The sequence below is a fragment of the Blattabacterium cuenoti genome (assembly GCF_014252335.1).
GTDB lineage: Bacteria > Bacteroidota > Bacteroidia > Flavobacteriales > Blattabacteriaceae > Blattabacterium > Blattabacterium cuenoti_AL.
The window spans coordinates 169,836-227,506 of sequence record NZ_CP059218.1; the positions used below are offsets into that span (position 1 = coordinate 169,836).

The 57,671-nt window shown below is 23.6% G+C and carries 57 protein-coding genes, 2 tRNA genes and 1 pseudogene (2 of these 60 cut by a window edge); 22 read left to right on the forward strand and 38 right to left on the reverse strand.

From position 1 onward, the window contains the following. Positions 1 to 204 carry the end of a Holliday junction resolvase RuvX gene (ruvX, locus tag H0H37_RS00790; RefSeq protein WP_317168513.1) on the forward strand. It extends 219 nt beyond the left edge of the window, so the window shows 204 of its 423 coding nt (coding positions 220–423); its start codon lies off the left edge, out of view; the stop codon is at positions 202 to 204. 8 nt (positions 205 to 212) lie between these two features. Beyond that, positions 213 to 716: a peptide deformylase gene (gene def / locus H0H37_RS00795; RefSeq protein ID WP_185882541.1), complete on the forward strand. Its 504-nt coding sequence runs from the start codon at positions 213 to 215 to the stop codon at positions 714 to 716. A gap of 4 nt (positions 717 to 720) precedes the next feature. On the opposite strand, the gene rplT is transcribed toward def, so the two are convergent. From rplT to H0H37_RS00850, 11 genes are all read right to left on the reverse strand, one after another. Beyond that, entirely contained in the window at positions 721 to 1,065 is a 345-nt protein-coding gene (gene rplT, locus H0H37_RS00800; RefSeq protein WP_185882542.1) for a 50S ribosomal protein L20, read from the reverse strand. 6 nt (positions 1,066 to 1,071) lie between these two features. Then, positions 1,072 to 1,260 (reverse strand): 50S ribosomal protein L35, encoded by a 189-nt coding sequence (rpmI, locus tag H0H37_RS00805; RefSeq protein ID WP_185882543.1) that lies wholly within the window; start codon positions 1,258 to 1,260, stop codon positions 1,072 to 1,074. 5 nt (positions 1,261 to 1,265) lie between these two features. Beyond that, positions 1,266 to 1,799 carry a translation initiation factor IF-3 gene (infC, locus tag H0H37_RS00810; protein ID WP_238785511.1) on the reverse strand — a complete coding sequence of 178 codons (534 nt, stop codon included), beginning with the start codon at positions 1,797 to 1,799 and terminating at the stop codon, positions 1,266 to 1,268. Between the two features lie 35 nt (positions 1,800 to 1,834). Next, on the reverse strand, positions 1,835 to 3,088 hold the full coding sequence (gene thrS / locus H0H37_RS00815) for a threonine--tRNA ligase (protein ID WP_185882659.1): 1,254 nt from the start codon (positions 3,086 to 3,088) through the stop codon (positions 1,835 to 1,837). Between the two features lie 50 nt (positions 3,089 to 3,138). After that, positions 3,139 to 3,879, reverse strand: a complete 741-nt coding sequence (locus H0H37_RS00820; RefSeq protein WP_185882544.1) for an MIP/aquaporin family protein — start codon at positions 3,877 to 3,879, stop codon at positions 3,139 to 3,141. 29 nt (positions 3,880 to 3,908) lie between these two features. Beyond that, complete coding sequence (glpK, locus tag H0H37_RS00825) at positions 3,909 to 5,420, reverse strand: glycerol kinase GlpK (protein WP_185882545.1); 1,512 nt, start codon at positions 5,418 to 5,420, stop codon at positions 3,909 to 3,911. Positions 5,421 to 5,464: 44 nt separating this feature from the next. Beyond that, positions 5,465 to 7,048: a glycerol-3-phosphate dehydrogenase/oxidase gene (locus H0H37_RS00830; RefSeq protein ID WP_185882546.1), complete on the reverse strand. Its 1,584-nt coding sequence runs from the start codon at positions 7,046 to 7,048 to the stop codon at positions 5,465 to 5,467. 111 nt (positions 7,049 to 7,159) lie between these two features. Then, positions 7,160 to 8,503, reverse strand: a complete 1,344-nt coding sequence (gene ffh, locus H0H37_RS00835) for a signal recognition particle protein (RefSeq protein WP_185882547.1) — start codon at positions 8,501 to 8,503, stop codon at positions 7,160 to 7,162. 11 nt (positions 8,504 to 8,514) lie between these two features. After that, a complete protein-coding gene (argS, locus tag H0H37_RS00840) occupies positions 8,515 to 10,314 on the reverse strand; it encodes an arginine--tRNA ligase (protein WP_238785504.1) in 1,800 nt (599 codons plus the stop codon). An 11-nt stretch (positions 10,315 to 10,325) separates the two neighbouring features. Next, the gene (locus H0H37_RS00845) at positions 10,326 to 11,384 is read right to left on the reverse strand and encodes a branched-chain amino acid aminotransferase (RefSeq protein WP_185882548.1); all 1,059 of its coding nucleotides are present in this window, start codon (positions 11,382 to 11,384) and stop codon (positions 10,326 to 10,328) included. A gap of 56 nt (positions 11,385 to 11,440) precedes the next feature. Further along, positions 11,441 to 13,915 carry an alpha-ketoacid dehydrogenase subunit alpha/beta gene (locus H0H37_RS00850; RefSeq protein WP_185882661.1) on the reverse strand — a complete coding sequence of 825 codons (2,475 nt, stop codon included), beginning with the start codon at positions 13,913 to 13,915 and terminating at the stop codon, positions 11,441 to 11,443. 107 nt (positions 13,916 to 14,022) lie between these two features. Here H0H37_RS00850 and ndk point away from each other — a divergent pair, with 107 nt between their 5' ends. From ndk to H0H37_RS00865, 3 genes are all read left to right on the forward strand, one after another. Further along, entirely contained in the window at positions 14,023 to 14,445 is a 423-nt protein-coding gene (ndk, locus tag H0H37_RS00855; protein WP_185882549.1) for a nucleoside-diphosphate kinase, read from the forward strand. Between the two features lie 58 nt (positions 14,446 to 14,503). Further along, positions 14,504 to 15,091, forward strand: a complete 588-nt coding sequence (locus H0H37_RS00860) for a LemA family protein (protein ID WP_238785506.1) — start codon at positions 14,504 to 14,506, stop codon at positions 15,089 to 15,091. A gap of 83 nt (positions 15,092 to 15,174) precedes the next feature. Beyond that, positions 15,175 to 15,867, forward strand: a complete 693-nt coding sequence (locus H0H37_RS00865) for a TPM domain-containing protein (RefSeq protein WP_238785507.1) — start codon at positions 15,175 to 15,177, stop codon at positions 15,865 to 15,867. 5 nt (positions 15,868 to 15,872) lie between these two features. Here H0H37_RS00865 and H0H37_RS00870 read toward each other — a convergent pair whose 3' ends face one another. Then, complete coding sequence (locus H0H37_RS00870; RefSeq protein ID WP_185882552.1) at positions 15,873 to 18,560, reverse strand: valine--tRNA ligase; 2,688 nt, start codon at positions 18,558 to 18,560, stop codon at positions 15,873 to 15,875. 47 nt (positions 18,561 to 18,607) lie between these two features. On the opposite strand from H0H37_RS00870, the gene H0H37_RS00875 reads away from it, so the two are divergent. Further along, a complete protein-coding gene (locus tag H0H37_RS00875; RefSeq protein ID WP_185882553.1) occupies positions 18,608 to 19,090 on the forward strand; it encodes a dihydrofolate reductase in 483 nt (160 codons plus the stop codon). Between the two features lie 14 nt (positions 19,091 to 19,104). Here H0H37_RS00875 and H0H37_RS00880 read toward each other — a convergent pair whose 3' ends face one another. After that, positions 19,105 to 19,797, reverse strand: coding sequence for a bifunctional nuclease family protein (locus tag H0H37_RS00880; protein WP_185882554.1), 693 nt, complete (start codon positions 19,795 to 19,797; stop codon positions 19,105 to 19,107). Between the two features lie 129 nt (positions 19,798 to 19,926). Between H0H37_RS00880 and H0H37_RS00885 the strand changes: the two genes are divergently transcribed. Beyond that, complete coding sequence (locus H0H37_RS00885) at positions 19,927 to 20,904, forward strand: pyruvate dehydrogenase complex E1 component subunit beta (RefSeq protein ID WP_185882555.1); 978 nt, start codon at positions 19,927 to 19,929, stop codon at positions 20,902 to 20,904. Here H0H37_RS00885 and H0H37_RS00890 read toward each other — a convergent pair. Further along, complete coding sequence (locus tag H0H37_RS00890) at positions 20,901 to 21,869, reverse strand: methylenetetrahydrofolate reductase (protein WP_185882556.1); 969 nt, start codon at positions 21,867 to 21,869, stop codon at positions 20,901 to 20,903. The two genes, H0H37_RS00885 and H0H37_RS00890, sit on opposite strands and share 4 nt — an antisense overlap. Before the next feature lie 29 nt (positions 21,870 to 21,898). Next, positions 21,899 to 23,185 carry a serine--tRNA ligase gene (gene serS, locus H0H37_RS00895; protein WP_185882557.1) on the reverse strand — a complete coding sequence of 429 codons (1,287 nt, stop codon included), beginning with the start codon at positions 23,183 to 23,185 and terminating at the stop codon, positions 21,899 to 21,901. Between the two features lie 27 nt (positions 23,186 to 23,212). On the opposite strand from serS, the gene rsmA reads away from it, so the two are divergent. After that, positions 23,213 to 23,983: a 16S rRNA (adenine(1518)-N(6)/adenine(1519)-N(6))-dimethyltransferase RsmA gene (gene rsmA / locus H0H37_RS00900; protein WP_185882558.1), complete on the forward strand. Its 771-nt coding sequence runs from the start codon at positions 23,213 to 23,215 to the stop codon at positions 23,981 to 23,983. Next, on the forward strand, positions 23,980 to 24,861 hold the full coding sequence (locus H0H37_RS00905; protein ID WP_185882559.1) for a bifunctional 5,10-methylenetetrahydrofolate dehydrogenase/5,10-methenyltetrahydrofolate cyclohydrolase: 882 nt from the start codon (positions 23,980 to 23,982) through the stop codon (positions 24,859 to 24,861). The genes rsmA and H0H37_RS00905 overlap by 4 nt, the downstream gene beginning before the upstream one ends. A gap of 13 nt (positions 24,862 to 24,874) precedes the next feature. Here the strand turns inward: H0H37_RS00905 and hisIE are convergent, their stop codons facing one another. Genes hisIE through hisG form a run of 8 tightly spaced genes read right to left on the reverse strand, consistent with a single transcriptional unit; the run spans position 24,875 to position 32,050 of the window. Continuing rightward, entirely contained in the window at positions 24,875 to 25,483 is a 609-nt protein-coding gene (gene hisIE, locus H0H37_RS00910) for a bifunctional phosphoribosyl-AMP cyclohydrolase/phosphoribosyl-ATP diphosphatase HisIE (RefSeq protein WP_185882560.1), read from the reverse strand. A gap of 28 nt (positions 25,484 to 25,511) precedes the next feature. Then, a complete protein-coding gene (gene hisF, locus H0H37_RS00915) occupies positions 25,512 to 26,270 on the reverse strand; it encodes an imidazole glycerol phosphate synthase subunit HisF (protein ID WP_185882561.1) in 759 nt (252 codons plus the stop codon). A 4-nt stretch (positions 26,271 to 26,274) separates the two neighbouring features. Next, entirely contained in the window at positions 26,275 to 26,994 is a 720-nt protein-coding gene (gene hisA, locus H0H37_RS00920) for a 1-(5-phosphoribosyl)-5-[(5-phosphoribosylamino)methylideneamino]imidazole-4-carboxamide isomerase (protein ID WP_185882562.1), read from the reverse strand. A gap of 33 nt (positions 26,995 to 27,027) precedes the next feature. Next, positions 27,028 to 27,621 (reverse strand): imidazole glycerol phosphate synthase subunit HisH, encoded by a 594-nt coding sequence (gene hisH, locus H0H37_RS00925; RefSeq protein ID WP_185882563.1) that lies wholly within the window; start codon positions 27,619 to 27,621, stop codon positions 27,028 to 27,030. 18 nt (positions 27,622 to 27,639) lie between these two features. Continuing rightward, entirely contained in the window at positions 27,640 to 28,809 is a 1,170-nt protein-coding gene (gene hisB, locus H0H37_RS00930; protein ID WP_185882564.1) for a bifunctional histidinol-phosphatase/imidazoleglycerol-phosphate dehydratase HisB, read from the reverse strand. Further along, positions 28,802 to 29,872 (reverse strand): histidinol-phosphate transaminase, encoded by a 1,071-nt coding sequence (gene hisC / locus H0H37_RS00935; RefSeq protein WP_185882565.1) that lies wholly within the window; start codon positions 29,870 to 29,872, stop codon positions 28,802 to 28,804. Before hisC ends, hisB begins: the two co-directional genes overlap by 8 nt. Positions 29,873 to 29,884: 12 nt before the next feature. Beyond that, positions 29,885 to 31,177 (reverse strand): histidinol dehydrogenase, encoded by a 1,293-nt coding sequence (hisD, locus tag H0H37_RS00940; protein ID WP_185882566.1) that lies wholly within the window; start codon positions 31,175 to 31,177, stop codon positions 29,885 to 29,887. A 15-nt stretch (positions 31,178 to 31,192) separates the two neighbouring features. After that, complete coding sequence (gene hisG / locus H0H37_RS00945) at positions 31,193 to 32,050, reverse strand: ATP phosphoribosyltransferase (protein WP_185882567.1); 858 nt, start codon at positions 32,048 to 32,050, stop codon at positions 31,193 to 31,195. A 185-nt stretch (positions 32,051 to 32,235) separates the two neighbouring features. Between hisG and H0H37_RS00950 the strand changes: the two genes are divergently transcribed. Further along, on the forward strand, positions 32,236 to 33,015 hold the full coding sequence (locus tag H0H37_RS00950) for an exodeoxyribonuclease III (protein ID WP_185882568.1): 780 nt from the start codon (positions 32,236 to 32,238) through the stop codon (positions 33,013 to 33,015). A 9-nt stretch (positions 33,016 to 33,024) separates the two neighbouring features. Here H0H37_RS00950 and H0H37_RS00955 read toward each other — a convergent pair. Continuing rightward, positions 33,025 to 33,097 (reverse strand) — tRNA-Lys (locus H0H37_RS00955). A 34-nt stretch (positions 33,098 to 33,131) separates the two neighbouring features. On the opposite strand from H0H37_RS00955, the gene H0H37_RS00960 reads away from it, so the two are divergent. The 3 genes from H0H37_RS00960 (at position 33,132) to H0H37_RS00970 (ending at position 35,734) form a co-directional block, all read left to right on the forward strand. Next, a complete protein-coding gene (locus tag H0H37_RS00960; protein ID WP_185882569.1) occupies positions 33,132 to 33,653 on the forward strand; it encodes a shikimate kinase in 522 nt (173 codons plus the stop codon). Continuing rightward, on the forward strand, positions 33,650 to 35,017 hold the full coding sequence (gene tilS, locus H0H37_RS00965) for a tRNA lysidine(34) synthetase TilS (protein ID WP_185882570.1): 1,368 nt from the start codon (positions 33,650 to 33,652) through the stop codon (positions 35,015 to 35,017). The genes H0H37_RS00960 and tilS overlap by 4 nt, the downstream gene beginning before the upstream one ends. A 63-nt stretch (positions 35,018 to 35,080) precedes the next feature. Beyond that, positions 35,081 to 35,734, forward strand: a complete 654-nt coding sequence (locus H0H37_RS00970; protein WP_185882571.1) for a YggS family pyridoxal phosphate-dependent enzyme — start codon at positions 35,081 to 35,083, stop codon at positions 35,732 to 35,734. Between the two features lie 26 nt (positions 35,735 to 35,760). On the opposite strand, the gene trpA is transcribed toward H0H37_RS00970, so the two are convergent. From trpA to H0H37_RS01005, 7 genes are read right to left on the reverse strand one after another with little or no spacing between them, the layout of a single operon-like run. Beyond that, on the reverse strand, positions 35,761 to 36,525 hold the full coding sequence (gene trpA / locus H0H37_RS00975) for a tryptophan synthase subunit alpha (protein WP_185882572.1): 765 nt from the start codon (positions 36,523 to 36,525) through the stop codon (positions 35,761 to 35,763). Next, positions 36,509 to 37,711: a tryptophan synthase subunit beta gene (gene trpB / locus H0H37_RS00980; RefSeq protein WP_185882573.1), complete on the reverse strand. Its 1,203-nt coding sequence runs from the start codon at positions 37,709 to 37,711 to the stop codon at positions 36,509 to 36,511. The genes trpA and trpB overlap by 17 nt, the downstream gene beginning before the upstream one ends. Beyond that, positions 37,708 to 38,328, reverse strand: a complete 621-nt coding sequence (gene trpF / locus H0H37_RS00985) for a phosphoribosylanthranilate isomerase (RefSeq protein WP_185882574.1) — start codon at positions 38,326 to 38,328, stop codon at positions 37,708 to 37,710. Before trpF ends, trpB begins: the two co-directional genes overlap by 4 nt. Further along, positions 38,322 to 39,137 (reverse strand): indole-3-glycerol phosphate synthase TrpC, encoded by an 816-nt coding sequence (locus H0H37_RS00990; protein ID WP_185882575.1) that lies wholly within the window; start codon positions 39,135 to 39,137, stop codon positions 38,322 to 38,324. Before H0H37_RS00990 ends, trpF begins: the two co-directional genes overlap by 7 nt. Next, complete coding sequence (gene trpD / locus H0H37_RS00995) at positions 39,134 to 40,126, reverse strand: anthranilate phosphoribosyltransferase (protein ID WP_185882576.1); 993 nt, start codon at positions 40,124 to 40,126, stop codon at positions 39,134 to 39,136. The genes H0H37_RS00990 and trpD overlap by 4 nt, the downstream gene beginning before the upstream one ends. Beyond that, positions 40,110 to 40,718 (reverse strand): anthranilate synthase component II, encoded by a 609-nt coding sequence (locus tag H0H37_RS01000; RefSeq protein WP_185882577.1) that lies wholly within the window; start codon positions 40,716 to 40,718, stop codon positions 40,110 to 40,112. Before H0H37_RS01000 ends, trpD begins: the two co-directional genes overlap by 17 nt. Before the next feature lie 26 nt (positions 40,719 to 40,744). After that, on the reverse strand, positions 40,745 to 42,196 hold the full coding sequence (locus H0H37_RS01005; protein WP_185882578.1) for an anthranilate synthase component I family protein: 1,452 nt from the start codon (positions 42,194 to 42,196) through the stop codon (positions 40,745 to 40,747). Between the two features lie 122 nt (positions 42,197 to 42,318). Between H0H37_RS01005 and gcvH the strand changes: the two genes are divergently transcribed. The 7 genes from gcvH (at position 42,319) to H0H37_RS01040 (ending at position 51,190) form a co-directional block, all read left to right on the forward strand. Further along, positions 42,319 to 42,708, forward strand: a complete 390-nt coding sequence (gene gcvH, locus H0H37_RS01010) for a glycine cleavage system protein GcvH (protein WP_185882579.1) — start codon at positions 42,319 to 42,321, stop codon at positions 42,706 to 42,708. Positions 42,709 to 42,725: 17 nt separating this feature from the next. Beyond that, positions 42,726 to 44,945, forward strand: a complete 2,220-nt coding sequence (locus tag H0H37_RS01015; protein ID WP_185882580.1) for a heavy metal translocating P-type ATPase — start codon at positions 42,726 to 42,728, stop codon at positions 44,943 to 44,945. A gap of 8 nt (positions 44,946 to 44,953) precedes the next feature. Next, complete coding sequence (ccoS, locus tag H0H37_RS01020) at positions 44,954 to 45,121, forward strand: cbb3-type cytochrome oxidase assembly protein CcoS (RefSeq protein ID WP_185882581.1); 168 nt, start codon at positions 44,954 to 44,956, stop codon at positions 45,119 to 45,121. 11 nt (positions 45,122 to 45,132) lie between these two features. Continuing rightward, positions 45,133 to 47,334, forward strand: a complete 2,202-nt coding sequence (ccoN, locus tag H0H37_RS01025) for a cytochrome-c oxidase, cbb3-type subunit I (protein ID WP_185882582.1) — start codon at positions 45,133 to 45,135, stop codon at positions 47,332 to 47,334. A gap of 197 nt (positions 47,335 to 47,531) precedes the next feature. Further along, complete coding sequence (locus H0H37_RS01030; protein WP_185882583.1) at positions 47,532 to 48,419, forward strand: cbb3-type cytochrome c oxidase N-terminal domain-containing protein; 888 nt, start codon at positions 47,532 to 47,534, stop codon at positions 48,417 to 48,419. Positions 48,420 to 48,439: 20 nt separating this feature from the next. Next, positions 48,440 to 48,892, forward strand: coding sequence for a cytochrome C oxidase Cbb3 (locus tag H0H37_RS01035; protein WP_185882584.1), 453 nt, complete (start codon positions 48,440 to 48,442; stop codon positions 48,890 to 48,892). A gap of 33 nt (positions 48,893 to 48,925) precedes the next feature. Continuing rightward, positions 48,926 to 51,190, forward strand: coding sequence for an NADP-dependent malic enzyme (locus H0H37_RS01040; protein WP_185882585.1), 2,265 nt, complete (start codon positions 48,926 to 48,928; stop codon positions 51,188 to 51,190). A gap of 6 nt (positions 51,191 to 51,196) precedes the next feature. On the opposite strand, the gene murI is transcribed toward H0H37_RS01040, so the two are convergent. The 6 genes from murI to H0H37_RS01070 form a co-directional block, all read right to left on the reverse strand. Then, a complete protein-coding gene (gene murI, locus H0H37_RS01045; protein WP_185882586.1) occupies positions 51,197 to 52,012 on the reverse strand; it encodes a glutamate racemase in 816 nt (271 codons plus the stop codon). Between the two features lie 191 nt (positions 52,013 to 52,203). Then, complete coding sequence (rpsT, locus tag H0H37_RS01050) at positions 52,204 to 52,437, reverse strand: 30S ribosomal protein S20 (protein WP_185882587.1); 234 nt, start codon at positions 52,435 to 52,437, stop codon at positions 52,204 to 52,206. A 20-nt stretch (positions 52,438 to 52,457) separates the two neighbouring features. After that, positions 52,458 to 52,529: transfer RNA gene (locus tag H0H37_RS01055), tRNA-Glu, on the reverse strand. Between the two features lie 34 nt (positions 52,530 to 52,563). Next, positions 52,564 to 53,817 (reverse strand): 3-phosphoshikimate 1-carboxyvinyltransferase, encoded by a 1,254-nt coding sequence (locus tag H0H37_RS01060; protein WP_185882588.1) that lies wholly within the window; start codon positions 53,815 to 53,817, stop codon positions 52,564 to 52,566. A gap of 76 nt (positions 53,818 to 53,893) precedes the next feature. After that, the gene (locus tag H0H37_RS01065) at positions 53,894 to 54,877 is read right to left on the reverse strand and encodes a transketolase family protein (protein ID WP_185882589.1); all 984 of its coding nucleotides are present in this window, start codon (positions 54,875 to 54,877) and stop codon (positions 53,894 to 53,896) included. A 27-nt stretch (positions 54,878 to 54,904) separates the two neighbouring features. Beyond that, positions 54,905 to 55,786: a transketolase gene (locus tag H0H37_RS01070; protein WP_185882590.1), complete on the reverse strand. Its 882-nt coding sequence runs from the start codon at positions 55,784 to 55,786 to the stop codon at positions 54,905 to 54,907. A 97-nt stretch (positions 55,787 to 55,883) separates the two neighbouring features. On the opposite strand from H0H37_RS01070, the gene smpB reads away from it, so the two are divergent. Both smpB and H0H37_RS01080 read left to right on the forward strand, forming a co-directional pair. Then, entirely contained in the window at positions 55,884 to 56,333 is a 450-nt protein-coding gene (smpB, locus tag H0H37_RS01075) for an SsrA-binding protein SmpB (protein ID WP_185882591.1), read from the forward strand. 31 nt (positions 56,334 to 56,364) lie between these two features. After that, on the forward strand, positions 56,365 to 57,477 hold the full coding sequence (locus tag H0H37_RS01080) for a hypothetical protein (protein WP_185882592.1): 1,113 nt from the start codon (positions 56,365 to 56,367) through the stop codon (positions 57,475 to 57,477). A gap of 102 nt (positions 57,478 to 57,579) precedes the next feature. Here the strand turns inward: H0H37_RS01080 and tatC are convergent. Further along, positions 57,580 to 57,671: pseudogene (gene tatC / locus H0H37_RS01085) on the reverse strand (twin-arginine translocase subunit TatC) (it continues 707 nt past the right edge of the window).

Consider the following 57,671-nt stretch of genomic DNA (forward strand, 5'->3'; position numbering starts at 1 on the left):
ATTCAAAAATTTATATTTAAATTTTTAAAAAAATATCCAAATATTATGATAGAAAGGCTAGATGAACGATTTACATCTAAAATTGCTTTTCAAGCTATGATAGATTTAGGATTAACAAAAAAACATAATAACAAAAAAACTATTTTACATAAAATTAGTGCTACTCTTATTTTACAGTCTTATCTTTCTAAGAAGAAAAAATAATTCAAATTATGATTTTACCTATTGTTTATTATGGAAATCCTATTTTAAGAAAAAAATGTATAGATATAGATATATCTTCTAGATTAGAAATTAATAAATTAATAAAAAATATGTTTGAAACAATAATAGAAGTAAAAGGTATAGGATTAGCTGCTCCTCAAATTGGTCAAAATATTCGTCTGTTTATAGTGAAAATTCCATTATTAAATAATAATATAATCAATCATTATAAAGAAGTTTTTATTAATGCAAAAATAATTAAATTACAAGGTAAAAAATATAATTTTCAAGAAGGATGTTTAAGTATTCCAGGAATTGTAGAATCCATTAAAAGAAAACCTGAAATTATAATAGAATATTATAATAAAAACTGGAAAAAAAAGAAAACAATTTTAAATGGAATATTGGCAAGAGTTATTCAACATGAATATGATCATATTGAGGGTAAACTTTTTATAGATTATTTATCTCTCAAAAAACAACAAATGATAGTACATAAATTATTGAAATAAATTTTTACAAAATTTGATCTACTATTTTTTTAAAAGAATTTTGATCATTCATAGCTAAATCTGATAAAAATTTTCTATTGATTTGTATATTTTTTTTATACAATTTTTGAATAAATTTTGAATATGATAACCCATATAAACGAATTCCAGCGTTAATTCGTTGAATCCAAATAGATCTAAAAAATCTTTTTTTTCTTTTTCTTCCATGAAAAGCATAAACTAAAGATTTTTCCACTGCATTTTTAGCAACTGTATAAACTCTATTTCTTGCTCCATAAAATCCTTTGGATAATTTTAATATTTTTTTTCTTCTTTTCTTAGAAGAAACAGCATTAGTAGATCTTGGCATAATAAATTAAAATTGTTTTTTTACCTTTTTATAATCAGAATGTTTTAATATAGAGAATTTTCTTAATTGTCTTTTTCTTTTTTTAGATTTTTTTGTCAGAAGATGATTTTTACAAGATTGTTTTTTTTTAATCAATCCATTAGATGTTCTTTTAAATCTTTTTTTAGAACCAGATTTAGTTTTTAATTTTGGCATAAAAATTACATTTTTTTTGGAGCTAATATCATATACATTCTTTTTCCTTCCATAACGGGCATTTGTTCAACTTTTCCATATTCTTCAATTTTTTCCGCAAATTTTAAAAGTTTTATTTTTCCTTGATTTTTATATACAATAGATCTTCCCTTGAAAAATACAAATACTTTTACTTTATCTCCACGCATTAAAAATTTTTCAGCACTTTTAATTTTAACTTTACCATCATGATCTCCAATTTGAGGACCAAATCTTATTTCTTTAGTGTTTACTTTAACTTGTTTTGACTTAAATCGTTTCTTTTTTTTCTTTTGTTCATAAAGAAATTTTTTATAATCCAGTATTTTACATACTGGAGGATCTGCTTTTGGATTAACTTCCACTAAATCTAAACCTTTATCAGTTGCTAATTGAATAGCTATTTCTTTGGAAATAATTCCATTCTGTTTAGAATATTCCCCTACTAAACGAATTATAACAGCAGTAATATTATCATTAATCTTATGAAATTCTTTTTTATGAGGTAAAAATCGGGATATTCTTTTTCTTTTATTTACTCTTGAAAATTTTTTTTTTATAATAGCTTTATAATTTTATCAGTTTCTTTAAAAATAAGATTTATTCCGTGATCTATAGAAAATACTCCTAAATGACCTATTCCATGACGACGTAAAGATAACATTTTATTTTTTTCTTCTTTATTTCCTAAAATAATCATATATGGTATTTTTTGGTCTTCTGAATCTCTAATTTTTTTGTCCATTTTTTCGTTTCTTCTGTCAATAAAAACACGAATTTTTAAATTTAACATTAAATTTAAAATTTTTTTGGCATACATAATATATTTATCACTTATAGGAATAATGACAACTTGATCTGGAGATAACCATAATGGAAAATTTCCTTGTGTATGTTCTATGATAATGGATAAAACACGTTCTATTGAACCAAATGGAGCACGATGAATCATAACTGGACGACATTTATCATTATTTTTGCCAATGTAACATAAATTAAATCTTTCTGGTAAATTATAATCTATTTGAATAGTTCCAAGTTGCCAATATCTATTTAAAGAATCCTGAACAAGAAAATCTAATTTTGGACCATAAAAAGCAGCTTCTCCATAATTAGTAATAACATGTATTTTTTTAGCTTTAACTATTTCTAAAATATATTTTTCTGCTTTATTCCAATTTTGTTCTGTTCCAAGATAATATTTTTTTTTATTAGGATCTCTGAGAGAAATTCTCACTGTATACTTATAAAATTCTAAATATTTAAAAATGTTTAAAATTAAATCAAGAACTTTTTGAAATTCTTCACATAATTGATTATCTGTACAAAATATATGTGCATCATCTTGCGTAAAACACCTTGTTCTTGTCAATCCTTGAAGTTCTCCACTTTGTTCATAACGATAAACTGTTCCAAATTCTGCAAAACGTTTAGGTAAATCTCTATAAGACCATTGTTGAGATTTATATACTTCGCAATGATGTGGACAATTCATGGGTTTAATAATAAATTCCTCATTTTGATCAGGTGTTTTAATAGGTTGAAAACTTTCTGGTCCATATTTACTCCAATGTCCACTTTGAATATATAATTTTTTACTTCCAATATGTGGAGTAATAATCATTTCATAACCAGATTTTTGTTGAATTTTTGTTAAAAAATTTTCTAGATTGTTTCTTAAAATAACTCCTTTAGGTAACCACATTGGTAACCCTTGTCCAACATTATTGGAAAATATAAAAAGTTTTAATTTTTGTCCTAGTTGTTTATGATCAATTAATGGATCGATTGCTGTATAATATTTTTTCATCAAAACATAGAAAAAGTTACGTTTTTTAAAATCATATAATTAAGAAAAATTTATGATAATAATAAATAAAAGATAGAAGCCAAAATACTTCCAAAAATAGCGCCTAATATAGGAATAATTGCATAATTCCAATTACTACTTTTTACTTTGTCATTAATTGAAATCAATGAATACACAATTCTAGATCCTAAATCACGAGCAGGATTAATAGCATAACCTGTTGGTCCACCTAAAGATAACCCAATTCCAAAAATAATTATTGATGAAGAAAAAGATTTTAAATACCATACTAAATCAGGATTTGTATGATAAATAGACACTGATTCATCTGTTAAAAGTAAAATCAAAAAAATAAATATAAAACTAGTTAAACATTCGCTCAATAAATTATAAAAAAAATTACTTATTGCAGGAATTGTAGAAAACACTGATAATTTACATTTTTGACTATCAGTTTCTAAAAAATGATCTCTATATAACACCCATACCATGATGGCACCTAATATTGAGCCAATAAATTGAGAAATAATATAACTTGGAACTAAGTTCCACTGAAATTTTCCTACTAATGCTAAACTTATTGTTACTGAAGGATTTAAATGAGCACCACTATATGGATAAGAAACTAAAGAACTCATAAAAACAGCCAATGCCCAACCAAGTGTAATCATTAACCATCCTCTAGATTTATCATTTCCTTTAGTTTTAGATAGAACAACATTAGCAACCACACCATTGCCTAAAAAAACCAAAATCATGGTACCTATAATTTCAGAAAGTATGTTATTCATTGCAACATATTATATTGTTTTATTACAAATTAATAAAAATTTTTTTTTCCAGAAGACCATGAACGAGTTGTTTTAACTGCTCTTTTCCATCCTTGTATTCTTTCTAATCGACTAGACATTTTTTTTGGTTTAAAAATACGTTCTAATTGCCATTGATCTTGAATATCCTTCAAACTACTCCAATAGTTTACTGCTAATCCTGCTAAGTAAGCCGCTCCTGCGGCAGTTAATTCAGAAATTTTTGATTTAACAACTCTAACATTTAGTATATCAGATTGAAACTGCATTAATAATTGATTTACAGTAGCTCCTCCATCAACACGAATTTCTTTTATAGAAATTCCTGAATCTGCTTCCATTGCTTGAAGCACATCCATATTTTGAAAAGCTATACTTTCTAATGCAGCACGTACAAAATGTGCAGAAGATGTCCCTCTAGTTATTCCTACAATAGTTCCTCTTGCTTGTTGATCCCAATAAGGTGCACCTAATCCAGAAAATGCTGGTACCATATACATACCTTCAGTATTTTCGACAGAAGAAGCCAGTAGTTCAGCTTCATTAGAAGAAGAAAGCAAACCTAATCCATCTCTTAACCATTGTATAATAGCACCAGCTATAAAAACACTTCCTTCTAAAGCATATTGAACTTTGTCCTTAATTTTCCATGCAATAGTTGTAATTAAATTATTTTGTGAAAATACAGGTTTATTTCCTACATTCATTAACATAAAACAACCTGTTCCATAAGTATTTTTAACCATTCCTATTTTAGTACACATATGTCCAAACAGTGCTGATTGTTGATCTCCAGCAATTCCAGATATAGGAATTTTGTGAGATAAAATATGCCCAGTTGTATATCCCAAAATTTCACTTGAAGATTTAACTTCTGGAAGCATATTGTTTGGAATTTCAAATAATTTAATTAAATCTTGATCCCAATTTAGAGTATTAATATTAAAAAGCATAGTTCTAGATGCATTTGTCACATCAGTAACATGAATTGCTTTTCCTGTTAAATTCCAAATTAACCAAGAATCTATAGTTCCAAAAGCTAATAACCCAGAATCTGCTTTGTTTCTAGCTCCTGGAATATTATCCAATATCCATTTTATTTTAGTAGCAGAAAAATATGGATCTATGATAAGACCTGTTTTATTTCTAATCATTTCAGTTAATCCATCCTTTTTGATTTTATCACAATAATTAGATGTTCTTCTATCTTGCCAAACTATAGCATTAAATATCGGTTCTCCTGTTTTTTTATCCCATATAACAGTTGTTTCTCTTTGATTGGTAATTCCTATTGATGCAATATTTTTTCCTTCTAAATTTGCTTTTAAAATTGCTTCTAATGCTACTGAAGCTTGAGTTGACCATATTTCTTCTGCATTATGTTCTACCCATCCAGGATATGGATAAATTTGAGTAAATTCTCTTTGAGCAATAGAAATAATATTTCCAATTTTATCAAAAATAATAGCTCTAGAACTAGTAGTTCCCTGATCTAGTGATAGTACATATTGTTTCATACGCATATAACAAACAATTAAGGAATAATTTGATCATAAATAAATTAGATTTATGGATAATAATATTGTATTGCTAATTTTTTAAAATTAGTGACTTGTAATTGTTCCCAATGTTTATCTTTTGAAAGTTCTTTAGCCATCAATGATGCGATGATAGGGGCTAATTCTATTGCTTTTTTAGCGTTTAGAAATAATAAACGGTACCTTCTAGCTAAAACATCTTCAATAGTTCTAGCCATTTCATATCGTACCATCCATATTACTTCTGCTTTAATGAAATAATAAGGAAATTGATTAATTAATGGTTCCCCCCATACAGGATTTTCATTAATTAATTTTTGTATTAGATCTCCATGATATGGAGCGATTTTATATGAAGAAAGAGATTGATATATTTTAATTGTTTTTGTTGAAGAAGGAATATTTTTTAAATTACCAATTTTAATTGCTTGATTTACAACTTCTTCAGCCATTTTTCTATAAGTTGTCCATTTTCCACCTATAATTGTTATTAATCCAGAAGGACTAATTATAAGTTTATGAGATCTAGAAATATTTTTAGTAATAGAAGAAGAGAATTTATTAGATACTGCAAGAGGACGCAACCCAGAAAATACACTTAATATATTATGTTTTTTAGGAACATTAATAAAATATTTGTCAAAAGTTTGCAAAATAAAGTTAATTTCCTGTTCTAATGGTTTTGGTTCTAAAACAATATTATCCAATAAAGTATCTGTTGTTCCTACTAAAACATGATCATACCATGGAATACTAAAAAGGATTCTTCCATCAGATGTTTTTGGTATTACAATGGCATCGGAACTACTAAAAAATGATTTATCTATTACAATATGTGTACCTTGACTAGGTTTTATCACAAAAGGATAAGAAAAATTATCCATTTTAGTAATAGATTCTGAAAATACTCCAGTTGCATTTATAACTATTTTGGATGATATTAAGTATTCTTGTTTATTTTCTAAATCATTAGCTATTACTCCAGATATTTTATTTCCAGATTGTTTATTTTTAATTAAATTATTAACTTGAAAATAATTTATAGGTATTCCTCCTTTTTTAACACATGTATTTGCTAAATTCATAGCAAACATAGAATCATCAAATTGTCCATCATAATATAAAATACCTCCTTTCAAATTATCTTCCTTAATTTCAGGGAATAGATTTAATGTTTCCGTTTTGGATAAAAATTTTGATTTTCCAAAACTTAATGATCCCGATAACCATTCATATGTTTTCAACCCAATCCAATATATAACTCCCATTTTCCAATTAAAAATAGGAATAACAAATCTTTGTTTTTTAATTAAATGAGGTGCATTTTTTAATAGATATCCTCTCTCTCTTAATGCTTCATAAACTAACTTGATATTTCCCTGAGCTAAATATCGTATTCCTCCATGTATTAATTTTGTACTTCTACTAGAAGTTCCTTTAGAAAAATCAGATTGTTCTAAAAGAAGTGTTTTATATCCTCTAGACGCTGAATCTAAAGCAATACCTAATCCAGTTGCACCACCACCAATAATAATAATATCCCAAATTTTTATTTTTTTTACAACACTTAATAATCTATTTCTATCTAAAAAAACATCTTTATCTTTCATCATGGATTATTCTTCATATTAATATCATTCCATGTTTGCTATTTTTGGAAATCAATTTTTATTATTAAAACGAATAAAATTAAAAATAAATAAAATTTATTTTATTTTATTTAATCATTCCATCATTTTGGATAAAAAATTTTTTATTATTTGTTGATGACTAGAATTAGCATTAAGATTTTTCATAATTTTATTGATTTTTTCGAATTGCTGTATAAAACGATCTAAGTCAATTATATTTCTTCCAGATCCCATAGCTATTCTTTTTTTTCTACTTATTTCAAATAATAGTTTTGGATTTCGTCTTTCATAAATAGTCATAGATAATATCATAGATTCTATTTCTTTAAATGAATTTTGTTTTGATTTTTGATTATTCAACAAAATTTCCATTCCAGGTAACATGGATAAAATATTTTTAATATTTCCTATTTTTTTGATTTTTTGTATTTGATTCAATAAATCTTCAAAATCAAAACGATTACTAGAAATTTTGTTATAAATTTTTTTAGTTTTTTCCTCATTAAATTGTTCTTGAACTTTTTCTACTAAAGAAACTATATCCCCCATTCCTAAAATTCTATTGGCTATTCTTTCTGGATAAAACAATTCTATATCATTTGGTTTTTCTCCATTACTAATAAATTTAATCGGTTTTCCAATAAGACTAGAGATTGTAATCGCTACACCACCTTTACTATCTCCATCTAATTTTGTTATTACAATACCATCAAAATTTAAAACTTTATAAAAAGCTTTTGTCGTATTTATTGCATCTTGTCCAGTCATAGAATCTACAATAAACAATGTTTCATCTGGATTCGAAATATGATGAATTTTTTGAATTTCATCCATCATAATTTGATCAACAGCTAATCTACCTGCTGTATCAATAATAATAACGTCCAAGTTATTATGAATAGAATAAAGCATTGAGTTTTTAACAATATCTACTGAATTATTTCTTTCCTTAAAAATTGGAATATTAATTTTTTTTGCTAATATTTCTAATTGATCAACTGCTGCTGCCCTATGAGTATCTGCAGCTACTAATAATGGATTTTTATATTTTTTATTCTTTAAATAAAAAGCTAATTTGGCAGAAAATGAAGTTTTACCACATCCTTGTAATCCACAAGTTAAAATTATAGTTGGTTTATTTTTTTTTTGTGAAAAGGAAATTTCTCTATTTGTTTTACCCATCATCATAACTAATTCATCATACATAAGTTTTATTATAAGTTGACTTGGATGTAAAGAGGATAATACTTTTTTACCAATATATTTTTCTTTTACTTTGTTAACGAATTCTTTAGCTATTTGATGATGTACATCTGCATCTATAAGAGCTATACGTATTTCTTTCAATGTTTCTGCAATATTAATTTCCGTAATTTTACTATTACCCTTTAAAATATGGAAAGCTTTATCTAAGTTTTTTTGTAAATATTCAAACATATATTTTATTATTATATATAATCAATAACTTGTATTCCTAATAAATTCATTATATATTTCAAAATATTTCCTGCAACATGAATAATATTTATACACATATTGCTATAGGGAATATTTGATGGATTCAGTATTTTTTTTTTTTGATAAAAATTATTAAAAATTTTAGACACATGATAAACATAATTTGCTAATATAGATGGATTTAATTCTGTTGCTGATTTTTTTAATATAACAGGATATTGATACATTATTTTTATCATATTTTTTTCATAAATATCAAATTTGACATTTAATAAATTTTCATATTTTATCAACAAACAATAATCAAAAAATTTTTTTTCTATTGAACGAATTCTAGAATATGTATATTGAATATAAAGTGCTGTTTTACCTTTAAAATCTATAGATTTTTCAGGATGAAAAATAATTTGTTTTTTAGGATCTATTTGAAGAAAATAATATTTAATAGCTCCTAATCCTAATACTTCAAAATATTTGATCTGATCTTGTTCATTCATTATTTTTGAATTTTTTCTTTTTAAATAAGAAGTTTTAGAAAAAAAAATCATTTCTGAAATGAACTTATCTGCTTCTATTACATTGCCTATTCTTGATTTCATTTTACCTTCTGGTAAAACTACCATTTCATAAGATAGATGAATTAATTTATTGACCCATTTATATCCTAATTTCTTTAATATTTTAAATAGAACTTGAAAATGATATTCTTGTTCTTTTCCAACAATATAAATTAATTTATCTAAGTTATATATTTTAAATCTATTTATTGCAGTTCCTATGTCTTGTGTTATATAGACAGAAGTTTGATCAGCTCGTAATAACAATTTTTTATCAAATCCATCTTTTGTTAAATCAATCCAAATAGATCCATCTTGTTGTTTTACAAATACTCCATTTTTAACTCCTTCTTGAACTATTTTTTTTCCAAAATTATAAATTTTACTTTCATATTCTATATGATCAAAATGAATTCCTAATTTTTTATATGTTTCTTTAAATCCATCATAAACCCATCCATTCATCATTTTCCAAATTTTCATTATTTTATCATCTCCATACTCCCATTTTATTAGTAATGATCTTGCTAATTTCATCATATCATCATTAGATTCATTTGTTTTATTATCCTTAAAATATGTTGTTATACCATTTTCACCATTGATTTTTTCAAATAAGCGATAATATGTTCCTACAAAATGATCTCCTTTCATTTTCATTTTTTTTGGTGTTTGATTATTACCAAATTTTATCCATGCTGCCATTGATTTACTGATATGTATGCCTCTATCGTTAATTATTTGAACTTTTTTAACATTATAACCTACTGTTTTTAATATTTTTGAAATAGATTCACCAATTAAACTATTTCTTATATGACCTATATGAAGTGGTTTATTTGTATTAGGAGATGAATATTCTACCATGATGGTTTTAGAAGATATTTTAACATCATAAAATTTATAATTCAACATTTGTTTTAATAATAAAAAATAATAATTATCTCCTAAAAAAAAATTTAAAAATCCTTGTACAACAGAAAAATTGACTTTTCCTTTTAATTCTTTTTTTACATAATTACCTATATTATTTCCAATTGTTGCTACTGAAGATTTTAATATTTTAGATAAAGGATATAAAATAATAGATATATCTCCAAAAGATTGTTTTAAGGAATATTGAAAATATAATTTATTACAATATTTTTTACTACCATATAAAATAAATATTCCTTGCTTAGTTAATTTTTCTACAGATTGAAAATCATCATTCATTAAAAAATCATCATTCATTAAAATATATATTAAAATTTTTTTAAATTCACTCTCCAGTCAAATGGATCATCAGATAAATTATGCTGTATATCTAATAATTGTTTCTTTAACCATATAGATAATCTATTTTTATCTGGAAGTTTTGGTAAACAAAATTTGTGTTTTTGATAGCCAATCATTTGAAAATAGTTGATTACAACCGCAGTCCCACAACCAAAAGCTTCTTGTACAATTCCTTTTTTTAATCCATATATTATTTCTGATATACTCACATCTCGTTCTTGAACTTCTACACCATGTTTTTTCGCTAAAGCAAGAATACTAGTACAAGTAATTCCTTTTAATATGTTATCATTAAATTTTGGAGTTACAAGTTTATTATTTATTAAAAAACACACATTCATAGTGCCAGATTCCTCAATTTTTGTATGAGTAGATGAATCAGTCCATAAAAGTTGATCAAATCCTTCTTCCTTTGCTAACCGAGTTGGATAAAAAGAGGATGCATAATTACCAGCTGCTTTAGCAAATCCAACTCCTCCTGATGCAGAACGACTATATTGTTCTTCTATTTTTATTTTTAAAGGATGTTGATAATAAGATCCTACAGGAGTTGAAATAATCATAAAAATATAATTATTAGCAGGTTTTGCAGATAATATTCCATCTACGGCAATAAAAAAGGGTCGTATATACAAAGATTGTCCATAATTTTTTGGTATCCATTTTCTATCTATATCTATTAATCTTTCTAATCCATTCATAAAAATAGATTCTGGAATAATTGGCATTTCTAAACGTTGAGCAGATCGATTCATTCTTTTAAAATTTTCTTTTGGACGAAATAAAAATACATTTTCATCTTGATCTTTAAAAGCTTTCATACCTTCAAAAACTGCTTGTCCATAATGAAATACCAGAGATCTTGGAGATAAGATTATATTATCAAATGGTTTAATCACAGAATTAATCCATTTTCCATTTTGACATTCAGCATAAAACATGTGATCTGAATAATAATTACCAAAAGTAATATTATCTTTATGTATATTATGGATTCTAGTTTTATAAATCCTTTTTATTTTCATGAAATAATCAATCTGTTTTTATAATTCAAACAAAAATAAAATTATTTAGCAGATTTTTAATGTGGTAATAGTTTTTTTTCATGAATAATTTGAAATACTTTTTCAATAATATCATCAACAGATGGTTTGGAAAAATAATCTCCATCTGATCCATAAGGTGGTCTATGTTCTTTTGCTGTTAAAGTGATAGGAGGACTATCTAAATAATAATATCCTTTTTGTTCTTCTATTATTTTTTGTAAAATATAAGCAGATGCTCCACCTGGTACATCTTCATCAACAATCAATAATCTATTAGTTTTTTTTAAACTTTTTATTATATCGTGTCTAATATCAAAAGGCAACAATGATTGAACATCAATAACTTCTGTATTAATATTCATTTGATATAACTCATCTGATGCTTCTTGAACAATTCTCCAGGTGGATCCATAAGTAACAATAGTAATGTCTGATCCAATTCTTGTTTTATCCACAATTCCTATAGGAGTTTTAAATTTACCTAAATTAATGGGTAATTTTTCTTTTAATCTATAACCATTTAAGCATTCAATTACTAAAGCTGGATCATCACTATTTATCAATAAATTATAAAAACCTGCTGCTTTTAACATATTTCTTGGAACTAAAATTAAAATTCCTCTTAAATAATTAAGAATTCCACCCATAGGAGATCCAGAATGCCAAATACCTTCTAATCGATGTCCTCTAGTACGAATAATAACTGGAGATTTTTGTCCACCTTTTGTTCTATATTGTAAACTAGCAAGATCATCACTCATAATCTGTAATGCATATAACATATAATCTACATATTGTATTTCTACTATTGGACGTAGTCCTCTCATTGCCAATCCAATTCCTTGTCCTAAAATCGTTGCTTCACGTATTCCAGTATCAAAAATACGAGTTGTTCCATATTTTTGTTGTAACCCTTCTAGTCCTTGATTGACATCACCTATTTTTCCTACATCTTCTCCAAAAATGAATAATTCTGGATACATTTCTAATAATTTATCAAAATTATCTCTTAGCAAAATTCTTCCATCTACCTCATTATTATTTTTTATATTATTAATCGTATTGTTGTTGTAAATAGGCAATACTTCTTTGATATTATAAGAAGACTTTTTAGAAATACTATATAAATTAGATGAATAATTATGTTGTTCTTGGTTCATTCTTGTTTGATACCAATTTAAAAAACACTTTTTTTGATAAGATTGTTGATCAGGCAAACAATATATAGAATTACGTATTATGTGAAATATAGATTTTTTAGTATACAGATTATGATTTATATCTAATTTTTCCATTTTATTGATATTTATATTAATGGATGTATTTAAAGGAAATTCAAATTTTAATTTATATAACTGTTCAATAGCTTCATTCCTAAATTTTTCTATTGGATATTTAAATTGCATCCAAGCTTTTTCTTGTTCTTGTTTAACATATGTTTTTGATTCTAAATCAATTTTATCTAAAGTATAAACATCAGAAATATTTTTAAATTGTCCTGATTCTGTTTCAAATTGAAGATTTAAAATCCAATCACGAAATTTTTTTATTACATCATTTTTAATTTCCCATTGTAAACGTTCTTTAGATTTATATCTTTCATGTGAAGAAGATGTTGAATGTCCTTGCGGCTGAGTCAAATCAGTAACATGAATAATGACTGGAACATGTTCATAACGAGCGATTTTATTAGCAGTAATATATGTTTTAATCAAATCCATATAATTAGATCCACTAACACGAAATATTTCTAATCCTTTTCCTTTTTTATTTCTTTTAAATCCATATAACAAATCACTTATATATTTTTTTGAAAATTGATATTTATTAGGAACTGATATTCCATATTCATCATCCCATATAGAAATTATAATTGGAATTTGAAGTACAGATGCGGAATTAATTGTTTCCCAAAATAATCCTTCAGAAATGCCAGCATTACCAATAGTTCCAAATGCTACCTCATTTCCTCCATTAGAAAATTTTTGATGTGTTTTTTTTAAAATTTTTAAATTTTTATAAATTTTCGAAGCTTGTGCCAATCCTAATAATCTAGGCATTTGAGATGCAATTGAAGAAACATCAGCACTAGAATTTTTTCTATTCATTAAATTATGCCACATTCCATCATCTTGTAATAATCTTGTGCCAAAATGTGATGACATCATTCTTCCGGAAGAAATTGGTTCAAATTTCAAATTTGAATTAGCATATAACTGAGAAAAAAAATTCTGTATATTTAATGCACCAATAGCTATCATAAAGGTTTGATCTCTATAATATCCAGAACGAAAATCTCCATTTTCAAAAATTTTTGCCATTACCAATTGAGGAATTTCTTTACCATCTCCAAAAATTCCAAATTTAGCTTTTCCATTTAAAACTTCTTTTCGTCCTAAAATACTTGTTTCTCTACTAATTCTAGCTATTTTATAATCATTTAAAATAACTTGTTGAAATAATTCAAAAGAACTATTTGAAAAATAATATTTAATAATTTTTTTATTCATTATCATAATGAATACTAATTGTTTAGTCTACTACTTTGGATTTTAATTATAAATAATAATATTTTGTTATTTATATTTAAGCAACAAGATAATAAAATGATCCATTAATGACTAATATAACATTTGCCGTAATTAAACCAGATGCAGTTAAAAATGGATATACAACTTCTATTTTATTTAAAATTGAAAAATCTGGTTTTAAAATAATAGCAATGAAAATGATGCAAATATCTCAAAAAATAGCAAATAAATTTTATCATGAACATCAAAATTCTTTTTATTTTAATTCTTTAATTACATTTATGTCTTCTGGACCAATAATTCCTATAATGTTAAAAAAAAACAACGCAGTAAAAGATTTTAGAATTTTAATGGGGAATAAAAATCCATTGTATGCAAAAAATGGAACTATACGTAAACTATATGCTAAATCATTAGAACAAAATGCTATTCATGGATCAGATAAGAATGAAAATGTTGATAAAGAATATCAATTATTTTTTGATGAACAAGAAATTTTTTTAAAGTAAATTAAATTAAATTCAAATAAAAATGAAAAAATTTTGTATTAAATTCATTGTTTTTGTCTTGATTTTAATAATAATAATAAGCATATGGATTACAATAACATATAATCATCTTGTTAAATTAAATGAAAATATCAGAACACAATGGAGTCAAGTTGAAACGGTTTATCAAAGAAGATTAGATCTAATTCCTAATTTAGTAAATATTGTAAAAGGTTCTGGAGAATTTGAAAAAGAAACTCTGTTAAAAATTGTTGAATCTAGATCAAGTGCTATTTCCTCTTCCTCTTCCTCTTCCTCTTCCTCTTCCTTTATTAAAGATTTAAATCAAGATAAAATTAATAAATATCAAAAAGAGCAAGAAAAAATAAATAGAAGTATCAATAAATTATTAATAATCATAGAACAATATCCCAATTTAAAATCAACTAAAAATTTTTACGAATTACAAAATCAATTAGAAGGAACAGAAAACAGGATAAATGTAGAAAGAAATCAATTTAATGAAGAAGTAAATAAATTTAATTCTTATAGAAATTCATTTCCAAAAATGTTGGTGGCTAATTTATTTTTTCAATTTAAAGAAAAAGGATATTTCAAATCTCAAATGGGATCAGAAATAAAACCTATTATAAATTTTTATAATTAAACCAAAATGATATATACATAATGAATAAATGTTTTATAAAGATTATTTTTTTATTATTTATATTTTTTAATATAATTTTTGATGTGAATGGCATTCAACTATTTCACATTCCTAATCCTCCAAATAGAATATATCCTATTAATGATTATGAAGGAATTTTAAATATGGATCAAATCAATCAATTAAATAATAAACTGATTAAATATTCTAAAAAATATTCTACTGAAATATTAATTGCTATAATAAAAACTTCTTATGGTGCAAATTTAAACTTACTAGCTGCTAAATGGGGAAAAACATGGAAAATAGGAAAAAAACATAAAAATAATGGTATCATCATCCTTTTATCTATTCAAGAAAATAAAATATCAATCCAAAATGGATATGGAATAGAACCATATCTGACTGATTTTTCAACAAGAAAAATATTAGAAAAAATTAGACCTTGTTTAGTAAACAAATTATATTTTAAATCTCTCAATATAATTATTGATGATATTAATCACATTTTGCACAAACAAAAATATAACTTACAAAATAAACATCATCTACATTCTTATACTAACAAATTGTATAAGTATATTTTGATAATAAGTATATTATTAGTATTGTTTTTTAGAAAATCAAAACTGTTTTTTAATCCTTTTTTATTAGAATTTATTTTATACCCCAGTTTGTTCAAAAACCAAATAAAATATGAAGAAAAAGAAGATAATTTTGATGGATTTGGAGAAGGAGGAAATTTTGGTGGTGGTGGATCAGAAATAAATTGGTAAATTATTTATAATAATTTTTTTAAAAAATTATTAAAATATTGTATTTTCTTGATGATATCTTTTTCTTTTTTTTTCTCTTTATACAAAATTGTTTTAGGAACATATTGAATATATTTCTCATTTGAAAGATTGTTTTGTATCATTAACAAAAATTTTTTTAAATGCAACATTTTTTTTTCAATTTTTGTAATTTCTACATGGTAGAATCTTTCTAATTTAGAAGATATATCTGGTTCTATAGAATGTAAAAAAAATTTTTTTTTTTCTAAAAAAAATGAAAATAATTTTTCATTTTTAGGCTTATATGATATATTTTGAATTTTAGACAAATTTGCTAATTTTAATACTAATGAATAATATTTATCTTCATTATTATTATTTTTATTATCATTATAAATAAATAAACTCATATTAGTTTTATTAGATATGTTAGCCTTATGTTTAATATCTCTAATTTTTGAAATTAATTTAAATAAATTATCAAATTCATATAATAATTTTGGATCATAAAAATGTTGATTTGGCCACGAAGAAATGATTAAAGCTTCTTTCACTGTTCTTGGTTTCAAAAGATTCCAAATTTCTTCTGTTATAAATGGCATATAAGGGTGTAATAATTTTAATAAACGTTCAAACCACATTATAGTATTACTATATTCTTTTTTCGATATAGAATTATTTTTATCATTTGGTTTTATAATTTCAAGATAAATAGAACAAAAATCATTCCAAATGATTTTATATAACAGCATCATAGCTTCATTAAGTTGATATTTATTAAATTTTTTATCAAAATGTTCTAAAAATCTATAAAACCTATTATGAAACCATAAAAATACTATTTCAGATGCTTCAGGAACATCATTATTTTCTTTAATTTTCCAATTTTTAATTAAACGAAACGCATTCCATATTTTATTTGCAAAATTTCTTCCTTGTAAAAAGATTTTTTCATCAAAATGAAAATCTTTTCCAAAACTTGATTTTAAAATAATACCCATTCTAACGGCATCTGCTCCATATTTGTTAATTAATTTTACAGAATCTGGAAAATTTTTTAAAGATTTTGATATTTTTTGATTTTTAGCATCTCGTATGAGACCTGTGAAATAAACTGTTTTAAATGGTTTATTTTTGTTAAATAAATAACTTGCAATAATCATACGGGCTACCCAAAAAAATAATATATCTGAACCTGTTACCAAAATTTCAGTTGGAAAATAATAATTTATTTCTTGATTATTTGGATTTAAAATACCATTAAATGCAGATATAGGAAGAATCCAAGAAGAAAACCAGGTATCTAATACATCGTTGTCTTGCCAAATAGAATCTTGTTTTAAAAAAACATTATTAGATTTTATTTTTGCTAATGTTAAAGCATTATCTAAGTTATTAGCAACTACAAAATCATTCAAAGAATGTCCATAATAATATACAGGTATCCTATGTCCCCACCAAAGTTGTCTAGATATATTCCAATCATGAATATTATTCATCCATTTAAAATATAATTTTTTAATTTTGTTTGGATAAAATTGTATTTCCCCATTTTTTACTGCATTTATTGCTGCAATAGATAGTTCTTTCATTTTTAAAAACCATTGAATAGACAGTTTTTTTTCTACTATTGATTTTGTTCTTTCTGAAAATCCTATTTTATGATTAATATTTTCTTCATAAACAATCATATTATATTTATACAATTCTTGAACAATTTTTTCTCTAGCTTTATACCTATTTAATCCTTGATAATGTAAACATTTATCATTTAAAGTCCCATTTTCCTCAAAAATATCAATAATATCCAATTTATGTTTATCAGCCATAATTTTATCCTTCATATCATGAGCTGGAGTAATCTTTACACAACCTGTTCCGAAATTAGAATTCACCAAATCATCTTGTATAATTGGAATTACTCTATTTACTATTGGGATAATTACCTTTTTATTATTTATATGATAAAAACGTTCATCTTTAGGATGAAATCCTATGGCTGAATCTCCAAATATTGTTTCAGGTCTAGTAGTTGCAATATTAATAAAATTATTTTCTCCTGTAATTTGATATTTGATATGATAAAGTTTGGATTTTTGATTTTGATAGAATACTTCTTCATCAGATATTGTGGTCCTAGCTTCAGTATCCCAATTCACTACATTATAGCCTCTATATATATATCCTTTTTGATATAAATCTATAAAAATCTTTTGTACCGATTGAGATAACTTATTATCCATAGTAAATTGCATTCTTGTCCAATCACAAGAACAACCAATTAATTTTAATTGATTGTAAATAATTTTTTTATGTTTTATAGACCAATCAAAAACATGAGATAAAAAATTTTTTCTTCCTAACACAAATTTTGATAATCCACTATTTTTTAATTGGTCAACTACTTTATATTCTGTTGCAATAGAAGCATGATCTGTTCCAGGGACCCAACACGCATTATAACCCTTCATCCTGGCATTTCTTATCAAAATATCTTGTATACTAACATTTAAAAAATGACCTATATGTAAATGACCAGTTACATTAGGTGGAGGCATAATCATTGCATAAGGTATTTGTTTATTTGTTGAATTATTATTATATGAATAAGAAGAAAAATATCCATTTTTTATCCAAAAACTATAAATTCTTTTTTCTAAAGAATTTGGATCAAATTTAATTGAAATATCCATAATTACATTACAACACAAAATTAAAATATAACTAAAAAAATTTTTTTATGAAAATAATTATTGTGTCTGCTATGTCTCAAAACGGATTTATTGGTAATAAAAATAAATTAATGTGGAATTTACCTATGGATTTAAAACGTTTTAAACAAATGACTATTGGAGAAACTATTATTATGGGCAGAAAAACTTTTGAATCTATTGGACAAATACTTCCATATAGACAAAATATTGTCTTGACAAAACACAAAAAATTAAAAAATATCAAAAATATTAAAATAATTTCTAATATTCAACACATTTTTAAATTACAATGTCAAAGAATATTTATTATAGGTGGTGGACAAATATATCAACAGACGATCAATATTGCTGATATATTAGAATTAACATTAATTCACAAAAATTTTATTGGAGATACAAAATTTCCACCAATTAACTTACAACAATGGAAAAAAACCAAATATACATTTTATAAAAAAGATAAATTACATTCTGTGGATTACAGTTTTATTCAATATAAAAGAATATAATAATGAATAGATGATTATCTTTTGTCTAATTCCTTTTTAATTTTTGCTGCTAACTCATAATATTCATTTATCACAGCTTGATTAAGAAGTAGATGTAAATCTTTTTCTGTCATACTTTCTAAAGTTTGTTTATTTCTTTCTTTTTTGAAATAAATAGGTATTGAATTTTCAATAATGTTTTCAGCATATTCATTTTCAGTAAGTGGGTTTTTTTCTACATAAATACCAGCTTTATTAAATATTTCTTTAGTAGTATAAATTGGTGCTTGAAATCTAATAGCTAAAGCTACAGCATCAGATGTTTTGGAATCAATTTTGTTACATATAATATTATCATTTTCATGATTTTCTTGTTTGTTTACATCAGATTTTTGATTTTTATAATTTTCACATACTATATATGAAAAAAATATACCATTTAGTAATTTATAAATAACAACTGATTTTAAATTAATAAAAAAGGCTTTTGTAAAAGTAATAAATAAATCATGTGTAAATGATCTAGATAGAGATGACAGATTTCTATTTTTATGATCATTTTCAAAATGACCTAAAGCAAATGCAATAGATTGCGCTTGCATACCATCTATCAAAATAGGTAATTTCATTTTGCCAGATTCTTCTTCTAAAAATAAAACATATATACCAGATTGAATTTGACTTAAGGATATTCCTTTTACAGATAATCTGATTAACTGTTGTGTCATATCATATGTTAATGTTATTATATATAATGATTGATTATGAAAATTTTCATACAAAAATTACAATATACATTCTAAAATAATAATATTAAAAATTTCAATTTATTTTTTCAATTGATTTAAATTAAAAATATGAAAGAAAAAACTTTTCGTGAAGTAATAGCAGAAGCAATGAGTGAAGAAATGAGAAGAGATAATTCTGTATATTTAATGGGAGAAGAAGTAGCTCAATATAACGGAGCATATAAAGCTTCTAAAGGATTACTAAAAGAATTTGGATCACAAAGAGTAATTGATACACCTATTTCAGAATTGGGATTTTCAGGAATAGGAATAGGTTCAGCTATGAATGGATGTAGACCAATTATTGAATTTATGACTTTTAACTTTTCTTTAGTAGCAATGGATCAAATTATCAATAATGCAGCTAAAATTCATTATATGAGTGGTGGTCAATGGAATATTCCTATTGTCTTTAGGGGACCTACAGGATTTGCTGGACAATTAGGTGCTACTCATTCTCAATCTTTTGAAAGTTGGTATGCGAGTTGTCCTGGTCTAAAAGTAGTTATCCCTTGTAATCCATATGATGCTAAAGGATTATTAAAATCTGCAATTAGAGATAATAATCCAGTTATTTTTATGGAATCTGAACAAATGTATAGTGATAAAATGATGATTCCAGATAAAGAATATATTATACCTATTGGTATATCTGATATTAAAAAAGTAGGTACAGATATAAGTTTAGTATCTTTTGGAAAATTAATTAAATTAGCAATGCATATTGCTAAAAAGTTAGAAACAGAAAATATTAGTGTAGAAGTAATAGATCTTAGAACTATTCGTCCATTAGATTATAATTCTATATTATTATCAGTACAAAAAACCAATCGATTAATAATATTGGAAGAATCTTGGCCATTTTCATCAATTGGATCTGAAATTACATATTTTATACAAAAAAATGCTTTTGATTATTTAGATGCACCAATTAATAAAATTACTACATTGGATACTCCATCTCCTTATTCATCTAATCTAATATCATATTGGTTTCCAAACGAAACAAAAATTATAAAATCTATTAAAAAATCTTTATATATCTAATAAATTGCTTGAACTATTTGATAAATATTTTCTGGTTTGTCCATGGTATAATAATGAATCAATTTAACACCAGCATTTTTTAACTCTTTAGATTGTTGAATTGCCCAATCAACTCCTATCTGAACAACTGTTGTTTGATTTTTGGCTTTTTCAATTTCTATTACTAATTCATTTGGTATATTAATGTAAAATTTAGAAGGAAGAATATTCAGCTGAGTTTTTGAAGAAATTGGTTTAATTCCAGGAATAATTGGTACAGAAATACCAACTTGTCTACATTTTTTAACAAAAGAAAAATATTTTCGATTATCAAAAAACATTTGAGTTACAATATAACTAGCTCCATATTCAATTTTTTTTTTCAAAAAAAATAAATCTCTTTCCATATTGGGTGCCTCAAAATGTTTTTCTGGATAACCTGCCACACCAATACAAAAATCAAATAAAGAACCTGAGTATTGTTGTTGTTTGTCACAATGTTTATATAAATATATTCCAGAATTTAAATTTTGTACTTGTTTTACTAAATTAGCAGCATATTTATGTCCATTATCTTTTGGACAAAAAACATGTTCATATTTTAAAGGATCTCCTCTCAGTACAAGTACATTATCTATTCCTAAAAAATTTAAATCTATTAAAGCATTTTCTGTCATTTGTTTATTAAATCCTCCACAAATGATATGTGGAACTGCATCTACTCCATATTTATTCATAATAGCTGAACAAATTCCAACAGTTCCTGGCCGTTTTGAAATACTTTTTCTTTGCAAAAAACCATTTTCTGTTTCTATATAAACAAATTCTGCACGATGATATGTAACATCAATAAAAGGTGGATTAAATTCCATTAAAGGATCTAAAGTATAAAAAATATCTTTAATATCATGTCCTCTTAAAGGAGGAAGAATTTCAAAAGAAAATAAAGTTTTTTTTGTATGATTAATATGATCCGTAACTTTCATTCATCTAACAACTATTTTATTTTATAATATTATTCAATATTATTAAATCCAGTATATGGAATTAATATTTTAGGAATTTTGATTTTTGTGGACGTCTGATGATTTTCTAATAAAGCTGCCATAATTCTTGGTAAAGCAAGTGCACTACCATTAAGTGTATGACAAAATTCGATTTTTCCATGTCGATTTCTATATTTAAGATTTAATCGATTAGATTGAAAATTCTTGCAATTAGAAATTGAACTAACTTCTAACCACTTATCTTGTGCTCTTGAATAAACTTCGAAATCATAAGTAATAGCAGATGAAAATCCTAAATTTTTTCCTATTAAACGAATCATTCTAAATGGTAACTCTAACGAGATAATAAGTTTTTTAACATGTTCAATCATTTCTTTCAAAGAATTACACGATCTTTCAGAAGTTGTAATTTGAATTATTTCCACTTTATCAAACTGATGTAATCTATTTAAACCTCTAACTTTTGAACCATAAGATCCAGATTCTCTTCTAAAACAAGAAGTATGAGTTGTATTTTTGATAGGCAAATCTTTATAAGAAAAAAGATTATTTCGATAACAATTTATCAGTGGAACTTCTCCTGTAGGTATAAGATAAAAATTATCTTTTTCAATAACATACATTTGACCTTCTTTATCTGGTAATTGTCCAGTAGAATATACAGATTTTTTATTCACAATATAAGGTAGGTTATACTCAACATATGATGCAAGTATATTTTGATCTAAAAAATACTGAATTAGACTTCTATATAATTTAGCACCTTGACCAATATATACCGCAAAACTAGACCCACTGATTTTTGATCCTAAAGATAAATCAAATAAACTAAATTTTTTAGATAATTCCCAATGAGACAAAATTTTACATTTTGTTTGTGAATAAATAATATTTTTTTTAAAAATAATTTTTTCTTCTATTTTTTGTACACATTGATCAGGTATATTGGGAATTTGATCTAATTTATTTTCTAAATTTTTAAGAATATTATGTAAGTCAATTAATAAAGTATTTTTCTGTTTTTTATATTTAATAGATATTTCTTTAAACAACATAATTTTTTTTTCTTCATATTGCGTTATATTTTCATTTTTTTGTTGTTGTATAAGTATTCTGATTTTATTAGATAATATTTTTTCTTTTGTTAATATATTATTAATAATAATTTCTAATTTTTTTTTTTTTTTATATAATATTAATATTTCATCTATTAAGTAAATTTTTTGAAATTGTCTTATATCTAATCCTAATAATACTTCATTTAGATTTTTATTAATAAAAGATGCTGAAAGCATATTTTAAAATAATTTTATATTTGCAAAATGCGTAATTTTTTTATCAAAAAAAAATTTGATCAATATTTTCTAAAAGATAAAAATATAGCACAAAAAATAGTTAATTCTTTATCATTAAATAATTACGATACAATAGTTGAAATAGGGCCGGGATTAGGTATTTTAACATATTTTTTACTACTAAAAACTGGAATTAAGGTAATTTTAATAGAAATAGATAAAGAGTTAATTTTTTACTTAAAAAAAAAATTTTTATTATCTAAATATCAAATAATTAATAAAAATTTTTTACACTGGACTCCAGAGGATTATTCCCTAAAAAAATTTGCAATAATTGGTAATTTTCCATATAAAATTTCTTCTAAAATCTTATTTCACATATTAAAATATAATCAATATATACCAGAATGTATAGGAATGTTTCAAAAAGAATTTGTTGATCGTATTCGTTCTAAATGTGGTAATAAATCTTATGGAAGTTTATCGGTATTAATACAAATATTTTATAAAATAAAATATTTATTTAGTGTAAATAAACAAGTGTTTACTCCAATTCCAAATGTAAAATCAGTAGTAATATCTTTAAAAACAAAAAACATACATAATATAGATATCGAATTGTTATTTCAATGTGTTAAAATGGCGTTTAATCAAAGAAGAAAAATTTTAAAAAATTCTTTACAAAAGTTGACTAGAATAACGAATTTAAAAAACATTCCATTTATCAATAAAAGAGCAGAAGAACTTACTGCCAAAGAATTTATGCAACTCATACAACAATTATCAATAGGAATATGACACAATTATTAAATGGCAAAGAAATAGCCATCAAGATAAAACAAGAAATTTGTGAAGAAATAGAAAAAATCAAACATCAAAAAAAACGTCTTCCGCATCTTGGAATTATTTTATCTGGAAACAATGTAGAAAGCATAATATATGTAAATAAAAAAATTCAAGAATGCAAAAATATTGGACTTTCATGTTCGTTAGTTGAATTGCCAGAAAATAGTTCAGAACAAAAAATTTTAGAAGAAATATATAAAATGAATAATAATCCATTCATCGATGGTTTTATTATACAATTGCCACTTCCACAACATATTAATGTAGATAATTTAATTTTATCTATAAATCCAGACAAAGATGTAGATGGTTTTCACCCAGAAAATTTTGGTAAAATGGCACTAAATATGAATACATTTATTCCTGCAACTGCTTATGGAATTATAACCTTATTACAAAAATATAAAATTAAAATATCTGGTAAACATACCGTAGTAATTGGAAGGAGCAGAATTGTAGGATTACCAATAAGTATATTAATGAGTATACAAAATGATTTTGGAAATAGCACTGTTACATTAACTCATACATATACTAAAAATCTATTTTTTTATACAAAAAAAGCGGATATTATTATTGTGGCTGTTGGATCACCTGGCTTTTTAACTGGTAATATGATTAAAAAAGGAGCAATATTGATTGATGTTGGAATAAATAAAATCAATCAAGGAATTAAAACCATGTTGAAGGGAGATATTGATTTTGATAGTATTTTTGGAAAGGCTTCTTATATAACACCAGTTCCTGGAGGTATTGGCCCAATGACTATAATTATGCTAATAAAAAATACTATTAAAGCAGCTTATAAAAGATTATATAAATCAAATTAAATCAAAGTTTTATTTATTTATCTGTATTTCTATCTTGTAATATATCTATAACTTGATGTATAGAACATTCTTTAACATATAAAAGAAGAATATAATGAAATAATACATCTGCAGCTTCATTTAAAAAATTTCTTATATTATTATTTTTAGATTCAATAATCATTTCAATAGCTTCTTCTCCTAATTTTTGAGCAATTCTATTAATTCCTTGTTCTATTAATTTAACTACATAAGAATTTTTAATTTCTTTTTTGTTTTTGTTTCTATAAACAATTATATTTTCCAATTGAAATAAAAAATTGGGTTGATTAATTTCTTTCCAACAAGTATCCATTCCTGTATGACAAATTGGTCCAGTTGGTATAGCTTTAATTAATAAAGTATCTTGATCACAATCAATTAATATATCTTCTATTAATAAGTAATTTTTACTTATTTCACCTTTTGTCCATAATTTTTGTTTTGATCTACTATAAAAAGTCACTTTATTCAGCTTCACACTTTGTTCAAAAGCATCTAAATTCATATAACCAAGCATTAAAACTTTATTTGTTTTATTATCTTGAACAATTACTGGAATTAATTTATTGTCTTTAAAAATATCTTTTGATATATAATACATGTTATTATTTTTTAGTTATAGTTATTGACTAATTAATCCTAATAGGAATTTTATGATAATGTAAATAATATTTTAATTTAGGTATCGTAATTTGTTTATAGTGAAAAATGCTAGCAGCTAAAGCTGCATCTGCTTTTCCAATTTGAAACACTTTACAAAAGTCATGTAATTTACCTGCACCACCTGAAGCAATCACAGGAATAGAAATATTTTCAGAAATTTGTTGAATTATATCTAAAGCAAATCCATTTTTTGTACCATCATGATTCATAGAAGTTAATAATATTTCTCCTGCTCCTTTTTCTGAACCTTCTATTGCCCAATCTAATACTTTATAATTTGTAGGAATACGTCCTCCATTTAAATACACAAACCAATTATTACTTTGATACTGTGCATCTATTGCTAATACTATACATTGTTGTCCATATCTTTTAGATAAAATATTTAATATTTTTGGATTTTTAAAAGCTTCTGTATTAATGGAGATTTTATCAGCGCCCGCATGTAATAATAATTCAACATCTTGTTCATCTTTAATCCCTCCTCCTACAGTAAAAGGAATATTAATATGTTTGGCAATGTTTTTCACTAAACTAGATAATGTTTTTCTTTTTTCATTAGTTGCTGTAATATCCAAAAAAACTAACTCATCGGCTCCTTGATTTGCATACCATTTTCCTAAATTAATTGGATTACCGGCATCTTTTAAATGTTTAAAATTAATGCCTTTTACAGTTCTGCCATGTATAATATCTAAACACGGTATAATTCTTTTCACTAACATAATATTATTCACTCCATTTATTTAAATCTGATATTAATATTTTATTTTCATATATTGCTTTTCCAATAATAACCCCATAACATCCTACATCATGTAACTGACGAATATTAGTAATACTTGTTATTCCTCCACTCGCAATAACTTTCATATTTGGAAATTGTTTAATAATAGTTTGATATAATGACAATGAAGGACCAGAAAGTAATCCATCTTTTGAAATATCCGTACAAAAAATTTTATTTATTCCATATTTAATTTTTTCTTCTAAAAATTTCAATAATGAAATATTATGAAGTTGAGTCCATCCATTAGTTGCTATCTTATTATTTATAACATCTACTCCAAGAAGTATTTTATCTGTTCCATAAATATGGATCCAATTATTAAACATACTAGCATTGATTACTGCAATACTTCCAATTGTTGCTATGTGTGCTCCATTATCAAAAACTATTTTTATATCTTCTTCTGTATAAATTCCACCACCAAAATCAATAGTTAAATTTGTATATGTGGCTATTTGATTTAAAATTTTCCAATTAATAATTTTTCTTTCTTTTGCCCCATCTAAATCAACTAAATGTAATCTATATAATCCATTATCTTCTATAAAACGTGCCATGTCTAATGGATTTTTTTTATAAATTGTTTTTTTTTGATAATTACCTTGTATTAAACGAACACATTGTCCATCAATAATATCGATAGCTACAATAATTTCCATATTTTTCCTGATTTTTCCTGATGACTTATTTTTTTATAATTTGATAAAATTTTCTAATATTTTTTGTCCAATAAAAGATGATTTTTCAGGATGAAATTGAACTGCGTAAAAATTATCTTTATTTATAGCCGAACTGTAATTAATAATATAATTGGTTTTTGCAATAGTATATTGTCCTAAAGGAGCATAATAACTATGTACAAAATATTGGTAACTATCATTTGGTATATCCTTAAATAAAGGACTTTTCAAATCGTTAATGGTATTCCAACCTATTTGAGGAATTTTTGGTTTTTTATTTTTAGAATTAAATTTTTTAATAGATAAATCAAAAATGCCTATACAATTTGTATTACTTTCTTCTGATGTTTTACAAAGTAACTGCATGCCTAAACATATTCCTAATACCGGTTGTTTAAGTTGAGATAAAATAATATCTAATTTATTTTTTTTTAAATATTTCATTGCAAAGCTGGCCTCTCCAACTCCTGGAAGAATAATTTTTTCTGCATTTTGAATAGATTTTTTAGAATTAGTTACAATAGCATCTACTCCTATTCTTTCTAAAGAAAACAGAATAGATTGAATATTTCCAACTGGATATTTTATGATAATTATTTTATTCATATTGATGATTACATTGATTTATAATAATCCTTTTGTACTAGGTATTTTACTAGAATTGTTTCTATTAATAGCCATTTTTAAAGCCTTTGCAAATGCTTTAAAAATAGATTCTATTTTATGATGTTCATTTTTTCCTTTAGAAAATATATATATATTACATTTAGCAGAATAAGAAAATGAGTTAAAAAAATGAAAAAACATTTCTGTAGATATTTGTCCAATTTTTTCTCGCACAAATTTTACCTTCCAACATAAATGACTTCTTCCTCCTAAATCTAATACTACAGTAGAGATACTATCATCCATAGGAATAGAAAAAAAACCATAACGATCTATTCCTATTTTATTAATAAGTTTTTTATTAATACTTTCCCCTAAAGCAATAGCAATATCTTCTATTGTATGATGTTCATCGACATTAATATCACCTTTTGCATACAAATCAATATCTATATTACTATGAAAAGACATTTGTTCTAAAAGATGATTTAAAAAACCTAATTTAGTATTAATTTTAGCTTGTCCATTTCCATATAAATTAATATTAATTTTAATATCAGTTTCATAAGTAATACGCGTATATTGAAATTGTTTATTATAAATATTTGTATTATAAGAAAGAAATTCATAAATCTCTTTCCAATTATCAGTTTTTAATGATATAACATTTTGTAATTCATCTAAATTAATCTTATTTAATTTGATGATATTTGTATATGAAAAATGATTTTGTTGATTAATCCATATTGCTTTACATCCTAAATTTTTAGCTAATAAAACATCAGTAATTCTATCCCCAATTACAAAAGATTCAGAAAGATTATAATATGTTTTATTAAAATAATCAAGTAACATACCAACCCCAGGTTTTCTTGTTCTTACATTATCCTCTGGAAAACTTCTATCTATATGAATGGCAAAAAATTGTATTCCTTCCGTTTCTAAAATTTTTAATAAATGATTTTGTATAATAAAAAAATTTTTTTCTGGAAATTTATCTGTTCCTAATCCATCTTGATTTGTGACCATAACCAATTGGTAATTAAATTGAGATATTATTTTTGATAAAAAATATATAACTTGTGGATAAAATAACATTTTTTTTATATTATCAATTTGATAATTAATAGATGGTTCTTGAAGAATTGTTCCATCTCTATCAAGAAACAATATTTTTTTCTTATTCATATTCTTGCATTTTTTTTATCAAAAATCTATTTTCTTCATTTGTGCCAATAGTGATTCTTAAACAATTATTACATAAAAGAATTTGTGAAATATTTCTAACTATAATATTATTTTGTAATAAATATTTATAAAACTTATTTGGAGAACATGATAATTTAACTAATAAAAAATTTGCATCACTGGGATAAACTTTTTTAACAATCGGAATTGTTTTTAATGCTAATGACATGTATTTTCTTTCTGACAGAATTTTTTTTAAATTATAAAAAAATAAATCTTTATTATCAAGTGCTTGTATCGCAAGTTCTTGTGAAATATTATTAATATTATACGGACTTTTTATTTTATTCATCCATTGTATAATAGCTTCTGAAGCTATTGCAATTCCAATTCTTAATCCAGCTAATCCCCAGGATTTTGATAATGTGTGAATAATAATCAAATTAGGATATTTATCAATTTTTTTATAAAAAGATTCTTGATTAGAAAAATCTATATATGCTTCATCTAATACGATAATACCATTAAATTCTTCTATTATAGTTTCTATATCTTCTTTTTTTAAATTATTTCCAGTTGGATTATTTGGAGAACAAATAAAGATTATTTTACTATTTAAATTAACAATTTTTCTAAAATGTTGAATATCTAATTGATAGGTTTTCTTTATTAAAAGAACTTTAATAACATCTACTCCATGAATTTTTCCACTTACTTCATACATACCATATGTAGGAGGAAAAATAATAGAATGATCTATCCTAGGTTTAGAAAAAATACGATAAATAATATCAATAATTTCATCACTACCATTACCTAAAAATATTTTTGAAGAAGAAATATTTTTTATTTCTGCTATTTTGTGTTTTAATTCAATTTGTAATGGATCTGGATAACGATGATATGAATTTAATGAAGATAAAGGTGATCCAAAAGAATTTTCATTGGCATCTAAAAAAATAGCATTTTGGTTAAAACTATATTCTTTTCTTGCTGATAAATATGGATATAATTGTTTAATATGATCCATTACTAAATTATTAATATCAAAATTACTATTCATTATAATATTTATTTATTTATTTAATCTAATATTAATAGATTTTTGATGTGCTATCATTCCTTCTTCAATAGCCATAATATTGGCCGCTGTAGAAAGAGTTTCTAAACCATTTTTAGAAATTTGTTGAAAACTAATAGTTTTCATAAAACTATTTACTGATATACCACTATATGATTTAGCATATCCGTTAGTAGGTAAAACATGATTCGTTCCGCTGATATAATCTCCAATACTAACAGGAGAATAATTTCCTAAAAATATAGATCCAGCATTTGTAATTTTGTTTGATAAATTAATAGAATCTTGACAACAAATCATTAAATGTTCTGGAGCAACTTGATTTATTATTTTAATGCCAATTTCTAAAGAAGAAACAACAATAATTTTACTATGTCTTAAAGATTCTTTTATAAGTTCACATTTAACCTTAATATATTCTAATTGTTTATTTAATTCTTGTTTTACTTTCTCAACCCAATTTAACTTATTAATAGTAACTAATAAAATGTAACTTTCTGCATCATGTTCCGCTTGAGACAGCATATCTGACGCTACATACTCAGGAACTGCTGTATCATCTGCTAATATAGCAACTTCAGAAGGACCAGCTGGCATATCAATAGAAACCATTCCATTTTGGAATACATTTTTTTTAGCTTCAGTAACATAAGAATTACCAGGCCCAAAAATTTTATATACTTTTGGAATACTCTTTGTTCCTATGGCCATAGCAGCAATTGCTTGAGCTCCTCCAACTTTATATATTTTGTTAATTCCAATATATTGAGCCGTATACAAAATAGATGGTGATATTTCACCATATTGATTTGATGGAGTACACAAAATAACATCTTTACATCCAGCAATTTTACTTGGTATTCCTAACATTAATACTGTAGAAAAAAGTGGAGCAGATCCTCCAGGAATGTATAACCCTATTTTTTCAATAGGAATAAATTTTCTCCAACATCTTACTCCTGATAAAATTTGTATTTTACACTCTTTATGTAATTGCTTTATATGAAAAGAATTAATATTTCGAAATGCTATATCAATGGATTTTTTTAATTGATATGAAATTTTGGAATTAGCTATCAAGATTTCTTTTTTTGAAACTAAAAAATTTTTTAAATTACAGTGATCATATTTCTTTGCATAATTTTTAATTGCTAAATCACCCTCACATTTTACATTATTGATAATAGATTTAACTTCTTGTTTAATTTTAATATTTTTTGTTGAATATCTATCAATAATCAATTTCCATATATCCAATTGTGGATTGATGTGTACTTTAATATCCATATATATTATTTATTTTTACAATATAATTTTTTCAATAGGAAGCACTAATATATCTTGTGCACCAATAGTTTTTAAATTTTCCACAATTCCCCAAAAATCATTTTCATTCACTACTGAATGTACTGAACTACATTTAGAATTTGCTAATGGTAAAATTACAGTACTGGTGATACCAGGTAAATAAGATATTATTTTTTTTAATCTTTCATTAGGCACATTTAACAGTATGTATTTATTATTTTTTGCTTTTTTTACAGCTCTAATACGAAAAAGTAATTTATTCATAATAATCAGTTGATCTTGATCTAAATGAATATTAGATGCTAAAACTGCTTCTGATTGTAGTATAGTTTCTACTTCTTTTAATCCATTCATAAATAATGTTGATCCACTACTAACTAAATCACATATACAATCAGCTAATCCTATACCAGGTGCAATTTCGACAGCACCAGATATTTCATGAATTTCTGCTTGTATACATTTTTCTTCGAAAAATTGTTTAACTAAAAATGGATAACTAGTAGCAATTTTTTTACCATATAAATCTTTTATATTTTGATATTTTAATGTCTTAGGAATAGCAATCGATAATCTACATTTTCCAAATCCTAAAGTTTCTTTAATTTTGATTTTTTTTCTTTTTTCTAATAATACATTTTTACCTACAATACCTATATCAGCAACTCCATCTTCTAGATATTGAGGAATATCATCATCACGTAAAAACAGTATTTCTAATGGGAAATTGAGAGCAGTGGTTTTTAATTTATCTATTCCTATGTTTATTTCAATACTACAATCTTTTAAAAGCTTAATTGAGTCTTCATAAAGACGGCCTGATTTTTGAATAGCTATTTTAAGTTTATCCATATATACATTCATACAATACAACATATAGGAAAAAATAATAAAAGCTTACTTGTTTGTAAGCTTTATTGATTATTGTTTATATTCTCAATCAAATGTATTTATAATGATGCACATTATAACAAAAACAAAGATAACAAACTATTTTGAATATTTTTATTTTCCTTATTTTTTACTAATTTAATTACATGAAAATTGTTACTTATAATATTAATGGAATTAGATCTGGAATAAATAAAGGATTATATGATTGGATAGAAATATTTAATCCAGATATTTTATGTTTTCAAGAAATTAAAGCTTGTAAAGAACAAATTAATACTAATATTTTTGATCAAGGTGGTTATTTTAATTATTGGTTTCCTTCATCGAACAAAAAAGGATATAGTGGTGTAGGAATATTATCAAAACAACAACCATATAATGTACATTATGGATTAGGAATAAATTCTATAGATATAGAAGGTAGAGTGATACGTATAGATTTAAAAGAAAAACTTACTATAATTAATATTTATATTCCATCAGGTACATATCTGAAACATAGACTCAATTTTAAATTATACTTTATGAATAATTTTTTATTTTATCTCAAAAATATTCAACAAAAATTGGCATTCAAAAATATTATTATTTGTGGAGATTACAATATATGTCATGAACACATAGATATTTATAATCCAAACAATAATTATAACATTTCTGGATTTTTACCAGTAGAAAGAAAATGGATAAATCAATTATTAGATTTAGGATTTGTAGATAGTTTTAGAATTTATGTAAAAACAGGAAATCATTATAGTTGGTGGAATTATAGATTTAATGCAAGACAAAAAAATCACGGATGGAGAATAGATTATATTATGATTAGTTCTTTTTTAATGAAAAAAATAAAAAATGCTTATTTATTACCATATGTACCATTTTCAGATCATTGTCCAATGGTATTAGAACTATATGATAAATAATAATAATAATGACCTGACTGGGATTCGAACCCAGGACCCTTACATTAAAAGTGTAATGCTCTACCAGCTGAGCTATCAGGTCTAGAAAACAGAGCAAATATACTAAATTTTATTTCATGAAAATTACTTTAATTGGATATATGGGATGCGGAAAAACTACTATTGGTAACATGTTATCTAAAAAAATAAAATTCAATTTTTATGATTTAGATAACTTATTAATAAAAGAAATAGGATCTACTATTGATAATATTTTTCAAACAAAAGGTGAAAAATATTTTAGAAAAATGGAACATATAATTCTAAAAAAATTTTTAAAGGAAAAAACTAAAAAATATGTTTTATCTGTTGGTGGAGGTACACCATGTTATTATAATAATATTGATTTATTAAATAAATACTCTCAAACTTTTTATTTAAAAGAAAATATTGATGTTTTATTTAATAGATTATACAAAAATAAAAAACATAGACCTTTAATATCTAATTTGCAAAAAAATGAATTGTTTAATTTTTTAAATACCAATTTTTCAAAAAGAATTCATTTTTATGAGCAATCATTCAAAAAAATTAATATACATGGAAAATCTAAATTAGAAATAGTAAAAAAAATACAAAATGAAATATATTATGTATGAATATGTCAATTTTAAATGAAATTAACTTTGTTAATAATATTCTGAAAGAAGAATTTGATATTAAGAAAAATAATAAAATATGTATTGCTGTTAGTGGAGGATTAGATAGTATGGTATTATTACATCTATTTCTTAAAATTTCTAATATTTTATCTTTATCTATAGAAATAGCTCATTGTAATTTTTCTTTAAGACAATTAGAATCTCATCAAGATGAACAATTTATAAAAGATGTATGTTATAAACAAGATATTTTATGTCACATAAAAAAATTTAATATTTTAGAATATTCTCACAAACATAAATTATCTATTCAAATGTCTGCTAGAAAATTAAGATATAAATGGTTTGATAAATTAATCAAGGCAAATGATTATGATTATGTAGCTTTAGGACATCATTTAAATGATTCAATAGAAACTTTTTTTATAAACTTAATAAGAGGAACTGGAATAAAAGGATTATTGGGCATTCCTAAAAAAAATAGAAAAATTATTCGTCCTCTTTATTCTTTTAAAAAAGAAGAAATCTTGAATTATGCAAAAAAAAATAAAATAATATTTAGATACGATAGTAGCAATACAAATATAAAATATCTTAGAAATGAAATACGATTCATAATATCTTCTTTTTCTCCATCAATCTATTATTCTTTTTATAAAGGATTTAAAAAAAGTATTAATTTTCTTTATCAAGAAAATTCTTTAATAGAAAACAAAATTTACGAAATCAAAAAAGAAATTACTTTAGTACAAACACAAGATCCATTTATTTGGAAAATAAAATGTAATAAATTACAACAATTATCTTCTATTTATTTATTTAAATTATTTTTTCAATATGGATTTTCAAATATAAAAAATATAAAAAAATTATTTTATGCTCAATCTGGTAAACAATTAATATCAAATCAATATCGTCTTATTAAAAATAGAGAAGAATTGATATTAATTGAGAATCAAATTTTTAATTTATTTAAACATAAAACATATATAATTACAAATTTGAATGTAAAAAATATGTTACTTCCTATTAGTATCCAATTTATTATTTATGCCAAAAAAATTAATATCGAAAAAATGATAACAAGACAAAAAATATTATTTATTGATTTTGAGAAAGTACAATTACCATTAAAGTTAAGAACATGGAGAAAAGGAGATATATTTTATCCTTTAAATATGACAGGTAAAAAAAAATTAAGTAAGTATTATAAAGATAATAAACTCTCTTTATTGGAAAAAGAAAAAACATGGATATTAATTAATGGTAATGACAATATTATTTTAGTAGGTAATCGTTTAGATAATAGATTTAAAATTACTTCAACCACAAAAACAATATTGGGAATAATATCATCATAAATATACATAATATAACATTGTAATTAAAATATTCAAATAATTTAACATACAAGTACTATTACTATGAATAATATTATAGTATCTTCTTTTCTTTCTATAAAAAGGTCTATTTCAAATCAAATCAAAATTGTAGTAGTATCTAAAAATAGATCCATTGATTGTATCAATACTTTATATAAAATAGGACATAGAGATTTTGGAGAAAATTATATTCAAGAAATGGTTTTAAAATATAATCAATTACCAAAAAATATACGTTGGCATATGATTGGGAAAATACAAACTAATAAATTAAAGTATATTATTCCTTTTATTCATTTAATTCACAGTGTTGATACAATTAAAAAATTATATAATATTAATAATGAAGCTAAAAAACATAATAAAAGAATAAAATGTTTATTACAAGTGAAAATATGTAATGATAAAAATAAATCAGGAATTTTAAATCATACAGAAATTTACCATATATTAGACGAATATAATAAAAAAACAATGCAATATGTACAAATTATTGGATTAATGGGTATGGCCAGTCATTATGGAACAAATGAACAAATAAAAAATGAATTTCATTATTTAAATAAAATCTATGAAAAATGTAAATATAAATATAATCATTCAGTCCTTTCTATGGGAATGAGTAGAGATTATATAATAGCTATTCAATGTGGTAGTAATCTTATTCGTTTAGGAAAATCTATCTTTGAAAAATAACATCAAAAAATCACAAAATATAATTATTATATTATAGATTTAATATATTCAGAAATACTGATTTCTAATTTATTTTGTTTTATAGCCTGTATAAAAGAACTACCTATAATGCCTCCATTTGCATATGTACAAGCTAACTTAAATTCATTTTTATTTTGAATTCCAAATCCAATTAATTTTGGGGTATTTTTTAAAGAATGTTTAATTCGTTTGAAAAAATCAATTTGTTGTTTTGATATTGTCATTCTTTGACCAGTTATAGAATTAGAGGAAACAATATATAAAAAACTAGTAGTTAGTCTATTTAATATGATAAGTCTTTTATTATTAGTTTCTGATGTAATCAAAAAAATCATAGATACAAAATATTTTTTAAATACCTTCTGATATTTTTTCAAAAAAATATTAACTGGTAAATCAGGTATAATCAATCCAAATATTCCATATTTGTTACATTGTTGTAAAAATAAATGTTCTCCATATTTATAAAATTGATTATAATATACCATGATGATAATAGGAATATTTATATATTTTTTAATTTTATTAATTATTGAAAATAATAATGAAATATTCATTCCATTTTGTAATGCTATTTCATTACTTTTTTGAATTATTAATCCGTCTGCGATAGGATCAGAATATGGAATTCCAATTTCAATTAAATCTACATTGACGTTTTGTAAGGTTATTAAGATTGTTTCTAAACTTGCAATAGTTGGATATCCAGCTGTAAAATAAATACATAATATATTGTTTTTATTATGAAATAATTTATTTAATTGATTCATACGTTGTGTTGTTTTTTATAAATTCTTCATAAATGTGTATATCTTTATCACCTCTGCCAGATAAGTTAATAATCACAATATCGTTAATTGTTAATGGAAGTTTTTTCAGAATAGCTAAAGCATGAGCACTTTCTAATGCTGGAATAATTCCTTCAAACTTCATTAATTCACATCCAGCTGATAAAGCTTCTGTATCCGTAGCATATAAAAAATTCACTCGTTGTTTGAAAAATAAATTAGCATGCATAGGCCCAACTCCAGGATAATCTAATCCAGCTGATATAGAATACGCAGGTAATACTTGGCCTTCTTGATTTTGTAAAAATAAAGTCATACTACCATGTAAAACTCCTTTTGTTCCTAAATTAATAGATGCTGCAGTTTTATTAGTATGGATTCCCATTCCAGCTGCTTCTACTCCAATAAGATTAATTAATTTATTATCCAAAAAATGATAAAAAGCACCTGCTGAATTACTACCTCCACCTATACAAGCAATAACATAATTAGGTATATTATGTCCTTCTTGTGATTTTAATTGTATTTTAATTTCTTTACTAATAATAGATTGAAAATCTGCTACCATTTGAGGATATGGATGAGGTCCTACTGTAGAGCCTATTAAATAATAACTTTCTGGATGATTTATCCAATATCTAATAGTTTCGTTTACTGCATCTTTTAAAGTTTGATCACCACTATATACGGGAATGACTTTAGCACCAAGTGTTTTCATTTTCAATACATTAGATGATTGACGATTAATATCTTTTGCTCCCATAAAAATGATACATTCTAAATTCATAAAAGAACAAGTTGTTGCAGTAGCTACCCCATGTTGACCAGCTCCTGTTTCAGCTATAATTTGTTTTTTACCCATTTTTATCGCTAACAAAGCTTGTCCTATAGTATTATTAATTTTATGGGATCCAGTATGATTTAAATCTTCTCTTTTTAAATATATCTTTGAATTATATTTTTTAGAATATGTTTTACATAAAAATAATGGAGTTGGTCTACCTACATAATTTTTTAATATTTTATGAAATAAATTTTGAAATTCTTTTGTTTTAGTAATATTATTGTAATAAGTGGTCAACTTAGATAAATTATTATAAAGCATTTCAGGAACATAAGATCCTCCAAAATCATTATAATATCCATCTTTATCAGCAAAAAAATTCATGATTTATATTTTTTGATTTGTTGAATAAAATGTTGTATAAATGTATAATTTTTTTTACCTGGACATTTTTCAAATCCACTATTAATATCAATTCCAAACATTTTTGGATGTAAATGAAAAATATTTTGAATGTCTATCATATCTTCCATTTTAATACCTCCACTTAACAAAAAAGATGTACATAAATCATAATCATATAATTTTTTCCAACAAAATTTTTTACCACTTCCTCCATAATATTTGGTTTTTGTATCAAATAAAAAATAATGACATAATGATACATAATCTTTAGTTTTTTGAAAACTAAAAGAATTATTAATATGAAATACTTTGATTAAAGTAATATTATTTTTTGCAAGTTTTTCACAAAATTGTGGACTTTCGTGCCCATGTAGTTGAATAATATCTAATTTGTGTTTTTGACTTGTTGTTAAAATTGTTTTTTCGTTTTCATTTACAAAAACACCAACTTTAAGTTTATTTATTTTTGGTAAAATCAAATTATATCCTATAAATCTTGGAGATCTAGGATAAAAAATAAAACCCATGAAATCAATATCCAATTTAGAAATTTCTAAAATATTATATTTGAGTCCACATACTTTGATTTTTAACATTTTTTATATTTTTTTTGCAATTCAATTTGTAATTTATTAATCAATTTTTTACAACTAAGTCCTGGATTATTGCTTTTCATAAAACTAGTTCCTATTAAAAATCCTTTAAATCCTTTATTTATTAATTTTAATATATCATTTGTATTATTTATTCCACTTTCTGCTATTAAAGAACATGTTTTCGGTAATTTATTAGCTAATTGAATCATTTGATCATCACTATTTATTTCAAATGTTTTTAAATTTCGTTTATTAATGCCAACAATATCATAATCTAAATCTATAATTTTTTCTATATCAATATCATCAAAAATTTCTATTATTGCTTCTAATCCAATATCCTTTGTTAAAGATAAAAAATTTTTAATTTGTGTTTTAGACAGAATATTTGCAATTAATAATATTATATCTGCACCTATATATTTTGATTCTATAATTTGATATTCATCAATAATAAAATCTTTTCTTAATAATGGTACGTTAACTAATTTTCTAGATTGTATGAAATCATGATTTGTACCATAAAAAAATTTATAATCTGTCAATATAGAAATTGCTATAGATCCATATTTTTCATAATCTTGTACAACTTTTTCTAAGTTGGCCTGTTTATTGATTATTCCTAATGATGGGGACCCTCTTTTAAATTCTGAAATAATGCCAGTGTAACTATGTTGTATCTTATCGTATAAAGAAATTACTTTTTTTTTAAAAAAAATGCCTTTTTCTAATATATTAATAGAATAACAAGATTTTTTATTATAAACTTCTTGTTTTTTATTCAAAATAATTTGGTCCAAAATATTCATATATTTATAAATTTTTTGAAAATTGTATTAGCTTGTCCACTTTCTAACGTGTGTTTAGCTCTTTCATAATTATTTATTATACTGTCTGAATTGATTAAACTTAATGCAAATGAGGCATTCCATAAAACAACTTTAGTTTGTGAAATAGTTCCTTCCCCAGATAAAATTTTTAAAAAAATTTTTGTATTTTCTTCAGAAGTTTTTCCACCAGATAATTCTATAGGATTAATTTTTTTATTAATACCCAATTCTTCTAAAGTATAAATACGTTCTTCTTTAGAAGTATAACATTTAATATCGCTAGTTAATGTTATTTCATCATAACCATCTAAACTATGAATAATTGAAAAATTTATATTTTTATCTTGATACAAATAAGCATAGAGTCTAGCTAATTCTAAATCACTAACTCCTAATAATTGATTTTTTGGATTTACTGGATTTAATAAAGGAGATAAAATATTAAATAAAGTTCTAAATCCAAATTGTTTTCTTACATAAGAAACAACTTTTAATATTGGATGAAAGATTGGTGCATGTAAATAACAAAATCCAGTTAATTCTAGTTGTTTTTTTAATTTATTTTCATTTTTAGTAAACTGATATCCTAAATTTGTTAAAATATCCGAAGATCCATATTTAGAAGAAAAACCAAAATTTCCATGTTTAATTACTTTTTCTCCAGATCCAGCAACAATAAAACAAGTCAATGTAGATATATTAAAAGTATTTTTTCCATCTCCACCAGTTCCTACTATATCAATTGCATTAAACTCATGTAAATTGACTTTGATACACAAATCCATTAATGCCTCTCTAAATCCATTAATTTCTTCTACAGTTGGTCTTCTAAAATTATACATAATTGCTATTGAAATAGCTTGTATTGGATTAATTTGACCATTGTATAATGCAAAAAATATTTTTTTAGCTTCTTTTTTAGTAAAAATTTTCTTTTCTAAAAAGAAAGATTTAAGTAATTTTTTCATTCTGATATTCATTATTAATAGTCAACCAATTTTTTATTATGTGTTCTCCATGTGGAGTTAAAATAGATTCTGGATGAAATTGCACTCCACGTACATCATATAAATTATGACGTAAAGCCATAATTTCTCCTTTATTTCCAATAGCTGTAATTGTTAATTCTTTAGGAAAATTTTTTTCAGAAATGATCCAAGAATGATATCGACCAACCTTAATATTTTTTGGAATATTTCTAAACAAAACTTCTTGACTATCTATTATAGTAATATTACTGGATATTCCATGATAAACTTTTTTAGTATTCATTAAAGTGGCTCCAAATACTTCTCCAATAGCTTGTTGTCCTAAACAAACTCCTAAAATACTTTTAGTAGCAGCATATTTTTTTATTAATGGTTTTAAAATATGAGCTTCATCGGGAATACCTGGGCCTGGAGAAAGAATAATTTTATAATATGAATTTATTTCTGATAATTTTATTTCATTATTTCTAAATACATATATAGGTTGTGTTGTGAATTTTTTGATAATATAAACAAGATTATATGTAAAAGAATCATAATTATCCAATATTAATATTTTTTTATTTTTCATTATATATCATATCTTTTATTAATATTTTATATATATCTAGCTAATTTTATTGCTTGAAATAAAGCCATTAATTTATTGTTAACTTCTTCTAATTCTTTTTCTGCTACTGAATCTGAAACAATACCAGCACCAGCTTGAAAAAATAATATATTATTTTTACTTATAAAAGAACGTATTATTATAGCTGTATTCAGATATGAATTATTTAATCCAAAAAATCCAATTGCTCCACCATATATACCTCGATTTTGATTTTCTATTTTATCAATAAGTTCCATAGCTTTATATTTTGGAGCTCCAGACAAAGTACCAGCAGGAAAAGTATCTCCAAGTATTTTTATTATAGAAATATGTTTACTCAATTTTCCAGATACTTTGGATATAATATGAAATACATGCGAAAATTCTTGTATTTTTTTAAATTTATCTACTTTGACATCATAAGAATGTTTACTTAAATCATTTCTTGCTAAATCTACTAACATGATATGTTCTGAATTTTCTTTAGGATCATTTAGTAATTCTATCTTTAATTTATTATTTTGATTTTGATTTTTTAATCTTTTGATAGTTCCAGCTATAGGATAAATATATGCATGTCTTTCATCAATAATTAATTGTGTTTCTGGAGAAGTACCAAATATTTTATAATTACCATAATCAAAATAAAATGAATATGGAGAAATATTAATACATCTAATTGCTCTATAAACGTTAAATTCATCTCCTTTAAATTTTTGTTGAAATTGTCTAGATAATACAATTTGAAAAAGATCTCCACGTAAACAATATTTTATGCCTTTATATACCATATTTTGGTATTCTTGATCAGTAACATTAGATGTGCAAGATCCTGCAATTCTAAACGAAAAATGTGAAACAAGCTTTTTATTCAAAATTTTTATTAATTGATCATTAGAGATTTTGTTAAATTTTGAAAAATTATGTTCTATCAAAAACATTTCATTATAAAATGAATAAAAAATAATTAAATTTCCATAAAAAGTAAATCTTGCTTTTGCTAAATCATAATAATTATTAGTAATTATTTGCTTGAATTTTATATTTTCAAAATATTGAATACTATCATAAGATATATATCCATAAAATCCAGAATAATTATGTGATAGTCTTAAATTTGAAAAACTTGAAGATGAATTTTGATTGGACTCGTAAAATGAATTTTGATGAAATGTGTTAAAAAATTCATCAATTAAAATAGGTAAATCTAATTTTGTTTTTAAAAAAATATGTTTGTAAATTCCATTTGGATATACTATTTTAACTATATTTTTTTCTAAAATAAATTCAGAAATTGGATTAATACAAAAAATTGACGATACTATATTAGGTTTTTCAGTGATTTCTAATAATGAAGTGTTAGGAAAAATATCTCTTAATTTTAGATATAATTCTATTGGGGTAATACTATCATAAAAAAGTCTTTTTTGTATAGTGTCAAAATTAAACTTTAACATAATTACTCACATCATTCATCATTGTGTAATAATATAATGATTTTTTATATAATTCAATAATTCATTTTTTTCAAAAAGAAACATATAATTTTAATAACAATAATAAAATAAATCTTTTTCTTATGAAAGAAATTATAAAATATAGCAAAAATCATGAATGGATTAAATTAATAGAACACAAATCATTATATGCTTATATTGGTATAAGTTTATTTGCACAAAAAGAATTAGGAGATATAATTTATTTAGATATCGATGAAAAGATTTTAAATAATACTATCAAATCAGGAAAAATTTTTGGATCTATAGAAGCAGTAAAAACTGTATCTGATCTATTTATGCCAGTAAATGGAAAAATTATTGATATTAATAAAAATGTATTATTAACTCCTGATTTAGTAAATACAGATCCTTATAATAAGGGGTGGATACTTAAAATTCAAATAGTGGATATTCAAGAATATAATAAATTAATGTCTTTAGAAGAATATAAACAATATATTAATAAGTAATAAATATAAATAAATGAATGTCTAATTACAATAATGATTTTCATTATTTGGATGATGAAAAAATAGAAAAAAAAATTATTGATTTTAAAGAGGGGAATATTACTGCAATTCGTTTTTTTATTCCTTCGATTAAATGTCAATCTTGTATGTTATACTTGGAAAATTTATCTAATCTTCATCAAGATATTTTAAAATCAACTGTAAACTTTACAAGTAAACAATTAAGTTTAACATTTTATAACGATAAATTACAATTAAGTGAATTAGCTAACTTACTAAAAAAAATTGGTTATACACCTTCTATTACAATTAAACATCCAATAAATAAAATTGATAGACAATTAATAGCTAAGTTAGCTATTAGTTTTTTTTGTTTTGGAAATATTATGTTATTATCACTTCCAGAATATTTAGGTGCAAGTATAGAAGATACTTGGTTTGTATGTAATAGAAATGTTTTTCGTTATATTATGTTTTTTATGTCTATTCCAATAGTGATATTTTCGATTTTTGATCATATTAAATACGCTTGTTTAGGATTAAAAAATCATTTAATAAATATAGATTTACCTATTAGTATTGGAATCATCACATTATTTTTGTGGAGTTCTTATGAAATTATACTTGATATAGGAAATGGATATTTTGATAGTCTTGCTAGTTTTTATTTTTTTTTATTAATTAGTAAAATTATCCAAATTAATACTCATAAAAAAATCTTTTTATTTAAAGATTATAAACAATTTTATCCAATATATGTTTCTAAGGTTAATAAAAATGGAGAAGAAAAAAAAATTCTTATTTCTGATTTAAAAATAAAAGATATAATTATTATTAGAAATGAAGAAATTATTCCAGCTGATTCTATTTTAGTAAAAGGGATGGCTCTTTTAGATAATAGTTTTATTACAGGAGAATCATATATAATTAAAAAAAAAATAGGAGATCGTATTTATGCTGGATCTAAACAAAAAGGAAGTTATATTTTAGTCAAAGTTATAAAACATATAGATCAAAGTTATATAAGTTTATTATGGAATACAAAAATAAAATATAATAATTTATTGTATATCAATACTATATCTAATAAATTAATACAATATTTTACTCCATTTATTTTACTTGTTTCAATTATTACAGGAATTTACTGGTTCTTTATAGATTCCTCAAAAATTTTACAAACTACTATTTCAGTATTAATTGTTGCTTGTCCTTGTGCAATATCTCTTTCTGCTCCATTTATCTTTGGAAATATGATGAAGTTTTTATCTAAAAAAGGTTTTTATGTAAAAGATATTTTTATCATGGAAAAATTATCTACAATTAATACTTTAATTTTTGATAAAACTGGAACTATAACAGATATAAATAAAAAAAATATTTTTTTTATTGGAAAAAAATTACAATTTCAAGATAAAATCATTATTTCTTCTTTACTTATACATTCTCACCATCCTTTAAGTCAAATGATATTAAAGGAATTATCTATAAAAAATATTAAAAAATATTATTCAGTTACTGATTTTAAAGAAATAATAGGATTGGGAATCATAGGAGTGATTAATCACAAAATTTTTGTCAAAATTGGTTCTCCAAAATTTTTAAACTTATCAATAAATAGTAATCAAGGTACTACTGTATGTATTTCTATAAATGGTAATGTAATTGGTTATTTTTTAATTAAAAATAATTATAGAAAAGGAATTCAACATCTTTTTAAGAATTTAACAAATTATGATATCATTGTATTATCTGGTGATAATAATAAATTAGAAGAAAAATATTTAAAATCTATTTTACCAAATAAAAGTATAATTTTTTTTAATCAAAGCCCAGAAGATAAATTAAAATATATTATTAATACTCAAAAACTTGGTAAAATTGTGATGATGATTGGAGATGGAATTAATGATTCTGCAGCTTTGAAAAAAAGTGATATAGGTTTAGCTTTATCAGAAAAAATTACTAATTTTTTCCCTAACTGTGATGCTTTTATTCAATCTAATTATTTAACTGATCTTCCTTTATTTTTACAATTATCCAAAATATCTGTTAAATTAGTAATTTGTAATTTATTAATAAGTTTATTTTATAATTTATTAGGATTTGTATTAGCAATTTCAGGAGTAGTGACACCTTTGATATCAGCTATTTTAATGCCTTGTAGTTCTTTATCAGTTATATTATTTTCTTTAATTTCAACTTGGATAATTTCAAAAATATTTATAGTAAAGTAAAAAGTAAGATGAGTATATTAATTATCATGATATTTTCCAGTCTTTTATTTAGTATTTTATTTCTTATAATATTTTTAATTAGTCTTTATTCAGGACAATTTGACGATTGTGAATCTCCACGAATAAGAATATTAATTAATGATAAAAAAATATATAATAATAACAATAAATCATGATTATGAATAATATGAAATTGAAAACATTTTATTATAATAATATAATTGTAAAAGCATTTTTATATGCTACTATATTTTGGGGATTTATTGGGTTATTAGCAGGTTTATTTATTGCGTTATTATTAATTATGCCAACCATTCCGGAATTATTATTAGGTAATAAATTACAATATTCTCAAGGAATAATGGGATTTGGACGTTGGCGAATGCTGCATACTACAACAGCTATATTTGCTTTTATTGGCAATGTGATTTTTACTGGAACTTATTATTCGATACAAAGATTATTAAAAACCAGAATTTATAGTGATTATCTTAGTTGGATACATTTTTTTGGATGGCAAATTTTTATTTTATCATCTTGGGTAACTTTTTTATTAGGAATTAATACTAGTAAAGAATATTCTGAACATGAATGGCCAATAGATATATTAATTTTTATTATTTGGTTAGTATATGGTATTAATATGATTGGTACTATTTTAAATAGACAAATTCAACATTTATATGTTAGTATATGGTTTTTTTTAGGCACTTGGGTAGCTGTTGCTATGTTACATGTTTTTAATAATCTTGAATTACCTATTGAATTATTATCTTTTAAAAGTTATTCTATATATGCAGGAGTTCAAGATGCATTGATGCAGTGGTGGTATGGGCATAATGCAGTAGCATTTATATTAACTACCCCCATATTAGGATTAATGTATTATTTTGTTCCTAAAGCGTCTAATCAACCAGTTTTTTCTTATAAATTATCTATTATACATTTTTGGTCTTTAATATTTATATATATATGGGCTGGACCACATCATTTAATGTATACTTCATTACCCAATTGGGCACAAATGTTAGGTACTATTTTTTCTATTATGTTAATTGCTCCTTCTTGGGGAGGAATGTTAAATGGATTATTGACTTTAAGAGGAGATTGGTCAAAAGTTAAAAAAGATCCTATTTTAAAATTTTTTTTAGTAGGTATTGTATGTTATGGAATGGCAACTTTTGAAGGACCAATGTTAGCGACAAAAACATTAAATTCTATTGCTCATTTTACAGATTGGATAATTGCTCATGTTCATTTAGGAACCTTAGGATGGAATGGATTTATGGCATTTGGAATGATTTATTGGTTAACTAAACAATTATGGAATCGTAATCAATTATATTCCAATAAATTAATGAATTTACATTTTATATTTGGATTAATAGGTCTAATATTATACATTTTTCCTCTTTATTTTGGATCCATTTTGCAAGCTAATATGTGGAAATCATTTAATCCTGATGGAACGTTAACATATAAAAAATTTTTGGATACTGTATTAAATATTTTACCTTTTTATAAAGCTAGATTTGTAGGTGGAGTAATTTATATTTTAGGTTTTATTATGATGTTATATAATATATATAAAACGATTCAACAAGGAGAATTTATAAAACATGAATCTTTTCAAGTAATATCTTACATATCTTCAGATAAAAACAATAATTTTACAACATTTCATGGTAAATTGGAAACAAAACCTATACAATTTACTATTCTTTCTTTTATAGCAGTTGCTATAGGTGGTATAATAGAAATTATTCCATCGTTAGCTATAAAATCAAATATTCCTACTATTAAAAATATAAAACCTTATACAGCTTTAGAGTTAGAAGGTAGAGATTTATTCGTCAGAGAAGGTTGTAATTCTTGTCATAGTGCTCAAGTGAGGCCATTTAGAGATGAAGTAGTTCGTTATGGAGAATATTCAAAAGCTGGAGAATTTATTTATGATCATCCTTTTCTTTGGGGATCTAAACGTACAGGTCCAGATCTAGCTAGAGAAGGAGGTAAAAATCCAAACTCGTGGCATTTTAATCATCTAAATAATCCTCGCTCTACTTCCCCAGGTTCGATTATGCCAAGATATCCTTGGCTAGTATATAATAAATTAAATAGGTCTGATACAAAAAAAAAACTTCAAGCAATGATTAAACTTGGAGTTCCCTATACTTCAGATAGTATAATAAATTTTAATAAAGATATGGATATACAAGCAAAAAAAATTGTTTTTGATATTTATAAGGAAAATCCAAAATTAAAACTTGAAATGGATATTCAAAAAAAAAGATATAAAAATAAATTTATTCCTTTAGAAAAAAGAGAAGTGATTGCTATTATATCTTATCTTCAAAAATTAGGGATTGATATTAAAATAAAAAAATAATGATGAATACATAATGATAACATTTTATAAAAAAATTATTTTTTCTGAAAAATATATTGGTATATTTCAATCCATAATGTTAATTATATTTTTAATGTGTTTTTGTTTTATTTTCTTTTTGACCTATTGTAAGTCTAAAAAATATTATGATAAAATCAAAGATTTGCCTTTAGAATAGATTTAAATCTATATGAGTTATGAGAACGAAAGTTCCTTTTTTTATTAATATTCCTATTATTGTATCAATTATTATTTTTATATTTTATATTATTTTAGGAATAGAAAATATCAAGTTAATATATCATCCAATATCTATACTATTTTTTTTTGTTATAATTATATTATTATTTGTATTAGATTTTATCAATGAATTAATTTATAGAAAAAAATTAAAATCCTTAACTGACATAGAAAAAAAAAATATACTTGATGAAAATGAAGGAAATTACTTTTATAGACTTTATAAATTTTTTAATTATAAAACTAAAATTGACAATTTAAAACAAATTAATCATGGATTTGATGATATTATAGAATTAGATAATAAATTACCAATATGGTGGGTTCATCTATTTTTTTTCACAATTGTAATTTCGGTAATTTATTTGTGTGCTTATTTATTTACTGATTTTTCTAATCCATATCAAGAATATCAAATAGCATATCAAGAGCAATTAAAAAATATAGAAAAATTTGAAAAAACTATGCCACAAATAACTATTGAAAATGCTACATTTAATAATCATTTAATTGATAGTGGAAAAGTTCTTTTTGAAGAAAATTGTGCTACTTGTCATAATTCTGATGGAAGTGGAAATATTGGCCCAAATTTAACAGATGATTATTGGATAAATATAATAGAAAAAGATCTTTTCAAAAATATCTTTTCTATTGTATGGAATGGTAGTAAAAATAATCCTACTATGAGAGCATTTGGAAAAAATGGAGAATTAAAAGGTAATGATATTCAAAAAATATCTAGTTATGTATATTTTATAAATACAAAAAATGTTAGTACTAGTGGTAAATCTCCAGAAGGTAAAAAAATTATTAATTGGAATAGTGTTTCAATCATAAAAAAATAATTATTAATATAGAATTTTTTATGAAAACCAAATTAAATGTAGAAATAGTAATTATATCATCTTTATCTGTTTTTATTTGTTTTATTATTTATATAACCTTTTTTTTTCCTCATAAAGAAAGTCAATTGATATCAGATAAATATTATGAAGAAGAAATGAGGTATCAAGACATTATAAATGAAAAACAAAATTTGTTGTCTTTATCAGAAAATATTAAAATACTAATGTGTACTTCTGGTATATATATAATATTTCCAAAAATGATAGATAACATATTTGGAACTTATACATTATTACGTTATTCATCTAAAAACATGGATATCAAACAACATTTTGCAATTATTTTTAATAAAAAAAAACAACTATTTATTCCATGTAATCTTTTGAAAACAGGAACTTATAAATTAATGATTAGATGGCAATCTAATAAAAAACAATTTTTTTTTGAAAAAGATATATTTTGGAATGGATAATATATTTTTGATTCATTTTCAAAATTATTACTTATGGTAAAAAAAATAAAAAATCTTAAACATGAAGCTTTAAATTATCATAGTAAATTTCCAACTGGAAAAATACAAATATCTCCTACTAAAGATTATAGTACTCAAAAAGATTTATCTTTAGCTTATTCACCAGGTGTAGCAGAACCGTGTAAAGAAATTTATAGATCTTATAAAACAGTATATAAATATACTTCTAAAGGTAATTTAGTAGCAGTGATTACTAATGGATCCGCCGTATTAGGTCTTGGTAATATTGGTGCTTTAGCTTCTAAACCAGTGATGGAAGGGAAAGCATTGTTATTTAAAATATTTTCAGGAATAGATGTTTTTGATATAGAAATTAATGAATCTGATCCAAATAAATTTATTGAAATAGTTAAAGCTATAGCTCCAACATTTGGAGGAATTAATTTAGAAGATATTAAATCTCCAGAAGCTTTTGAAATAGAAAAAAGATTAAAATTTGAATTAGATATTCCAGTGATGCATGATGATCAACATGGAACTGCTATTATTTCTGGAGCAGCATTGTTAAATGCTTTAAGTTATGTCAAAAAAAATATTCAAGAAATTAAAATGATAGTTAATGGAGCAGGATCAGCTGCTATTTCTTGCACCAGAATATATAAAAAATTAGGATTGAACCCAAATAATATTCTTATGTTTGATAGCAAGGGATTATTACATAGTTCAAGAAAAGATTTAACTACAGAAAAAGAAGAATTTGCTGTCAATACTAAATTACAAAATCTTTCTGAAGCAATTAAAGATTCTGATGTATTTATTGGATTATCTATAGGAGGAGTATTAACTGAAAAAATGTTAAAAAGTATGTCAAAAAATCCTATAGTATTTGCTATGGCTAATCCAGATCCTGAAATTGATTATAATGTGGCCGTCCAAACTCGATCTGATGTTATAATTGCTACAGGAAGAAGTGATTATCCTAATCAAGTGAATAACGTATTAGGATTTCCATATATTTTTAGAGGAGCACTCGATGTTAGAGCAACTATTATCAATGACGAAATGAAATTAGCAGCTATTTATGCTATAGCATCTTTGGCGAAAGAATCAGTTCCAGAACAAGTTAATATCGTTTATAATAAAAAAAATATTTCCTTTGGAAAAGATTATATAATTCCAAAACCTTTTGATAATCGTTTAATTACTCGTGTAGCTCCTGCAGTAGCTAAAGCGGCTATGGATAGTGGAGTGGCAAGAAGTCCAATTATCAATTGGACTAAATATAGAGAAATATTATTAGATAGAATGGAGTATGAAAATAAAATTATTAGAATGATTCAAAAACGAGCTCAATCTAATCCTAAGAAAATCGTTTTTTGTAATGGAGAAGAATATAATATTTTAAAATCTATTCAAATATTACAAGAAAAAGGAATAATATTAAATTCAACAATTGTTTTAGGAAATAAACATAAAATTCAAACATTAATTAATAAACATAATCTTAAAATAGATCCTATTATTTTTGATCCTAAAAAAAATGATCAAAAAGTCAAAGATTATGTTAATATTTTATTATATAAAAATAAAAAAATTATTAAATCTAATGCATATCATATTATGCAAAATCTTGATTATTTTGGTGCAATGATGGTTGATCAAGGAGAAGCAGATATTGTAATGACTGGATATTCTAATCCATTTAGATATAGTTTAAAACCAATATTAGACATAATTGGTACAAATAATTTATGTCAAAAAACTGCTGGATTGATGATTTTATTAACTAAACATGGACCTATATTTTTAGCTGATATTGCAGTTATAAAAAATCCTACTACGATAGAATTAGTTCGAATTACTATTATGACAACTAAAATCGTAAAATATTTTGATATGGTACCATGTATAGCAATGTTATCTTTTAATAATGTTTTATCTAAAACCAATAAAATATATAAAACTGTAGATTTTTTACATAAAAAATATCCAAATTTAGTAGTACTACATGGAGAATCACAATTAAATTTATCGTTAAATAAACTATGTTTAGAAAAAAATTTAACATATTTTAATTCTAAAATATCAAACAACAAGGCAAATGTTTTTATATTTCCTAATATAGAATCAGGAAATTTAACTTATAAATTTTTTATTGGATTAGAAAAAATAAAAACAATTGGTCCAGTTTTATTAGGAATCAAAAAACCAGCATATATTATGCAAATGAAATCTAATATAGAAGAGATTGTGAATCTTTCTACTTTTTCAGTAATTGATGCACAAATTAGACATTAGAACAAATTATAAATTTATTTGTTTTACAATAAAATTGTTTTTAAAAATGGATTTAACTTTTGCATAAAAAATAGGAGAAATGAAATCAGAAGTATAAAAAATAATATGATGATTATTGATAGGGATAGGATAAATAGGAACTGTATTTAATAAATTTTTATTATATAATGTTGTTATTATGTCTTTAACTACTATTTTTTGTATTTCAATAATACGAATATTTTCTTTAAAAATATTGTTTATTGCATTTTTTAAAAATAGATAATGTGTACATGCTAATAATAAGAGATCTATATTTTTTATAAATGAATTAAAACTCTCTTGAATAAGAGAATTTAACTGATGTGTGTGTATGCCATTTTCAATAATTTTTGCTAAAAATGGTATAGATTTTGTAATAATCGTTAAATGAGGAAAATGTTTTTTCATTTTATTTTGGTAATATTGTGATCTAATTGTGGCATGTGTGGCACAAATGCCAATTTTATTATATGAAAAAAATATTTTATTTTTTATTACTGGATCTATAACATTAAATAATATTGTTTTTTGACTAAATTTTTCTTGTATAATATCTAAAGCATTAGATACAATTGAATTACATGCTATCACTATAGCTTTACATTGGTGTTGAAATAAAAAAGAAACTATTTTCATAGAATGATGACGAATAAAATGTTGAGATTTATTTCCATAAGGCATATTTTTTGTATCTCCAACATAAAATAATCTTTCATTAGGCATATAATTTATAATTTCTTTAGCAATACAAAGTCCACCAATTCCAGAATCAAATATTCCAATGGGAAAATAATATTTCATATTTTTTATTTGTAAATATAATATAAGGAAAGGATAAGTTTATATTATGTTTTATGTTAAGTTAAATGTAATCATAATCATTAATTATATTAATATTATTACTAACTTTAATTATCTAACTATCTAACTATCTAACTATCTAACTATCTAACTATTATAATTAATTATTCCTAACTATCTATCTATATCATCTAATATGATATATATTTTTTTAATTTATTTTTTAATCTTGATGCTTTATTAACATGTATAATATTTTTTTTTACTAATTTATCTATCATAGAAATTACTTTAGAATATTTGTTTTGATTTTTTAATAATTTTTTTATAGCTGTTTTTGTACTTTTATATATATATTTATTTCGATTACGTCGAATTTTATTTTGTCTAAGTCTTTTGAGAGAAGAATATGATTGGGCACCCATAAAAAATAATATTTTATTTATAGCCCATAGGGGAATTGAACCCCTCTTTTCAGGATGAAAACCTGATGTCCTAACCAATAGACGAATGGGCCAAAATGTAAATTTAATTTTTTTATATTAATAATATTACATTGATGTAATTGAAAATCCTAATTGTTGTAAATCTTTCCAAAAAAAAGGATATGACTTTTCTACAACATTTGATTGTAATATATTAATCGGAAAAAATAAACTAAATGCAGAGAATGCCATTGCCATTCTATGATCTTGATACGTATTTACTTGATAACAATTTTGTTTGGAAATAGAAAAAAAATCGAATATTTCTAAACTAGAATTTGTAATTTTAATTTTAATACCAAATTTATATAACTCCTCTTTTAATGCTTGTAATCTATCTGTTTCTTTAATTTTAAGAGTTTCTAATCCATGTAATAAACATTTGATTTTTAAACAAGAGCAAGTCACTGCAATGGTTTGTGCTATATCTGGTGTTTGATTCAAATCTAAATTAATAAATTTAGGTGGAACAAAATTCAAAGACAATTTTTGTAAAATTATTGTTTTTTTACTAAAAATTGTTGATATTCCAAAATATTGTTTATATATATCAAATACTTTTTTATCACCTTGAATACTATGTTTTGTATAAGATTTTAAAGTTAATTTTACTTTTTTTGATAAAGCAGCCATAGAATAATAATATGATGCTGAACTCCAATCAGATTCAATATAAAAATATTTTGTAATTTTTTTCTTTCCTGGATAAATTTGAATCAAATTTCGATTCCATAATATTTTAATACCTATCTGATTTAATAAATGAAAAGTCATATTAATATATGGAATAGATGTAATTTTGTCTTTCAAAAGAATTTTTAATCCATGATCAAATTTACTTGCAATTAACATAAGTGCACTAATATATTGACTACTGATAGTTGCATTAACCTCTATTTCTCCTCCTAATATTTTTCTTCCAAATATTTTAATTGGAGGATATCCAATTTTTTCTAAATAAATAATTTTAGCTCCAAGTTTATTTAATGCATTGACTAAAATAGATATGGGTCTTTCTTTCATCCTTTTTGATCCAGTTAAAATAACTTCTCTTGCTTCTATAATAGATAAGTAAGATGTTAAAAATCGCATAGCAGTTCCAGCATGATTAATATCTAATATATTAGAAGTGCTTGATAAACTATGTTGTAATAATTTTGTATCTTCAGAATTTGATAAATTTGTAATATAAATATCATCTGGATATATAGCTTTCAAAATTAATAAACGATTAGAAATACTTTTAGATCCGCTAATTATAATAGATCCTAATAACTCATTATTTTCTTTTTTAATTTGAATATTGCAAGAAGAATACATAATTTTTTATTTAATTAATAAATAAATGAAGAAATCTATATAACCTATATATGCTTATATATGATGATAAATAATGTTAAATGTATTTTTTAATTTTTTTTTTAATTATTATTTTAACATGATGTATAACTGAGTCTTTATCTAAATGATATTTTTTTAATAATTCCATTGGTTTTCCACTTTCTCCAAATGTATCATTTACAGCAATTATACTTTGTATAGTAGTATCACTTTTATGATTTGTCATAATAATTCTAGAAATACTTTCTCCTAATCCACCCCAATAATTATGTTCTTCTGCTGTTATAATACACTTGGTTTTTATAATAGAATTAAGAATAGTTGTTTCATCTAAAGGTTTAATGGTATGTACATTTATTATTTCACAATTAATTTTCATAGTTTTTTCTAAGATTTTTGCTGCTTCCAAACATTCCCAGACTAAATGTCCTGTACATACAATAGTAATATCTTTTCCCTCTTTCATAACTACAGCCTTTCCAATATTAAATGGTTGATTGATATCGGTAAAATTAGCTACTGCTGGTCTTCCAAAACGTAAATACACTGGGCCTATATATTTTGATATAGCGATAGTGGCAGCATAAGTTTGATTATAATCACAAGTATTAATAACCGTCATACCAGGTAACATTTTCATCATTCCAATATCTTCTAAACATTGATGTGTTGCTCCATCTTCTCCTAAAGTTAATCCAGAATGTGAAGCACATATTTTAACATTTTTTTTAGAATATGCAATAGATTGACGAATTTGATCATATACACGAGATGTAGCAAAATTTGCAAATGTTCCTGCAAAAGGAATATAATTTCCAATACTTAATCCAGCAGCAATTCCAATCATATTTGCTTCTGCTATACCTATTTGAAAAAATCGGTCAGGAAATTTTTGAGAAAATTTTGTCATTGATAAAGAATTAGTTAAATCGGCACATAATGCAACTATTTTATTATTATTTTTACCTAAATCTACTAATGCTTTTCCAAATCCAGCTCTAGTTTCTTTGAATCCTTGATTTTCATACTTAATTTGCATATGCATAATAATTATTTATTGTATTATTTAGATTGGATAATCTCCTAATGTTTCAGGAATTTGATTTAATGCTTTATTTAATTCTTCTTTATTAACTGGTTTACCATGCCATATATTATTACCAACCATAAAATCAACTCCATATCCCATTTGAGTATGAAGTATAATTAAAATAGGAAATTTTTTTTTAGTTTCATCTTTAGCTTGTTTTAAAATATTGATAACTTTTTCAATATTATTACCTTCATATTCTTCTAAAACTATCCAATCAAATGACTGAAATTTTTTTTTTAAATCTCCTAAAGGAAGTACATCATCAGTTGTTCCATCTATTTGTTGTCCATTGTAATCTATAGTAGCTATATAATTATCGATTTTTTTAGATCCGGCATATAAAATAGATTCCCACATTTGTCCTTCATTTAATTCTCCATCTCCATGTAAACTATAAATAAGTTTATTATCTTGTTTATCCAGTTTTTTGGATAATGCGGCTCCAATAGAGACTGACATACCTTGTCCTAATGATCCTGAAGATATTCTAATTCCTGGTAGTCCATCATGACTAGATGGATGTCCTTGTAAACGAGAATTTAATTTTCTAAAAGTAGAAAGTTCTTGAATAGAAAAAAATCCTGTACGAGCTAATACACTATAATAAACTGGAGAAATATGTCCATTAGATAAAAAAAATAAATCTTCATTATGACCACTCATTGTAAACTTTTTTGGATCAAAAAACATTATTTCCTGATATAAAGCTACTAAATATTCTGTACATCCTAATGACCCACCTATATGTCCAGAATTTGCATAATAAACCATACGTAATATATCTCTTCTTACTTGAGAACATAGATCCGTTAAATAATGTTTTTTTTTGGAATTTTTGACATTTATATAATACATATTTGAATAATAAAAATTTTTATATACAAAAAAACTAATTATTTATTATTTTTAAACATTTGATAAACATTTGAACAAAAATAATAATTAATTATGTATGATAAATAAAAAAGCTAAATTTTATTATCACTTATTAGAAGAATACATAGCTGGAATTCAACTTTTTGGATCGGAAGTAAAATCAATAAGAAAAAATAAAGTAAATATAACAGAAAGTTTTTGCAAAATTATCAATCATGAATTATATTCTATTAATATATATATAGAACAATATCAAACTGCAAATCACAATACTACTATTCAATATGATAATAATAGAAAAAGAAAATTATTGTTAACTAAGCATGAACTAAAAAAAATACAAAAAAAACTTACAAATTCAGGTTCAGGATTAACTATAATTCCTTTTAAATTATTTTTTAGTAAAACAGGATATGCAAAATTAAAAATTTTTATAGCAAAAGGAAAAAAAATATATGATAAACGTGAAATTATTAAAAAAAGAGATTGGCTTAAAAATAAGAAGAGTATAAATATTTTTTTTTAATATATATTTGTTAAATTTTAATTTTTTTATTATGAATCTTTTTTTTATGAAAATGAAAAATATCAAATATCTTTTTATTTTATGGTTATTGTTATCTTCTTGTTCTGTAGTCCATTCTCAATCACTTTTTAAAAATCCAAGATCTCAAAAAAAATGGGAAATTCAAATTGGAATAGATGATTTAAATTATCCACCAATCAATTCTCCATTTAAAAATTTTTTTATAAAAAATAATAATAATATTTTACTACCTTTTTATAATTTAAAATTAGTAAATAAGATTACAAAACAGATAGATCTATATTTAGATTCTTCGTTTGGAATAACAGAAAATAATAAGTGGAATACTAACGATGGTCATTATTATAAAATTATTCCTGGAATCAATTATCATATATATAAATATGCACGACTTGATCCCTATTTAAAATTAGGACTAGGATACCATTTTTTTAATTATGATAATCATCAATTAATTATTTCTAAAGAAAAAACATTTCTTGAAAATGCAACTCATTTTTTATTGTTAGATGGTGGTATTGGTATGAATTTATGGATATTACCAGATATAGGAATCAATGTTCAAAGTGAATATAATCATGTATTTTCACATACTAAACCAGTTCTAAAAGATTATTTAAATTTTTGGAGACATTCTATGGGGATTGTGTATAATTTTAATATAGAATCAAATCAAGATAAACATAAAAATGATACATGTTTAAAAAACATTTATAATAACATAAATGTAAAAAATGTAGATAAAAAAAATGATACAACAAAAAATGATAAAGATAAAAAAGATGATACAACAAAAAATGATAAAGATAAAAAAGACGATACAACAAAAAATATAGATAAAGATAAAAAAGATGATACAACAAAAAATGATAAAGATAAAAAAGATAAAAATTTAGACATATCAATTAGTCACAAAAAAACTAATAAGAAAAAAATTACTAACAAAAAATCTACTAACAAAAAATCTACTAACAAAAAAATTAATAAGAAAAAAACTAATAAGAAAAAAACTAATAAGAAAAAAACTAATAAGAAAAAAACTAATAAGAAAAAAACTAATAAGAAAAAAACTAATAAGAAAAAAACTAATAAGAAAAAAATTTACAACAAAAATAAAAAGTAAAACTATATAATTGTGACTTATACCTATACCATTACCATTAACTAAAAAATAATTAAAATCAAATAATGATATTTATATGGAATAATTTATTTTATTTAGCTATTATGTTTTTGTAGAAAAATATTTAGATATATAAATACTAATTTGATATAAAATTAGTAATGGAATTAAAACAATTATTGTACTTATCAAAT

Excerpts from the sequence above, each read along its gene's own strand:
- rpsT (WP_185882587.1), bottom strand. The coding sequence starts at position 52,437 with ATGGGTGCCCAATCATATTCTTCTCTCAAAAGACTTAGACAAAATAAA.
- trpB (WP_185882573.1), bottom strand. The coding sequence starts at position 37,711 with ATGAATTTTTTTGCTGATAAAGATGGATATTATAATGATTTTGGAGGA.
- H0H37_RS01060 (WP_185882588.1), bottom strand. The coding sequence starts at position 53,817 with ATGTATTCTTCTTGCAATATTCAAATTAAAAAAGAAAATAATGAGTTA.
- hisG (WP_185882567.1), bottom strand. The coding sequence starts at position 32,050 with ATGGATAAACTTAAAATAGCTATTCAAAAATCAGGCCGTCTTTATGAA.
- rpmI (WP_185882543.1), bottom strand. The coding sequence starts at position 1,260 with ATGCCAAAATTAAAAACTAAATCTGGTTCTAAAAAAAGATTTAAAAGA.
- trpA (WP_185882572.1), bottom strand. The coding sequence starts at position 36,525 with ATGAATCAATTAAATAAATTATTTCATAATAAAAACAATATATTATGT.
- H0H37_RS00885 (WP_185882555.1), top strand. The coding sequence starts at position 19,927 with ATGAAAGAAAAAACTTTTCGTGAAGTAATAGCAGAAGCAATGAGTGAA.
- H0H37_RS01040 (WP_185882585.1), top strand. The coding sequence starts at position 48,926 with ATGGTAAAAAAAATAAAAAATCTTAAACATGAAGCTTTAAATTATCAT.
- H0H37_RS00850 (WP_185882661.1), bottom strand. The coding sequence starts at position 13,915 with ATGAATAAAAAAATTATTAAATATTATTTTTCAAATAGTTCTTTTGAA.
- H0H37_RS01065 (WP_185882589.1), bottom strand. The coding sequence starts at position 54,877 with ATGCAAATTAAGTATGAAAATCAAGGATTCAAAGAAACTAGAGCTGGA.
- rsmA (WP_185882558.1), top strand. The coding sequence starts at position 23,213 with ATGCGTAATTTTTTTATCAAAAAAAAATTTGATCAATATTTTCTAAAA.
- trpD (WP_185882576.1), bottom strand. The coding sequence starts at position 40,126 with ATGAAAAAATTACTTAAATCTTTCTTTTTAGAAAAGAAAATTTTTACT.
- ccoN (WP_185882582.1), top strand. The coding sequence starts at position 45,133 with ATGAAATTGAAAACATTTTATTATAATAATATAATTGTAAAAGCATTT.
- hisC (WP_185882565.1), bottom strand. The coding sequence starts at position 29,872 with ATGAATAGTAATTTTGATATTAATAATTTAGTAATGGATCATATTAAA.
- tilS (WP_185882570.1), top strand. The coding sequence starts at position 33,650 with ATGAATATGTCAATTTTAAATGAAATTAACTTTGTTAATAATATTCTG.
- H0H37_RS00970 (WP_185882571.1), top strand. The coding sequence starts at position 35,081 with ATGAATAATATTATAGTATCTTCTTTTCTTTCTATAAAAAGGTCTATT.
- H0H37_RS01015 (WP_185882580.1), top strand. The coding sequence starts at position 42,726 with ATGTCTAATTACAATAATGATTTTCATTATTTGGATGATGAAAAAATA.
- H0H37_RS00830 (WP_185882546.1), bottom strand. The coding sequence starts at position 7,048 with ATGATGAAAGATAAAGATGTTTTTTTAGATAGAAATAGATTATTAAGT.
- H0H37_RS01035 (WP_185882584.1), top strand. The coding sequence starts at position 48,440 with ATGAAAACCAAATTAAATGTAGAAATAGTAATTATATCATCTTTATCT.
- H0H37_RS00875 (WP_185882553.1), top strand. The coding sequence starts at position 18,608 with ATGAAAATAATTATTGTGTCTGCTATGTCTCAAAACGGATTTATTGGT.
- smpB (WP_185882591.1), top strand. The coding sequence starts at position 55,884 with ATGATAAATAAAAAAGCTAAATTTTATTATCACTTATTAGAAGAATAC.
- hisIE (WP_185882560.1), bottom strand. The coding sequence starts at position 25,483 with ATGTATTATATATCAAAAGATATTTTTAAAGACAATAAATTAATTCCA.
- H0H37_RS00845 (WP_185882548.1), bottom strand. The coding sequence starts at position 11,384 with ATGAAAATAAAAAGGATTTATAAAACTAGAATCCATAATATACATAAA.
- def (WP_185882541.1), top strand. The coding sequence starts at position 213 with ATGATTTTACCTATTGTTTATTATGGAAATCCTATTTTAAGAAAAAAA.
- serS (WP_185882557.1), bottom strand. The coding sequence starts at position 23,185 with ATGCTTTCAGCATCTTTTATTAATAAAAATCTAAATGAAGTATTATTA.
- H0H37_RS01005 (WP_185882578.1), bottom strand. The coding sequence starts at position 42,196 with ATGTTAAAGTTTAATTTTGACACTATACAAAAAAGACTTTTTTATGAT.
- hisF (WP_185882561.1), bottom strand. The coding sequence starts at position 26,270 with ATGTTAGTGAAAAGAATTATACCGTGTTTAGATATTATACATGGCAGA.
- H0H37_RS00990 (WP_185882575.1), bottom strand. The coding sequence starts at position 39,137 with ATGAATATTTTGGACCAAATTATTTTGAATAAAAAACAAGAAGTTTAT.
- ffh (WP_185882547.1), bottom strand. The coding sequence starts at position 8,503 with ATGTTTGAATATTTACAAAAAAACTTAGATAAAGCTTTCCATATTTTA.
- hisB (WP_185882564.1), bottom strand. The coding sequence starts at position 28,809 with ATGAATAAGAAAAAAATATTGTTTCTTGATAGAGATGGAACAATTCTT.
- glpK (WP_185882545.1), bottom strand. The coding sequence starts at position 5,420 with ATGCGTATGAAACAATATGTACTATCACTAGATCAGGGAACTACTAGT.
- murI (WP_185882586.1), bottom strand. The coding sequence starts at position 52,012 with ATGAAATATTATTTTCCCATTGGAATATTTGATTCTGGAATTGGTGGA.
- H0H37_RS01030 (WP_185882583.1), top strand. The coding sequence starts at position 47,532 with ATGAGAACGAAAGTTCCTTTTTTTATTAATATTCCTATTATTGTATCA.
- H0H37_RS00880 (WP_185882554.1), bottom strand. The coding sequence starts at position 19,797 with ATGACACAACAGTTAATCAGATTATCTGTAAAAGGAATATCCTTAAGT.
- trpF (WP_185882574.1), bottom strand. The coding sequence starts at position 38,328 with ATGTTAAAAATCAAAGTATGTGGACTCAAATATAATATTTTAGAAATT.
- hisD (WP_185882566.1), bottom strand. The coding sequence starts at position 31,177 with ATGGATATTAAAGTACACATCAATCCACAATTGGATATATGGAAATTG.
- H0H37_RS00960 (WP_185882569.1), top strand. The coding sequence starts at position 33,132 with ATGAAAATTACTTTAATTGGATATATGGGATGCGGAAAAACTACTATT.
- hisH (WP_185882563.1), bottom strand. The coding sequence starts at position 27,621 with ATGAATAAAATAATTATCATAAAATATCCAGTTGGAAATATTCAATCT.
- gcvH (WP_185882579.1), top strand. The coding sequence starts at position 42,319 with ATGAAAGAAATTATAAAATATAGCAAAAATCATGAATGGATTAAATTA.
- H0H37_RS00820 (WP_185882544.1), bottom strand. The coding sequence starts at position 3,879 with ATGAATAACATACTTTCTGAAATTATAGGTACCATGATTTTGGTTTTT.
- thrS (WP_185882659.1), bottom strand. The coding sequence starts at position 3,088 with ATGAAAAAATATTATACAGCAATCGATCCATTAATTGATCATAAACAA.
- H0H37_RS01000 (WP_185882577.1), bottom strand. The coding sequence starts at position 40,718 with ATGAAAAATAAAAAAATATTAATATTGGATAATTATGATTCTTTTACA.
- H0H37_RS00950 (WP_185882568.1), top strand. The coding sequence starts at position 32,236 with ATGAAAATTGTTACTTATAATATTAATGGAATTAGATCTGGAATAAAT.
- H0H37_RS00890 (WP_185882556.1), bottom strand. The coding sequence starts at position 21,869 with ATGAAAGTTACGGATCATATTAATCATACAAAAAAAACTTTATTTTCT.
- H0H37_RS00870 (WP_185882552.1), bottom strand. The coding sequence starts at position 18,560 with ATGGATATTTCAATTAAATTTGATCCAAATTCTTTAGAAAAAAGAATT.
- H0H37_RS01070 (WP_185882590.1), bottom strand. The coding sequence starts at position 55,786 with ATGTATTATATAAATGTCAAAAATTCCAAAAAAAAACATTATTTAACG.
- H0H37_RS01080 (WP_185882592.1), top strand. The coding sequence starts at position 56,365 with ATGAATCTTTTTTTTATGAAAATGAAAAATATCAAATATCTTTTTATT.
- ndk (WP_185882549.1), top strand. The coding sequence starts at position 14,023 with ATGACTAATATAACATTTGCCGTAATTAAACCAGATGCAGTTAAAAAT.
- rplT (WP_185882542.1), bottom strand. The coding sequence starts at position 1,065 with ATGCCAAGATCTACTAATGCTGTTTCTTCTAAGAAAAGAAGAAAAAAA.
- hisA (WP_185882562.1), bottom strand. The coding sequence starts at position 26,994 with ATGGAAATTATTGTAGCTATCGATATTATTGATGGACAATGTGTTCGT.
- argS (WP_238785504.1), bottom strand. The coding sequence starts at position 10,314 with ATGAATGATGATTTTTTAATGAATGATGATTTTCAATCTGTAGAAAAA.
- ccoS (WP_185882581.1), top strand. The coding sequence starts at position 44,954 with ATGAGTATATTAATTATCATGATATTTTCCAGTCTTTTATTTAGTATT.
- H0H37_RS00905 (WP_185882559.1), top strand. The coding sequence starts at position 23,980 with ATGACACAATTATTAAATGGCAAAGAAATAGCCATCAAGATAAAACAA.